This window comes from Kocuria sp. WN036 (assembly GCF_002287015.1).
GTDB classification, from domain to species: domain Bacteria; phylum Actinomycetota; class Actinomycetes; order Actinomycetales; family Micrococcaceae; genus Kocuria; species Kocuria rosea.
In genome coordinates this window covers 55246-111859 of the sequence record NZ_NSKF01000003.1, presented here as the reverse complement: position 1 = coordinate 111859, position 56614 = coordinate 55246, and the positions used below count along the sequence as shown (strand labels likewise).

The following is a 56614-nucleotide window of genomic DNA, read 5'->3' as shown; positions in this document are numbered from 1 at the left end:
GGCTGCCCGGCGGGCTGAAGGTCCGCCGCCGGGCGCCGGGCCTGCGGGCGCGGCTGCGCGAGGCCGAGGCGGCCGCCGACGCGTGTGCCGTCCGGCCGGCGTCCGATCCGCTGCAGGCCATGGAGTGGATCAACCTCTACGCCCTGGCGGTCAACGAGGAGAACGCCTCCGGCGGGCGGATCGTCACCGCCCCGACCAACGGGGCGGCGGGCATCATCCCCGCCGTGCTGCACTACTACGACCGGTTCGTCGCCGGGGCGGACGAGGACGGCGTGGTGGAGTTCCTGCTGACGGCGGCGGCCGTCGGCATCCTGATCAAGGAGAACGCCTCCATCTCCGGCGCGGAGATGGGCTGCCAGGGCGAGGTGGGCTCGGCCTGCTCCATGGCCGCCGCGGGCCTGTGCGCGGTCCTCGGCGGCACGCCGGAGCAGGTCGAGAACGCCGCCGAGGTCGGCATGGAGCACAACCTCGGGCTGACCTGCGACCCCGTGGGCGGGCTCGTGCAGATCCCGTGCATCGAGCGCAACGCGATCGCCTCCGTCAAGGCCATCAACGCCGCACGCCTGGCCCTCCAGGGCGACGGCGAGCACACGGTCTCGCTCGACCAGGTCATCAAGACCATGCGCGAGACCGGCAACGACATGAAGATCAAGTACAAGGAGACCTCCCGTGGTGGACTGGCCGTCAACGTCATCGAATGCTGAGCAGCGCCTGCAGCCGCAGGCCGTCACCACCGCTCCACCCACGACGGAGCTGGTGCTGACCCTCGACTGCCCGGAGAGACCGGGGATCGTGCACGCCGTCAGCGGGGTGCTCCTGGAGCACGGGTGCAACATCGTGGAGCTCACCCAGTTCGACGACCGGCGGCTGGGCCACTTCTTCATGCGCGTGCACGTCGCCTCCGCCACGGAGGACGGCCTCGACCCCGAGGCCCTCCGGGCGGACCTGGCCCCGGTGGCCGAGCGGTTCGACATGCGCTGGGAGCTCAGCGAGCACGGGGCGAAGCGGCGGGTGCTGGTGATGGTCTCCAAGTTCGGCCACTGCCTCAACGACCTGCTCTTCCGCGCCCGGACCGGGGACCTGCCCGTGGACATCGTCGCGGTGGTCTCCAACCACCGCGACCACCAGCGCCTCGTCGAGTGGCACGGCATCCCGTTCTTCCACGTGCCCGTCACCCGGGACACCAAGCCCGAGGCCGAGGCCCGGCTGCTGGAGCTCGTGGACCGCTTCGAGGTGGACCTCGTGGTCCTGGCCCGCTACATGCAGGTGCTCAGCGACTCGCTGGCCACCCGGATGGAGGGACGGGTGATCAACATCCACCACTCGTTCCTGCCGTCCTTCAAGGGCGCCAAGCCGTACCACCAGGCCTACGAGCGCGGGGTGAAGACCGTGGGCGCCACGGCGCACTACGTCAACGCCGAGCTGGACGAGGGCCCGATCATCGCGCAGCAGCTCGTGGACGTGGACCACACCTACGGCCCGGAGGACCTCGTGGCCGCGGGGCGGGACACCGAGTGCAAGGCCCTGTCCAACGCCGTGAAGTGGCACTGCGAGGGCCGGGTCATCCTGCACGGCAACCGCACGGTCGTCCTGCGCTGAGCACGCACGACGGAGCGCCGCCCCCGGGGATCCCGGGGGCGGCGCTCCGTCGTGGGTGCTCCGGGACGTCGTGCGTGCTCCGGAACGTCACCCGGGCCGGCCTCCTGCCGGCTCAGTGGCCGCGGTCGATCCACTCCTGCAGGTGGGGGGCCTCCGCGCCGATCGTGGTGGTGTCCCCGTGGCCGGTGAGCACCTCCGTGGTCCCCGGCAGCGTGAGCAGCCGGTCCCGGATGGAGTCGACGATCGTGGGGAAGTCCGAGTACGAGCGGCCGGTGGCGCCGGGACCGCCCTGGAAGAGGGTGTCCCCGGAGAACAGCACTCCGCCCTCGCCCAGGTCCGGCGCCCAGAAGCACACCGAGCCCGGCGAGTGGCCCGGGGTGTGCAGCGCGGTGAGGCGCACCCCGCCCACCGAGTAGACGTCACCGTCGCGGATGATGCGGTCGAAGCGGCGGGCGGGGTGGACCTGCTCCCAGAGCATCGTGTCGTCCGGGTGCAGGTGCACCGGTGCCCGCAGCTGCTCGGCGACCTCGACGACGGCGCGGATGTGGTCGTCGTGGCCGTGGGTGAGCAGGATGGCCACCACTGCCCGGCCGCCGACGGCGTCCACGACCTGCTGCGGGGCGTGGGCCGGGTCGATGACCACGCACTGCTCGTCGTCGCCCACGATCCACACGTTGTTCTCGACCTCCCAGGTGCCCCCGTCCAGGGAGAACGTCCCCGAGGTCACCAGGTGCTCCACCCGGACCCGGCCCGTGGCGTCCGTGCGCTGCCCCACATCCTGCCGCGCGGTCATCGGGCCGCTCCGGCCGGGGCGGTCACGCCGGTCTCCAGGCCACGCTCCTCCGCGCCGGTCGCCGAGCGGTCCAGCTCCACGACGGAGCGCAGGACGGTGCCGGCCTTCATCTTCGCGAAGGCCTCCTCGACGTCGTCCAGGCCGATGCGCTCGGTGACGAACCCGTCGAGGTCCAGCCGGCCGAGCCGGTACTGGTCCACCAGCATCGGGAAGTCCCTGGAGGGGAGGGTGTCGCCGTACCAGGCGGACTTGATGGACCCGCCGCGGCCGAAGACCTCGTCCAGCGGGATCTCCCACGTGGTGCCGGGGGCGGGCACCCCGACCAGCACCATCCGGCCGGCCAGGTCACGGGCCTCGAACGCCTGCCGGAAGGTGGGGGCGATGCCCACGGCGTCGATCACCAGGTCGGCGCCGTTGCCGCCCGTGAGCGCCCGGATCGCCGCCACGGGGTCCTGCTCCTTCGAGTTGACCACGTGAGTGGCGCCGAAATGCTCCGCGGTGGCCAGCTTCTCGTCGTCGAGGTCCACGGCCACGATCGTGGTGGCCCCGGCCAGGGCGGCACCGGCGATCGCGGCCGCCCCGACCCCACCGCAGCCGATCACGGCCACGGACTCCCCGCGCTTCACGGCGCCGGTGTTGAGCACCGCGCCGATGCCGGCCATCACGCCGCACCCGAGCAGCCCGACGGCCGCGTACTGGTGCGGTTCGAGGTCGGCCTCGATCCTGGTGCACTGCCCGGCGGCGACGAGGGTCTTCTCGGCGAACGACCCGATGCCTAGGGCCGGGGTCAGCGGGGTGCCGTCCTCGAGCGTCATCCTCTGGGTGGCGTTGTGGGTGGCGAAGCAGTACCAGGGCTCGCCCCTGCGGCAGGCCCGGCACTCGCCGCACACCGCTCGCCAGTTCAGGATCACGTGGTCGCCCACGGCGACCTCCGTCACCCCCTCCCCGATCGCCGACACCACGCCCGAGGACTCGTGGCCCAGCAGGAACGGGTAGTCGTCGCCCACCCCGCCCTGGACGTAGTGGTGGTCGGTCTGGCACACCCCGCAGGTGAGCACGTCCACCAGTACCTCTCCCGGTCCGGGGTCCGGGACCAGGATGGTCTCCACACTGACCGGCTGGTTCTTGCCCTTGGACACCACGCCCTTGACCTTGTGCATGCTGGAACTGCCTTTCGTCGTCGTCGGCACCGGTAACGGTGCTCGATCGCAGAAGTCGTACTGGGAAGTCCCGAGGTCGGGACGAAGAGCCGCGGCCGGAGCGGCGCACGCCCCGGCCGCGACGGCAGGGGCCTCAGCCGCGGATGCGCTCCATGCCGGGGTCCACGAGCGGCTCGGCGCTGACCGTGGCGGGGACGCGCTCGCCGAGGTACTCGATCTCGACGCCGTCCCCCTCGGAGAGCTCCGGCGGGAGCCAGGCATAGGCGACCGGGCGGCCCACGGTGTGGCCGAAGACGGCGCTGGTGACGTAGCCGGCGGCGGCGCCGTCCACGTACACGGGCTCCTTGCCCATCACCACGGAGCGGCCGTCGTCGACCGTCAGGCAGCGCAGCCGGCGCCGCACCTGGCCGTCGGAGGCCACGGCCGCCGACCCCACGAACTCGCCCTTGTCCTTCTTGACGGCGAAGTCCAGTCCCGCCTCCAGGGCGGTGTGCTCCGTGGTCATGTCGGTGCCCCAGGACCGGTAGCCCTTCTCCACGCGCAGGCTGTTGAAGGCGGCGCGCCCCGCGGGGACGATGCCGAACTCCTGGCCCGCCTCGTGCAGCAGGTCCCACAGCCGCAGTCCCTGGTCCGCGGTGGTGTACAGCTCCCAGCCGAGCTCGCCCACGTAGGAGAGGCGCATCGCGGTGACCCGCAGGCCGCCCACCCGGATCTGCTTGGTGCGGAAGTACTTCAGGCCGTCGTTGGACAGGTCGTCGCGGGAGACCTTCGCCATGACCTCCCGGGCCTTCGGCCCCCACAGCCCGATGCAGCAGGTCTCGGCGGTGGTGTCCCGGACCAGGGCCCAGGCCGTGGGGTCCGCGGCGCTCTGCCGGGTGGCCTCGGCGGACAGGTACGCCACGTCCACGCTGCTGTTGATGCCGGCCTGGAACAGGTTCTCGCCGAGCCGGGCCACGGTGATGTCGCTGCGGATCCCGGCCTTCTCGTCCAGCAGGAGGCAGTACGTCACGGCGCCCGGCTTGCGCAGGACGTTGCCGGTGGTGAGCCGCTGCAGCAGAGCGGCGGCCCCGGGACCTTCGACCGTCACGCGCTTGAGCGGGGTCATGTCGTACATCGCCACGGCGGTGCGGGTCTTCCATGCCTCGACCGCCGCGATCGGCGAGTGGAACCGGGCCGCCCACGGCTCGCGCTCCGGCTCGCGCCACTCCTCGGGCAGCTGCTCCAGGAGCGCGGCGTTGGACTCGTACCAGTGCGGGCGCTCCCACCCGTGGCTCTCCAGGAAGAACGCGCCGAGCTCCAGCTCCCGGGGATAGAAGGGGCTGACCCGCAGGTTGCGCGGCGACTCCCGGGGCTGGAGGGGGTGGAGGACGTCGTAGATCTCCACGAAGTTCTGCTTGCCCGTCTCCTCGACGTACTCCGGGGAGAGCTGCACGTCGTCGAACCGGGTGGCCTCGCAGCCGTGCAGGTCCGTCTCCGGAGCGCCGTCCACCAGCAGCTCGGCCACGGCCTTGGCCACACCCGAGGAGTGCGTGACCCACACGGCCTCCGCCACCCAGAACCCGGCGAGGTCCGGGGACTCACCGATGAGCGGGCCCCCGTCCGGGGTGAAGGAGAAGATGCCGTTGAAGCCCTCGGCCACCTCGCTGCCGCGCAGGCTCGGCAGGAAGCGCCGGCTCTCGGCCCACTGCTCGGTGAAGTCCTCGGGCGTGAAGTCCAGGCGGGAGGGCATCCGGTCGTGGGCGATGTCGCGGGGCGCGTAGTGCGGCAGGTCGGCGAGGTCCACCGGGATCGGGCGGTGGGCGTAGGAGCCGATGCCGATCCGGTCCCCCCACTCCCGGTAGTAGAGGTCCGCGTCCTGGTGCCGGAGGATCGGCAGGGTCGCGCCGTTCGGGGCGTCGTGCTTGCCGACCAGCTCCGGGACCCCGGAGGTGAAGACGTACTGGTGGGCCAGCGGCTGGAGGGGGCACGGCATGCCGGCCATCTCGCCGATCGCGGGTCCCCAGAATCCGGCGCAGGAGACGACGATGTCCGCCGGCACGGTTCCGTCGGACGTGGTCACGCCGGTCACGCGGCCGTTCGAGCGCTCGATGCCGGTGACGATCGTCTCGGCGCAGTAGGTCACGCCGGCGCGCGTGGTGCGCTCGATGAGCACCTGCACCGCCTTGGCCGCCAGGGCGAGCCCGTCCGTCGGCACGTGGTAGCCGCCCAGCACCATCTCGGGGTTGACCAGGGGATGCTGCGCGAGCACCTCCTCGGGGGTGAGCAGCCGGCCCTCGATCCCCCAGGAGGCCGCGTAGCCCACCTTGCGCTTGAGCTCCTCCAGCCGCGCCGGCGTGGTGGCCACCTCGAGACCGCCGACCTGGTTGAAGCAGCCCAGGGAGACGAGCTTCTCGACGGTGTACCGCGCAAAGTGGGTCATCGTCCGTGACGGGTTCGTCTGGTAGACGAGTCCGGGCGCGTGCGACGTCGAGCCCCCGGGAAGGGGCAGCGGACCCTGCTCGAGGACGGTGACGTCCGTCCAGCCGCGCTGGACGAGCTCGTCGGCGAGGTTCGTGCCGACGACGCCGGCTCCGATGATGACGACGCGAGGGGTGGTGCTCATGGGGCGGTTCTCCTGACCTGCGGATGTCGTGCGGGGGCTCGGCCGGGTTCAGCTCGGCCGGGACTCGTGGCCGTTGACGGTGAGACCGGGCGGCAGGTTCGGTGCCTCGGACGACTCCTCGACCATGATGATGCCGTCCACGACGCTCACCTCGTGGGCCCGCACCGGCAGCTTGGCCGGAGGGGCGTCCACCGCGCCGGTGCGCAGGTCGAACTTGGACGCGTGCAGCGGGCACTCCACCTCGCACCCCTCCACCCAGCCGTCGGCGAGCGAGGCGTCCTGGTGGGTGCAGGTGTCGTCGATGGCGAACAGCTCGCCCTCCTCCGTGTGGAAGACGGCGATGGGCGGGACGGTGTCGAGGCGCAGGGCGTCACCGGGGGCGAGGTCCTTGAGGGGGCAGGCCTGGTGCATCGGAGCGGATCCTTTCCTGAGGTGGCTCGGGCCTGCTGTGCCGAGCGTTGCCACCTCGACCGCACTGCCTCACGATGAGCAACAAGTGTTGCAATGTGCAACATCGTGAGGACTTCCGCCGAACCCTGTCAAGAGCCGGGGCCCACCCGGAACCCGCGCCGGGCCGCACGGGGACGCAATGTAAATTCCCCGGGTCGAATTCGCCGGACCCCTTGACGGGGCCGGTGACGAGGTTCACGCTGATTCTCACATTGTGAGCCGTGTTGCACGAAGCGCACAGGACGTCCGGACCTCGGACCTCCCCGCCCTTGCTCCGGGTCATTCAGGACGAAGATCTGAAAGGGGTCCCTCATGGAGTCCCTCGTCATTGTCGGAGCGTCGCTGGCGGGCCTGTCCGCCGCCCGGGCCGCCCGGAACCTCGGGTTCGCCGGACGACTGGTGATCATCGGTGATGATCCCCAGCGCCCCTACGACCGCCCACCGCTGTCCAAGGACTTCCTCGCCGGCCGGATCGAGCTCGAGGACCTGGCCCTGGAGACCGACGACGAGGCCCTGGAGGCCGAGTGGATCCTCGGGACCCGGGCGGTGTCCTTCGACGCGACCACCCGCCTGGTGCACCTGGAGGACGGGCGGTCGGTGCGCGCCGACGGCCTGGTGATCGCCACCGGGGCCTCGCCCCGGTCGCTGCCGCAGCTCGCCGGGAGCGCGAACGTGGTGAGCCTGCGCACCGTCGCCGACGCGCAGAGGCTCCGCGGGCTGCTGGCTGCCGGGCGGCGGCTCGTGGTCGTGGGCGCCGGCTTCATCGGCGCGGAGGTCGCCTCCACCGCCCACGCCCTCGGTCTGGACGTCACGGTGCTGGAGAAGTCCCCCACCCCCCTGTGCGGCCCGCTGGGCACCGAGCTGGGCGGGGTGGTCGCCGGGCTGCACGAACGCGCCGGCGTGGAGCTGATCTGCGGCGTCGACATCGAGGAGTTCGAGTTCACCGGCGGGTCGGTCAGCGCGGTGCGCCTGGCCGGCGGCCGGGTGCTGCCCGCCGACGTGGTGGTCGTGGGCATCGGCGCGGCGCCGAACACCGCCTGGCTGGAGGGCTCCGGGATCGAGCTGGGCAACGGCGTGCTGTGCGACGCCGTCGGGGCCACCAGCATCCCCGGGGTCGTCGCCGTGGGCGACTGCGCCGCGTGGTGGGAGCCGGGCACCGGCCGCCACCACCGGGTGGAGCACTGGACCGGGGCCGCCGAGCGCCCGGCGGTGGCCGTGGGCGCCCTGCTGGGCGCCGACCCGGCCGGGCTGCCCGCCGTCAAGCCCCCGTACTTCTGGTCCGACCAGTACGGCACCCGCCTGCAGTTCGCCGGCGACGCCTCTCGCGCCGACCGCGTGGCCTACGAGCACGGCGGCCCGGACCAGGACTCCCTGCTCGCCGTCTACTACGCCGGGGACGAGCCGGTCGCCGTGCTCGCCTGGAACCAGACGAGGCTCTTCTGCCGCTGGCGCAAGACCCTCGAGAAGCTCGCCGTCGCCGCGGTCCAGTCGCTCGCGGCCTGACCGCCCACGCAGCCCTGCCACTCCTCCTCCCTCTCCCACCCCGCGCTCTGCGCACTGTCCGAACCCAGGAGTTCGTGTTGTCGATCAACGTTGTCTCGGAGTCCCTGATCTCCACCCTGCCCGGCTCCACCTACGTGGACGAGGCAGTCTTCCGCGCCGAGCAGGAGCGCATCTTCGAGCAGATGTGGTTCTGCGCCGTGCGCGCCGCCGACCTGGACAAGCCCGGAGCCTTCCGCACCGTCCAGGTCGGGCGGGAGTCCATCATCATCACCCGCAACCGGAAGCACGGCATCCGGGCGTTCTACAACATCTGCCGCCACCGCGGGGTGAAGCTGTGCATGGAGGACGCCGGCGAAGCCGCGCGCTCCTTCCAGTGCCCGTACCACGCCTGGACCTACGACTTCGACGGCAAGCTCATCGCCGCCCCCAACCTCACCAAGATGCCCGACATCGACCGCCAGGAGTACGGCCTGGTCACCATCCCGGTCCGCGAGTACCTCGGCTACGTCTGGGTCTGCCTGGCCGAGAACCCTCCGTCCTTCGAGGAGGACGTCATGGGCGACATCCAGGAGCGCCTCGGGGACACCCAGGCCATCGAGGGCTACGACATCGCCAACCTCTCCCTGGGCCGGCGGATCACCTACGACGTGAAGGCCAACTGGAAGCTCATCATCGAGAACTTCATGGAGTGCTACCACTGCGCCACCATCCACCCCGAGCTCACGGAGGTGCTGCCCGAGTTCGCCGACGGCCTCGCCGCCCAGTACTTCGTCGGCCACGGCGCCGAGTTCGGCGACGACGTGCGCGGCTTCACCATCGACGGCTCCGAGGGCCTCGACAAGCTCCCCGGCGTCGACGACGACCACGACCGCCGCTACTACGCCATCACCGTCAAGCCCACCGTGTTCGTCAACCTCGTCCCCGACCACGTCATCATCCACCGCATGTTCCCGCTGGCCCCGGACCACACCGTCGTGGAGTGCGACTGGCTCTACCTCCCTTCGGTCGTGGACTCCGGCAAGGACGTCTCCACCTCCGTGGAGCTCTTCCACCGCGTCAACCAGCAGGACTTCGACGCCTGCGAACGCTGCCAGCCCGCCATGAGCTCCAAGATCTACGCCACCGGCGGGGTCCTCGTCCCCTCCGAGCACCACATCGGCGCCTTCCACGACTGGATCACCGACAAGGTCGGCGACGTCGTCGGGACGGCGCCACCCCGGTCCTCCGGGACCGGGCCGCAGCACCTGTTCCCGGGAGGGGATCACGATGAGCACTGAGAATCCACCACTGGTTCCGTCCTCGGACGCGGAGGCCCCGCCGGCCTGTCCCGTCGACGACACGACGCACCTCCACGAGGCGGAGGCCGAGGAGACCCAGATCCTCGGCGAGCTCAGGGAGGGGGTCCAGGAACGGCGCAGCGCGCTCCAGGGAGAGCCCCGGGGCCTGGACAAGGTGATCTTCGGTGTGACCGGCGCCCTGGTCGTCGCCTTCGTGGTCTGGGGCTTCGTCGGCACGGAGAACCTGTCCACCGTCTCGACCGCGGCGCTCGGGTGGGTCCTGGAGAACACCGGGTGGATCTTCGTGCTGCTGTCCTCCCTGTTCGTCGCCTACGTCCTGTGGCTGGCCCTGGGCCGGTTCGGCAACATCCCGCTGGGCAAGGACGGCGAACGGCCCGAGTTCAGGACCGTCTCGTGGATCTCCATGATGTTCGCCTGCGGCATGGGCATCGGCCTGATGTTCTACGGCGTCGCCGAGCCCCTCTACTACTACATCTCCCCGCCGCCGGCCACGGTCGACGCCGGCACGGCCGAAGCCGTCGAGACGGCCATGGCCACGTCGCTGTTCCACTGGACGCTGCACCCCTGGGCCATGTACGCGGTGCTCGGCATCGCCATCGCCTACGGCACCTTCCGGCTGGGCCGCAAGAACCTGCTCTCCGAGGCGTTCGTGTCCCTGTTCGGGCGGCGGGCGGTCGACGGCGCCGGCGGCAAGATCATCAACATCCTGGCCATCTTCGCCACGCTCTTCGGCTCCGCGGCCTCGCTCGGGCTGGGCGCCCTCCAGATCGGCAGCGGTCTGCAGTTCAACGGCGTGGTGGGCGAGGTGGCCACCCCGATGCTCGTGCTGATCATCGCGGTGCTCACGTTCTGCTTCGTGGCATCGGCGGTGTCGGGCATCGAGCGCGGCATCCAGTTCCTCGCCAACACCAACATGGTGCTCGCGGTGGTCATGGCCCTCGTCGTCTTCGTCGTGGGGCCCACCCTGTTCATCCTCAACCTCATCCCCAACGCGATCGGCTCCTACCTCCAGCAGCTGCCGGAGATGGCCGCCCGCACCGAGGCCTCCGGCGGCGAGGACATGCGCGCGTGGCTGTCCAGCTGGACGATCTTCTACTGGGCCTGGTGGATCTCCTGGACGCCGTTCGTGGGCATGTTCATCGCTCGCATCAGCCGCGGTCGCACCATCCGCCAGTTCGTCACCGGCGTGCTGCTGGTGCCCTCCCTGGTGTCCCTGCTGTGGTTCGCCGTCTTCGGCGGCAGCGCCATCCACATCCAGCGGACGGCGAACGCGACCCCCGACCCCGGCGACGGGATCGCCACGGTCGTCGACGGCGTCCCCACCATCTCCTTCGACGGCGCGATCTACGACATGTTCAACAGCCTCGGCACTCCGCAGGCGCTGACCATCGGCCTGGCGGTGCTGGCCATGGTGCTCACCGCCATCTTCTTCGTCACCGGTGCCGACTCGGCGTCCATCGTGATGGGCTCCCTCAGCTCCCGGGGCAGTCTCGAGCCGTCGAAGCCCGTCGTGATCTTCTGGGGCGTGCTGATGGGCGGGGTCGCGGCCGTCATGCTCCTGGCCGGCGGTGACACCCCCGCGGAGGCGCTGGGGGGTCTGCAGCGGCTCACCATCGTCGCCGCGCTGCCGTTCGTCCTCGTGATGTGCGTCCTGTGCATCGCCCTGACCCGCGACCTGCGCGCCGACCCGATGTGGCTGCGCCAGCGGCTGTCCGACTCCGTGGTGCGCCGCGCCATCCGCACCGCCGTGGACGAGTACGGGCACCAGAAGTTCACCCTGGTCACCCAGGAGAGCACGGATCCGCCCACGGGCCAGATCCAGGCCGTGGACGCCACGGCCGCCGGTCAGCCGATCTACGCCCGGGTGAAGGGCCAGGAGAACGGCCAGGTCCGGAAGAAGAAGGCGGCCCGCCCATGACACCGCGGGACGGTCCGGGACGCGCCCGGCCCGCACGGCACGTTACCGCGCGCCCGGCCCGCTCCACCCCGGCGAGCCGGGGTGGAGCGGGCGGAGCGGACGGAGCGCGACAATGACGATTGACTACCATGGAGTCATGTCCTCCCCCGGCCCCAGACCCCCGACCGCCCCCGACGCCGCCAAGGAGCAGCCCGGCACGGACGGGGTCACCCCGGGGGGTGTGCAGTCGGTGGACCGGGCCATCACCGTGCTCGAGGTCCTCGCCCGGACCGGTGGTTCCACGGTGACCGAGGTGGCCGCGGAGCTGGGCGTGCACAAGTCCACCGCGTCGAGGCTGCTCGGCGCCCTGGAGTCCCGGGGCCTGGTGCACCACCCGAGCGACGGGAGCCCGTATCAGCTCGGGTTCGGCATCCTTCGGCTGGCGCACGCGATCCCCGGCCGGCTGAGCGTGGTGGCCGAGGCGCGCGACGAGGTCCGCGGCCTGGCCCGGACCCACTCCGAGACGGTCAACCTGGCGGTCCTGCGGGAGGGCCACGCCGTCAACGTGGACCAGGAGATGGGCCCCTCCTCGGTCGCGACCCACGACTGGATCGGGAGCCTGACCCCCCTGCACGCCACCGCCAGCGGGAAGGTGCTGCTGTCGGGGTTGCCGTCCGACGAGAGGGCCCACGTCCTCCGCGACCAGGGCATGCCGGCCCTCACCGCGCGCACGATCACGTCGAGGGAGCAGCTGGAGCGACAGCTGATCGTCGTGGTCGCCCGGGGCTACGCCACCGTGTGCGAGGAGTTCGAGATCGGGCTGAACTCCGTCGCCGTGCCCGTGCGGGACCATCTCGGCACGGTCATCGCCTCGATCAGCGTCTCGGGACCGGCGTTCCGGTTCACGGAGCAGCACATGGCCGACCTGGTCGAGGACCTCAAGGAGGCCGGCCTGCGGGTCAGCCGGCGCATGGGGTACGCCCCCCTCGACGACTCCGCGTAGCAGCATCCGCGCCGCCTCGCCCCTGGCACGACGTGGTCCACGGCGCCCGGGACGGCCTCTCGAGCACTCAGGCGCGGAAGGAGGCGATCATCGCCTCGACCTGCCGGTGCTGCTCCGATCCGGCGTACTCCCGGGCGGCCTCGAGCGTGGGGAAGTCGTGGACCGAGCTGAAGATCACCGTCCGGTAGGTGATGCCGTTGGGCGCGACCACCCCGGTCTCGACCAGCCCCAGGCCGTACAGGACGTGCGGCAGCATCGTGGTGGGCGGAGGGGCGTCCGCATCGGTCAGCGAGGTCACGAGCCGCACGGCGTCCGGCCAGCCGTACGCGTTGCGCAGCTCCGGCGAGGACGTCAGGTCCATGGCCACGGAGCGCACCACGAACTCCCCGCTGCTGGACAGCGGCACGCTCCCCGGGACGTCCCCGAGGTGGGCCACCGGCGGCATCGAGCAGTCGGGGCCGCACTCGGCGCCCCAGGCGATGAGGACCGACAGGTGGCCGACGGGAGCACCGTCCGGCCCGAGCACCGTCACCGTGCCGCCGACGTCCGAGAAGTCCCCGTCCACGCTCCACGTCGCGGGCAGCTCGAAGGCGAAGGCGGCGTCCGCGGCCGTGCCGGAGTAGGTCACGAGCTCCGCGGGAGCCCCAGTCGGACTCGCCGTCGGGCTCGCGGTGGGCGTGCTGGTCGGGGCCTCCGTCGGACCGGCCGTCGGGTTCTCGGCGGTCGGCGACGGGCTCTCCGTGGCTGGTTCTGTGGCTGGTTCCGTGGCCGTCGGGGACTCCGCCGCCGTGGCGGCCGGCGACGCGGCCGGGCTCGTGCCCTCGGCGGAGGAGTCCCCTCCGGACGGGGTGCCGCAGGAGGCCAGGAGGAGCAGGGCCGCGGCGGCCGCGCCCAGCGCCCGGGTCGATCGTGACGTGGTCGGTGACATGTGGACGGCCCCCCGATCGCGGAGCACCAGCGCCCCGGGCGTGCGCCCGGCCCGGCTCCGAGGACTGCAGGCTACGCCGCCCGGTTCGCGGTCGGCAACGGCGGGCGGCGGACGCCCGGCGATCGTTGTGGGATCGCAAATTCCTGGGCGCTGTCGGAGAGCGTGGGTACGCTCGGGGCACGGCCCGCTCCGGGGTCGCACCGGGGACAGGAGTGGGGCCATGGACCTGAACGGCGCGAGGATCCTGGTGGTGGGGGCGACCGGCGTCCTCGGGCGGCGGCTGTGCGAACGGCTGAGCGAGCGCACCACCGACATCGTGGTGACGGGCCGCTCCGCCTCTGCGGCGGAGGAGCTGCGGCGCGGCCTCGGCCTGCGCGCGGCCCACGCCCTCGACCTCGTGGACCACGACGAGGCGGCGGAGGTGGTGCGCCGTGCGGCCGAGGAGCTCGGCGGGCTCGACGCCGTGGTGATCGCCACCGGGGTCGCCGCGTTCGGCCCGGCGGCCGACGAGGACGAGGCCGTCGTGGAGGAGCTGTTCGAGGTCAACGCCCTCGGCCCCATGGCCGTCATCCGGGCGGCCCTGCCCCACGTCGCGGACGGCGGCGCGGTCGCGGTCCTCACCGGGGTGGTCGCGGAGCTGCCGCTGGCCGGGATGGCCGGCTACGCCGCCAGCAAGGCGGCCATGGCCTCGTGGCTGGGGTCGCTGCGGCGGGAGCTGCGCCGTCGTCGGATCGCGGTGATGGACGCCCGGCTGCCGCACATGGACACCGGGCTCGTGGACCGGGCGCTCACCGGCCTGCCGCCCCGGCTGCCGCCGGGGCACAACGTGGACGACGTCATCGCCGCGGTGGAGCGCGGCCTCGAGCGCGGCGTCCACGAGCTGCGGATCGACTGAACCGGGTGCCCGTGCCCGCCGGAGCCGCCGCGGCGGTGGGGGCGCCGTCTCACCGGGGCATGCGGATGACGGGCTTGACCACGTCGCCGGACCCGCTGTCGGCGAGGGCCTGCTCGATCTCGTCGAGCTCGTAGAAGCGCACCAGCTCGTCGAAGGGGAACCGCCCCTGCCGGTGGAGGTCGATCAGGGCGGGGATGAACTTTCCGCTGCGGCTGCCGCCGCCCAGGACCCCGACGATCCGCTTGCCCCACAGCGCGTGCATGTGGTCGAGGCTGAAGCGCGCCTGGGCGGGCGCGCCGCCGATGAGCACGAGCGTGCCCAGCATGCCCACGCAGTCCGCGGCCTGCTCCACGACGGGGACCACCCCGGTGCACTCGAACGCGTAGTCGGCGGAGCCGCCCGTGATCCGGGCGACCTCCGCGACCACGTCCGTGTCCCGGGAGTTGATGACGTGGGTGGCCCCGTAGCGGGTGGCCAGCTCGAGCCGGGAGTCGTGCAGGTCCACGGCGACGACCGTGGTGGCGGCGGTGCAGCGGGCGGCCATGATCGCGGCCAGCCCCACGGCCCCGACGCCGAAGACCACCAGGGACGAGCCCGGCTCCGGGCGGGCCTCGTTGAGCACCGCGCCGGCGCCCGTGCCCAGCCCGCAGGCCAGGGGTCCGAGCAGCTCGAGCGGCACGTCGTCGGGCGCCTTCACGAGGGCGTCGGCGAGGACGATCGAGTGGGTGGCGAAGGACGACTGGCCGAAGAAGTGCCCGGAGACCTCCGAGCCGTCCGCCCGCGTGTAGGCCGAGGTCCCTGCGTCCTCGCCCCGGAAGCGGCGGCCCGAGACGAGAGCCTCCCCGGTCCGGGCGCAGTAGCGGGGCTGCCCGTCCAGGCAGTTGCGGCACGCTCCGCACGAGGGCCACCCGATGACGACCCGGTCGCCGGGCACGACGGCGCCGACGCCCTCGCCGACCCGTTCCACGATCCCCGCGCCCTCGTGGCCCAGGATCCCCGGCAGCGGCAGCGGCATGTCACCCGCACGGGTGATGGCGTCGGTGTGGCAGACCCCGGTCGCGACGATCCGGACCAGCACCTCCCCGCGGCCGGGCTCGGCGAGCTCGACGTCCTCCAGCTCGAACGGGGCCCCGATCCCCTCGACGACGGCGGCGCGGATCCTCATGGTGTCCTCCTCGGCACTCCCGGTGCGGTGACGCGGCTCACGCGCCCCCTGCTCGGCAGTCTAGGGGCGGGCACGGTCTCCGGGGGAGGTCAGTCCCGACCGGACATGACGAGTCCGCCCGGAGCCGATCCGCGCGGGAGGCGGCGGACGGCCCGCGGGCGGCCGCGGCGCACTCCTCCTGCAGGAGGAGCGACGGGTCAGCCGTGGCCCAGGTCCCGCATCTGCTCCGGGGTGAGCCGGCCCCCGTTGGCCGCCGCGGTCTCGAACGTCGGCAGGTGGATCTCCTGGGAGGCGCTGCGCAGGTTGGTGAAGACGCGGGTCAGGGGTTCGTCCCCGCGGACCTCCTCCAGCAGCCGGTCGTAGAGCGCGATGTTGTCGGTCTCCCAGGCCGCCCAGGCGGTGGCGGCGGCCTCGAGGTCGGTGGGCGCGGAAATCCGCCCGGTGTAGGGGTTCGGCGGGACCGTGACACCGAGCCGCTCCAGCTGGCGGGTCAGGGCGTCGACGTGCTGCTCCTCGGCGGCCTGGATGCTCGCGTACGGCTCGACGGGTCCGAACTCGTCCACGACCGCCCGGTACTGCGCCGAGGCGGCGTACTCGCCCTCGGGGGACATCAGGGCCTCCCACGCGGCCGCGGCCATGGGGTCGGCCGCGGCCGGAGGAATCGACACCGAGGGGACCGCCCCGGCAGCGCCCGGGGCGGGCGCCGTTCCGGGCTGCGTCGTCGGGCCCGTCGTGGTCAGGCCCGTCGTGGTCGGGCCCGGCGACGCGGGGCTCGTCGTCGCCGAGCTCGACGGGCTCGACGGGCTCGACGTCGGGACGGTGCCGTCCCCGGTCGGCGGGGAAGCCTGCGGACCGCAGGCGCTGACGGCCGTCACGAGGAGCACCGCGGCGGCCGGGACGATCAGTCTCTGGTGCATGATCCGTTCTCCATCCTGGGAGGAGCGGCCCGGCGGGGTCGCTCGGCTCGACGGTCTGCGGTGACGCCGATCACAACATACCCCAGGGGGTATGCGGGAGCAAGAGGTGTGACGCCTCCGCGCCTCTCTGTGACGACGTCCGACCGACCCTCTGCTCCGCGGTCCGGGGCCGGCCCGTCCTGCCCCCGCCCACGGCGGGGCCGTCAGAGCGTCAGCCGCGGCCAGCCCTTCGTGTCCCGCAGGAGCTGCCGGTCGTGGGTGGTCAGCACCACGGCCGCGGCCGTGGCGGCGAGGGCCTCGGTGAGCTCGTCCACGAGGGCGATCGAGAGGTGGTTGGTCGGTTCGTCCAGCAGCAGCACGTGCGGCCGGGACGCCAGCACCACGGCCAGCTCGAGGCGCCGCCGCTGCCCGGCCGACAGCTCCGCCACGGGGCGTCCGCGGTCCCGCGCCGCCAGCAGTCCCAGGGACTCCAGGGGGGCCACCTCGTGCTCGGCCAGCCGGTCCGCGAGCACGAGCCGGACGAGCTCCTGCTCGTAGACCTCCTGGGCCGAGCGCGCCCCGTGCCGGACCCCGTCCTGCAGCAGGTGGCCGATCCGCGCCCCGGGGGCTGCGGTGCGCCGCCCCACGTCGGGAGCCAGCGCACCGGCGAGCACCTGCAGCAGGGTGGACTTGCCCGCCCCGTTGGGGCCTGCGACGACCAGCCGGTCCCCGGACTCCAGCAGCACGTCGACGGGCCGGAGCAGCCGGCCCGTGACCGCGACGCCCTCGGCGCGCACCAGCTCGACGCCGGGCAGCGCCGGCAGCTCCGGCACCGACAGCTCCAGCGGGGGCTCGGGGACGTCCACGCGGTGCCGCTCGAGGTCCTCCTGCCGGCGGTGCACCGAGCGGACGAGCCCCGGGGCGCGGGTGGCGCGGGTGTGCTTGCCGGTGCCCTTGTCCGGGCGCCATCCGTCGACCAGGCGGGAGCGGGCGCGCTGGAGGTTCCCGGCCAGCCGGGCGTGCTCGGCCTGCTGCTCCCGGTGGTCGTGGATCCACCGCGAGCGCTCGGCGGTCCGGCCGGCGCGCCAGCCCGCCACCCCGCCCCCGTACCACCGCGGGCGGCCGTCCCGGCTGGGGTCCAGGTCCAGGACGGTGTCCACGACCTGGCCCAGCAGCCGCCGGTCGTGGCTGACCAGGACCACGCCGCCGCGGAACTCGCGCAGCGCCGCCCCCAGGTGGGCCAGCCCCGCGGCGTCGAGGTGGTTGGTGGGCTCGTCCAGCAGCAGGAGGTCGTGGACGGTGCCGAGCAGGCAGGCCAGGCGCACCCGGTAGCGCTGGCCCACCGAGAGGGTGCCGAGCACCCGGGAGCGGTCGGTCACGGCGTGCAGGGCCTGCAGGGCGAGGTCCACCCGCCGGTCGGCGTCCCAGGCGTCGAGGGCCTGGGCGACCGCCAGCGCCTGTGCGTACTGCTCCGGGGCGCCCGGCCGGTCCGCGGCGAGGGCGCGGGCTGCGGCCTCGACCTGCGCCACCGCGGTGTGCTCGGCGGTGAGCTCGAGGTCCAGGAGGTCCCCCACGGTGCCCTCGGGCGGCACGGGCAGCTCCTGGTCGACCACGGCGAGCGTGCCGGTGCGGCGGACGGTGCCGGCGTCCGGGAGGAGGGCGCCCGAGAGCACCTCCAGCAACGAGGTCTTGCCGCGGCCGTTCTCCCCCACCACGCCGAGGCGGGTGGCGGGGGTGATCGTGAGGTCGAGCCCGTCCAGGACGGTGCGGGACCCGCGGACCACGCGGATCCCGGTGGCGGTCAGCTGGGCGTGCTCGCCCGCGGGCACGGCGGGACGGTGGACGGGAACGGCGGACATGATTCCTCCGGGGTGCGGAGCCGCGCGCGGCCGGACGGCCGGGGCTCCTGACGAGGGGACGGGTGGGCAGGACGACGGAACGCCGCGGCGGACGCGCGGCGGGATCCGGAACCCGTCAGAGGAAGAAGTGGTGGAACATGGTCGCCCCAGGATAGCCCGGGTGGGCAACCACCGGGGGGCCCCGCCCGGATGAAACGATCGTTCCAGCACAAACCGAATTGCATTAAACGATTGCGACATCTTGTGGCGGCGTCGATGAAACGCGGGTTCCATACCGTGGCTGTCGCCCTCCTCCCGCGCCACCGAAGGAACTCCCATGGCCACCACAGCCACCCCGCTCGACCGGCGACCGGCCGGCGACCGCCCGCGGTTCCGGATGCCCCACGTGTACGTGGTGCTCTTCGTCCTGTCCGGACTCGCCGCCCTGGCCACCTACCTCGTGCCGGCCAGCCGGTACGAACGCGTCCTCGGACCGGACGACCGCGAGATGATCGACCCGTCCAGCTACGGCGCCGTCGAGTCCTCGCCGACCTCCCTCGTCGACTTCGTCACCGCGATCCCGCGGGGGCTCGTCGACGCCTCGGAGGTCGTGTTCTTCACGTTCGTCATCGGCGGGACGTTCATGGTGCTCCGGCGCACGGGCATCATCGAGGCCGCCCTCGACCGCACCAGCCGGCGCTTCGCGTCCCGGCGGACGCTGCTGATCCCCGTGCTCATCACCGCCTTCGCCGTGATCGCCTCGCTGATCGGCACCCAGGAGCTCGCCCTCGTCTACATCCCGGTGATCCTGCCGGTCATGATCGCCCTCGGCTACGACTCCCTGACCGCCGTCGCCGTCGCCCTCGTGGGCACCACCGCCGGCTTCACGGCGGGCGTCCTCAACCCCATCAACACGGGGCTGGGCCAGCAGATCGCGGGCCTGGAGCCCTTCTCCGGACTCGGTCTCCGTCTCCTCGCGCTCCTGGCCCTGGTCGTCACCGGCTCCGTGTACGTCATGCGCTACGCCCGGAGGATCAGCCGCTCCCCGGAGCGGGGCCTGCTGCACGACGAGCCGGCCGAGGCGGAGAAGCGCCGCCTCTACGCCGACGGGCACTCCGGCGAGCCCCTCGTCCTCGCCCGGCGCCAGGGCGCCGCGCTGCTCACCGCCGCGCCGATCGTCGGCGTGCTGGTGTGGGGCGTGCTCACCCAGGGCTGGTTCTTCCTCGAGATGGCCGGGATGTTCATCGTCCTGTCGGTCGTCGTCGGGCTCGTGGCGGGCCTGTCCGTCAACGAGGTCTGCGCCGCCTTCACCGAGGGCATGCGGGACGTGCTCGAGGGCGCGATCATCGTGGGCGTCGCCCGCTCCGTCGCCGTGGTGCTGGAGGACGGCAACATCCTGGACACCGTCGTCCACGCCCTCGGCAACGCCGTGGACGCGCTGCCCGCCGCGCTCGCGGCGCTGGGCATGTTCGCGGTGCAGACCCTCTTCAACTTCGTGGTCCCCTCGGGCAGCGGCCAGGCCGTGGTGACCATGCCGATCATGGCGCCGCTGGCCGACCTGGTCGGTGTCACCCGCCAGACGTCCGTGCTCGCCTACCAGCTGGGCGACGGCCCGTCCAACATCCTCTACCCCACCTCCGGGTACTTCATGGCCGCCCTCGCGATCGGCGGCGTGCGGTGGGAGAAGTGGGTCCGGTTCTTCCTCCCGCTGTTCGGCATCTGGGTGGTGCTGAGCGCGCTGTTCCTGGTCTTCGCGCAGCTGACCCAGTGGAACGGCTGACACACTTCCCTGCCCTGCCCTGCTCCCTACCCGCCGACCCCGTCGAGTCCCCCGTGTGGTCGCAGTTCCCCCCGCTCGATCGGGGGGAACTGCGACCACACGGGGGACTCGACGCTCAGGGCAAGGTGGGCGTGGGGCCCCAGGTCAGGGGGTCCGGCGCTCCCGCAGGACGCCGGCCATCAGGGCCGCGACGAGCGCGAAGACCGGGACCACGAGCAGCGCCGCCCGCAGCCCCACGGCGTCGGAGAGCACCCCGACGGCCGGGGACAGGCCGAGGAAGCTGATCCGCATCAGCCAGCTGACCAGGGCCAGGCCCGTCCCGGTCCGCAGCCCGGGGATGTCGTCGGCGGCGTGGAAGGCCGCGGGCACGAGCGTGGCGCAGCCGAAGCCGGCCAGCGCGAAGCCCGCGACGGCCGGGCCCGGCGCCGGGGCGAGGACCACGAGCAGCATCCCGGTCGCGCTCAGGGCGGCCCCGGCGCGGACCACCGCGGCCCGGCCCCAGCGGTCGGTCATGGGGTCGCCGAGCATCCGGCCCACGAACTGCGCCGCCATGAGCGCCACGAGCCCGAGCCCCGCGGTGGCCAGTGGGGCGCCCAGCTCGGCGTTCAGGTACACGGCCGACCAGTTCTGCCCGGCGTCCTCGACCATCACCCCGGCCATCGCGATCACGGCCACGGGCAGGAGGCTGACGACGACGATGCGCCCCGCCGACCGCCGCCCCGTCCCGGCGGGCCCGGAGCCGGGGTCCGGCCGGGAGCCGGTGGTGCCCGGGCCCGTCGTCGTCGTGCCGTCCGGAAGCGGATCCTCCGGCGGCGGGTCGTCCGAGCTGACCGTGCGCAGCTCCTGCCCCTCGGCCGGGCTCAGCGCGGCGCGCAGCGCCACGAGGGCGACCGCGCTCCACACGAGCCCGCTCGCCGGCAGGTGCCACCCCAGGGGCACGCCGAGGGCGAGCGCCGCGGTGCCCATGAGCCCGCCGACCACGGCGCCCAGGCTCCACAGGGCGTGCAGGGAGTTGATGATCGAGCGGCCGCGGGCGCGCTGGACCTCCATCCCCTGGGCGTTCTGCGCGGTGTCCACGTGGGCGTCCAGGGCGCCGCCCAGGAACATCGCCGCGAGGAACACCCCCGCGCCCAGCCCCGTGCCGGCGCCCAGGCCCGCCCCGGCCCCGGCGGCCGCGAGGCACACGGAGAGCAGGACGGTGCCCAGGGCCGCCACCCGGCCGGAGCCGAAGCGGCGGATCGCCCGGGCGGGGAGGGCGCCCACGAGGATCGCCCCGAGCGGGAACGCCACGACCAGCAGGCCGTAGAGGGTGTTGGAGAGCCCGAACGCGTCCTTGACCTCCGGCAGGCGCGGCAGCAGGTTGGCGTAGAGGGCGCCGTTGGTGAGGAAGAACGCGGACACCGCGATCCGGGCGCGCCGGACCCGCGCGGGGTCGAGGGCGGTGGTCTGGACGGTCACGTCCACGACTCTAAGGGCTGGGTTCCCCCGCCTCCGCCCCCGGCCCGCTGGAGTCAGGGGGCGACGGGCCGTCCAGGGCGTCGCCGAGGCGGTCCCGGAACCCGCGCACGGCCTCGGCCACCTCGTCCGAGCACAGCAGCCGCCACGGCACGTCCGCCGGGATCCAGGGCAGCGCCATCAGCAGCTCCGGGACGGAGCCGCCGGTGACGGTCCAGTCGACGGTGCCGCCGGGACCCTGCACCGCCGTGGCCGCCCACGGCCCGAAGTGCTCCCGGACCCGGTCCAGGCCCACGGTCATCCGCACCGTCAGCTCGTGCCGCGCGGCGGCCGCGCCGTGGGCGGCCAGGACGAACTCGGCGGCGTCCGCGGCGGGCAGCTCCCGCGGCGCGACGCGCACGGCGGTGCCCGCCAGCCTCCGCAGCCGGTCGATGCGGAACGTGCGCCAGTCGGCGCGGTCGGCGTCCCAGGCCACGAGGTACCACCACCGGTCCCGCGGGACCAGGGAGTGCGGCTCGACCAGCCGGGCGCTCTCCCGGCCCTGCCGATCGACGTAGCGGAAGCGCACCCGCTCGTGGTCGCGGCAGGCCAGGGCGAGCTGGGCGAGGACCTCGGTGGCCACGTGCGCGTCCGTGCGGGCCACCGGGACGGTGTGCGCCTGCAGCGCGGCGACCCGGCGGCGCAGGTGCCGCGGCAGCACCTGCTGGACCTTGGCCAGGGCGCTCAGCGACGTCTGCTCGCCGTCGCCGACGCCGTGCACCGCGGCGGTGCGCAGCCCCACGGCGATGGCCACGGCCTCGTCGTCGTCGAGCAGCAGCGGCGGGATGCTGGTGCCGCCGGCGAGCTGGTACCCGCCCGCCGTGCCGGGGCGGGCCGTGACCTCGTAGCCGAGCTCGCGCAGCCGGTCGATGTCCCGGCGCAGCGTCCGCTCGGAGACCGTCAGCCGCTCGGCGAGCTCGGGCCCGGACCAGTAGCGGTGGGTCTGCAGCAGGGACAGCAGCCGGAGCACCCGCGACGTCGGATCGGACATGACCCGCAATCTACGCCCCCCTGCGGACAGCTGGTGGCCTGAATGCGCTCTACCGTGGACCCATGAGCACCCCACCCATCATCAGCGCCCGCGGGCTGAGCAAGAGCTTCCGCGGGCCCGGCGGCCGGACCGTCGAAGCGGTGGCCGACCTGACCATGGACGTGGCGCCCGGCACGCTGACCGCGTTCCTCGGGCCCAACGGCGCGGGCAAGTCGACCTCGCTGCGCATGCTCACCACGCTGCTGCGGCCCACCGGCGGCACCGCCACCGTGTGCGGGTTCGACGTCGCCCGGCAGCCGGCCGAGGTGCGCGCCCGCATCGGCTACATCGGGCAGAAGAACGGGGCCGGGCAGTACCAGCGGGTCCGCGACGAGCTGCTCAGCCAGGGCGCCCTGTACGGGCTGAGCCGGGCGGAGACGCGGCGCCGCGTGGACGAGCTCGTGGAGGCGCTCGGCCTCGGCGACCTCGTCCGCCGGCCCACGATGAAGCTCTCCGGCGGCCAGCGCCGCCGCGTGGACATCGCCCTGGGACTGATCCCCGGCCCCCAGCTGCTCTTCCTCGACGAGCCCACGACCGGGCTGGACCCCCAGTCCCGTGCGCACCTGTGGGAGCACATCCTCGACCTGCGCCGCCGCTACGGGACCACGCTGTTCCTCACCACCCACTACCTCGACGAGGCCGACCAGTTCGCCGAGCGGGTCATGGTCGTGGACCGGGGACGGATCATCGCCGACGACACCGCGTCCCGGCTCAAGACGGACCTGGCCGGCGACCGGATCGCCCTCACCCTGGACGCCGACCCGCCCGCCGCCGCGGCGGCCGTCCGGCGCGCGGCCGCCGCGGCGGGGGCCGGCGGCGCCGAGCCGGAGGCGGTCCCCGCCGGGGAGGGCACCCGCGTGGTCGTCGCGGTCGAGCACGGCGAGCGCGTGCTGCCCGCCCTGCTGCGCGAGCTCGACCGGGCCGGCCACGCCGTGCGGACCGCCGAGCTGACCCGCCCGACCCTCGACGACGTCTTCCTCCGGCTCACCGGCCGGAGCCTGCGCGAGGAGCGGGCCGACGCGTCCGAGACCGACCCGGCCGCCGAGGCCACGAGCGTGGGAGCACCCCGATGACCGCCGTTCCGACCACCCGCGAGTCCCCCGGCGGCACCGACCGGGCCCGCCCGGCAGGGATCGTCCACGACTCCGTCAGCGTCTTCGTCCGCGAGCTCCGGCCCGTGGTCCGGGACCCCTTCAGCCTGGTGTTCTCGCTCATGCAGCCGCTGATGTTCCTGGCCTTCTTCGGCCCGCTCCTGGGCGGGATGACCGGGCGGCCCCTCGACCAGGCGTTCCAGTGGTTCGTGCCGGGCATCGTGGTGATGATCGCGCTGTTCGGCACCGCGATGACCGGCTCGAACCTGCTGTTCGAGATCCAGTCCGGGGCGCACGAGCGGATGCTCGTGGCGCCGGTGACCCGCTCCGCGCTCATGGTGGGGCGCGCGTGCAAGGAGATGGTGCCGCTGGTCCTGCAGGCCCTGGTGCTCTCCGGGGTGGCCGCGTTCTTCGGCTTCCGCCCGTCCCTGCCCGGCATGGTGGTGGGCCTGGCGATCCTCGCGGTCTTCGGGGTGGGGCTCGGGGCGCTGAGCTACGCCCTCGCCATCGTCTCCCGGAACCGGGACTGGATGTTCTGGACCGTGCAGCAGGGGCTGCTGTTCCCGCTCATGCTGCTCTCCGGGATGCTCCTGCCGCTCGAGGCCGGTCCGGGGTGGATGCAGGTGCTCTCGCGGTTCAACCCGCTCACCTACATGGTCGACGCCGAGCGGGCCCTGTTCAACGGCCAGTTCGGTGATCCGGCCGTGGCCGCCGGGGCCCTCGCGGCGGTCGTGCTGGCCGCGCTGGGGCTGACCGTGGGGATCCGGGCGATGCGCAACAGCATCTGAGGGGCCCACCGGGAAGGTCGCCGGGAAGGTCGCCGGGAGGGTCGCCGCGGAGGTCGCCCGGTGACGCTCAGAGCCACCGCTTCCACTTGAACACCCCGTAGAGGGCCACCCCCATGCCCAGCATGGCCAGCAGCGCGAGCGGGTAGCCCAGCGTCCACGCGAGCTCGGGCATGTGCTCGAAGTTCATCCCGTACACCGTGCCCACCAGGGTCGGGGCGAAGAGGATCGCGGCCCAGGAGGAGATCCGCTTGACCTCCTCGCTCTGCGCCAGGGCCGACTCGGTGAGCCGCTGCATCTCGTCGTTCTGCCGCTGGCCCACCAGGGTCGCGTGCACCGTGAGGGCGTTCTGCAGGAGCACCCGGAACGCGTCCGCGCGCTCGGCCACCCGGATGGCGTGGTCCTGCACGTCCCGCAGCCGCTGCTGCAGCTCGAGGTCGAGCCCGTACTTCTCCGCCCCGTGCTGCAGGGCCTCCAGCATGGCCACCAGCGGGTGGACGGCGCGCTGGAACTCGATGACCTCCCGGGAGAGCTCGTAGACGCGGCGGGAGACGTCCCGGTCTGCGCCGAAGATCTCGTCCTCGATCTCGTCGATGTCGTTCTCGAGTCCCGCGACCACGGGGGCGTAGCCGTCGACCACTTCGTCCAGGATCCCGTACAGCACCGCCTGCGGGCCCGTGCCCAGCAGCTCCGGCGCGGCCTCCAGCCGGCGCCGGACCGCGGCCAGGTCAGGGGACTCGGCGTGGCGGACCGTGACCACGAAGTCGCGGCCCACGAACACGTGCAGCTCCCCGAACTCGACCTTCTCCACGTCGTCCAGGTAGCGGGCCGGGCGCAGCACCACGAAGAGGGTGTCCCCGAAACGCTCCAGCTTGGCGCGCTGGTGGCCCTTCAGGGCGTCCTCCACCGCGAGGTCGTGCAGCCGGAACTCCGCGGCCACGGACTGCACCTCGGCCGGCTCGGGGCGGTAGAGACCGATCCAGGCCATCCCGCCGCGCCCGCGCAGCGCCGCGTAGGTCTCGTCGAGGTCCTCCGGGGTCGACGTGCGCCGGCCCTCCACGTACACCACGTTGTCCACCAGCGTCACCGCGTGCCACCTCCCGTTCTGTCCGTCGCCCGTCCCGCCCCATCATGACAGGGCCCGTCCCCCGGGCCGGACCGGTGGGTGCGGCGCAGGTGGCGGGCGGGTGGTCAGCCCTTCACGGCGCCGCCGGTGAGCCCGGAGACGATGTAGCGCTGGAGGAACAGGAACAGCGCGACCACCGGGATCGCCGCCAGGATCGCCCCGGCGGTGAAGACGCCCCAGTTCTCCCCGAACTGCACGGAGACGAACTGGTACAGCCCCACGGCCAGCGTGTACTTGTCCGGGTCCTGGAGCACGATCTGGGCCAGCAGGAAGTCCGAGAAGGACGCGATGAAGGACAGCATCCCGACCACCACGAGGATGGGGGTCACCAGCGGCAGGATCATCGTCCAGTAGATCTGGGCGTGCGAGGCGCCGTCGATCTCCGCGGCCTCGTCGAGGTCCTTGGGGATGGTGTTGAAGAAGCCGTACATCAGGAACGTGTTGGCGCCCAGCGCCCCGCCCAGGTAGACGGCCACCAGTCCCAGCCGGGAGTTCAGGCCCATGAACGGGTAGACCCCGGAGATCGCGAACAGCAGCAGGAAGATCGCCACGAACGCCAGCAACTGCGGGAACATCTGGATGACCAGCAGTGCCAGCAGCCCGCCCTTGCGGGAGCGGAAGCGGAACCGGGAGAACGCGTAGGCGGCGGCCGCACCCATGAGCACGGTGCCCACGGCCGTGGTGACCGAGACGAACAGCGAGTTCCCGAACCAGGTCAGGTAGGGGTTCTGCGGGTCGTTGAGCAGGTTGGTGTAGTTGGCGCCGGTGACGTCCGAGAACAGCTGGTTGGACCCGAGCAGGGAGCCCGAGGCGGACAGCGAGGCCGAGAAGGCGTAGACCAGCGGGAAGAGGGCGAAGACGCACGCGGCAATCGCGGCGAGGTGCTTCCACCCGCCGCGGGCGGAGCGGCGGCGCCGGCGGGGCCGGGGAGCCCCGGGTGCGGCGCCGGGAGGCCGCAGCGTGTCCGTCGGCTGGAGGGTGGTCGGGGTTCCGGCGGACGGCGCGGCCGCGGCGGCGGCCCAGGGGGCGCGGTCCGTGCCGTCGGGGCCGGGGCGGTCGCCCGGGGTGGGTGCGGTGGGAGTGGACATGTCAGCTGATCTCCTCGAGAGCCTTGCTGCGGCGGAACGTCAGCGCGGAGATGACGGCCACCATGATGAAGATGAGGATGGACAGGGCGGAGGCCAGACCGTAGTCGTTGGTGCCGCCGGCGAACGCGATCTTGTAGACGAACGAGATGAGGATGTCCGTGGCGCCCACCCCGGTGGTGGACTCCAGGTCCTGGGGACCGCCGCCGGTGAGCAGGTAGATCACGTTGAAGTTGTTGAAGTTCATGGCGAAGGACGCGATGAGCAGCGGGCCCACGGCCACCATGAGCATGGGCAGGGTGATCGCCCCGAACTGGCGCACCGGCCCCGCACCGTCCATCTCGGCCGACTCGTAGAGCTCTCCCGGGATGGCCTGCAGGGCGCCGGTGGTCACGAGGAACATGTACGGGAAGCCCAGCCAGAGGTTGACCAGCAGCAGCGAGAGCTTGGCCAGCCAGGGGTTCTCGAGCCAGGGCACCCCGGCGCCGCCCAGCAGGACCTGGTTGACGAAGCCGAAGTCCGCGTTGAGCAGACCGGCCCAGATCAGGATGGACAGGAAGGCGGGGAAGGCGTACGGCAGGAAGATGACGGCCCGGTAGACGTTGCGGAACCTCAGCTTCTCGTCGTTGAACAGGATCGCCAGGAGCAGCCCCAGGAAGAAGGTCAGCGCCACCGAGAGGATCGCGAAGGCGAAGGTCCACAGGGTCACGGAGACGAACGGGCCGCCCAGGACCTCCGGGTCGAAGATCGCCCCGAAGTTGTCCAGGCCCACGAAGACCCGCCAGCCCGGTCGCAGGGCCTCGCCGTCGGCGCTGACGAACGCGCCCTCGCCGTTGTTCGCGTACACGGTGCCGTCGTCGGCGACCATGGCGTCGGCCGCCTCGTCGTGCACGAGCGTGGGCTCGTAGGCGTAGGCCGTCCGGCCGTCGTCGGTGCGCAGCACGCCCTCGGCCTCCTGCTCGCCCACGGGCACCCGCAGGTCCGCCAGCTCGCCGGCGGCCGCCACGACGCCCCCGTAGTCGAGGATCTCGTAGCCGGGCGCCTCAGCGACGCGCCCGTCGGCGGCGGTCGCCCCCTCGAGCGGCGCGAGCGGCTCGCCGGTGGTGCCCACGAGCACCTGGCCGTCGCGCACCGTGGCCAGGGCCAGGCCGTCGGCGCCCTCGAGCACCGTGACCGGGTAGGCCCCGGAGCCCTCGATCCTCTGCTCGTACGTGGTGGTGAGCTGCGTGATCGCCGCGTCCTTCGTGGCGTTGTGGCCGTCGCCGTAGTTCGTGAACGCCGTGGCGGCGGTGTAGATCAGCACGAAGATCTGGAACACCAGCAGGAAGATCAGCCCGGGGAACAGGTACTTCGCGGGCAGCAGCTTCCTGGTCGGCAGGAAGTACACGAGATCGGCTGCGATCAGGGCGACGACGAGGAAGGCCAGGATGCCCCAGCTGCCGGCGGCCCAGGCCGCCAGGATGCCGAAGAGGCCGAACGCGTTGATCAGCGCCATCAGGACCAGTTTGACCACGAAGCCCACGCCGAATCCGCGGGAATGGGCGTGCTGGAGCTCGAGGGGGGCGCCGAGGCCGGCGCCCCCGCCGGTCGCTCCGGGGGCGGCGGTCCCGCCCCGGATGGGGGTGCGCGTGCTCATCAGATCTGTCCTTCGATATTGTCGATCATGCGGTTCCACAGCTCCACGGGGTCCCCGCGGCCGTCCACGACGGCGTTCTGCGTCGTGCCCCAGAAGCTCCACACCGCGCCCATTTCGGGGATGGCCGGCATGGGCAGACCCGTCTCGGCGATCTCCGCGTAGGCGGAGCGCAGCGGGTCGCCCTGCATGCGGTCGACGGCCACCTGGCTGGCGGGGGGCCGGCCCGTGCTCTCGTACATGGCCGTCTGCGCCTCGGGGCGGGTGAGGTAGTTGGCGGCGAAGTCCTGGGCCGCCATCGGGTTCTGCGCGTTGGCGTTGACGAAGAACGCCTGGACGCCCACGAACGGGCGGGCCTCCTCGTCCCCGGCCGGGGGCACGGGCAGGACGCTCACGTCCATCCCGGCGGCCTCGACATCGGTCAGCTCCCACGGGCCGCCCAGGTGGAAGGCGGACTCGCCGTTGAGGAAGGACTCCTTGGCGATGTCCGGGGTCATGGAGGTGCGCAGGTCCCCGGAGGCTCCGAGCTCCTGCAGGTAGCGGGCGAACTCGTTGCCGTCCTCGCCCCCCATGGTGAGGTTGCCGGTGTACTCCCCCTCCGCGGTGCGCTCGAACACCTCGGCCCCGAACGAGGTCTGCAGGGCGTAGAGATGGTACGGGTCGCCGGCCTCGGGCGACTGGCTCACCGTGAAGGGGTACTCGATGCCCCGCTCCTCCATGAGCCGGTGACCGATCGCCCGCAGCTCGTCGAACGTGGCGGGGTCCTGGGCAGCGAGCTCGTTGTTGCGCAGCATCGCCACGTTCTCGATCGCGTACGGCACCCCGTAGCTCACCCCGTTGTAGACGACGGCCTCCCGGGCGTTCTCGGTGAAGTCCTCCGCCCGGTCCCCCATCTCCACGGGGACGACGACGCCGTTGGACGCCAGCTGCCCGAGGTTGTCGTGCGGCGAGACGATGATGTCGGGGGCCTGCCCCGTGGGCGACTGGGAGATGAAGTTGGAGATCGCCTGCGCGTTGATCTCCCGCTGGACGAACTCCACCTCCACCCCGGTGTCGGCGGTGAATTCCTCGGCGATCTGCTGGAGGGCGGGGATCTCGTCGGATCCCGCCTGGATCTTGATGCTGCCCGGCCCGCCGGCCAGGCCGGCGACCCCGGCCGTGGGCGCCGACGAGCACCCCGCGAGCAGGAGCACGGCACCGACGGCGCAGGCCGCCCGGTGGAGGTGTTTCATGGTGGGGTTCCTCGATGTCTTCCGTGGTCGCGCGGTCGCGACGGCCGTCGGTCTGCGGGGGTGGTGCGGGTCGGTGGGGCTGCTGCCGCCGGGGGCTTCACCCGGGAGGTGAGTTGGCTCACTACTGTAAGCGTTACCACCACGGCTGTCCACATCCGATACAGCACCCGCCTTGCCAATGCACTCGATGTGATAGCGCTTCCAGTCCGTGGGGATCCGCTCTACGATGGACCGCATGTCCACGACCTACGGTGCGCTGCAGTCCCTGCGCCTCACACCCGTCCACGACCGCGACCAGGAGCCGAAGTGGTGGCGCTCCTCGGTGATCTACCAGGTGTATCCCCGCTCGTTCCGGGACCTCGACGGGGACGGTGTCGGCGACCTCGCCGGCATCACCGCCGAGCTGGGACAGCTGGCGGAGCTGGACATCGACGCGATCTGGCTCTCCCCCTTCTACCCCTCCCCGCAGCTCGACGGCGGCTACGACGTGAGCGACTACTGCGACGTCGACCCCTCCTTCGGCACCCTCGCGGACTTCGACGCACTGGTCTCGGCCGCGGACGCCCTGTCGATCCGGGTGATCATCGACCTCGTGCCCAACCACTGCTCGCAGGAGCACGTCCTGTTCCGGCAGGCCCTCGCGGCGGGTCCCGGCGCCCCGGAGCGCGACCTGTTCGTCTTCCGGGACGGCCGCGGCGCGTCCGGGCAGCTGCCCCCTAACAACTGGCAGTCCCACTTCGGGGGCCCGGCCTGGACCCGGGTGACCGAGTCCGACGGGCAGCCCGGCCAGTGGTACCTCCACCTGTTCGACTCGTCGCAGCCCGACTTCAACTGGGACAACGAGCTGGTCCGCCAGGAGTTCGAGCGGGTGCTGTGCTTCTGGCTCGACCGCGGCGTCGCCGGCTTCCGGGTGGACGTGGCGCACGCGCTCATCAAGGCGGAGGGCCTCCCGGACTGGGACGGGCGGGCCGACGGGGGGAGCATCCCGGGCTACCCGTTCACCGACGCCCCGATGTTCGGGCAGCCGCAGATCCACGACATCTACCGGCGCTGGCGCGAGGTGCTCGCGGAGTACGACGGCGAGCGGATCCTCTGCGCCGAGGCGAGCGTGGACCCGCTGGACCGCCTGGCCGACTGGGTGCGCCCCGACCAGATGCACCAGACGTTCAACTTCTCCTACCTGGCGGCGCCGTGGGACGCCGCGGAGCTGCGCCGGATCATCACCTCCTCCCTCGAGGCGTTCGACGCGGTCGGGGCCCCCACCACCTGGGTGCTGTCCAACCACGACGTCGTGCGGCACCCGACCCGCCTGGCGCTGACCGCGGACTCCCCGCGCCCGGGTGACGGCCGCGGGCCCGAGGACGAGCAGCCGGACCACGTGCTGGGCACGCGGCGGGCACGTGCCGCGTCCCTGCTCATGCTCGGCCTGCCGGGCGGCGTGTACCTGTACCAGGGGGAGGAGCTGGGCCTGCCGGACCACACGACCCTCCCCCACGACGTCCGCCAGGACCCGACCTACCACCGGACCGGCGGGAGCCGGCTCGGCCGTGACGGCTGCCGGGTGCCGCTGCCCTGGACCAGCACCGGGGCGTCCCTGGGCTACAGCGCCACGGGCGAGGCCTGGCTCCCGCAGCCCCAGGGCTGGGCGGAGCTCTCGCGCGAGGCGCAGCGCCACGACCCGGCGTCCACGCTGTCCCTCTACCGCTCCGCGCTGGCGCTGCGGCGCGAGCACGGGCTCGGCTCGGGCTCGCTCGCGTGGGCGGAGGACCTCACGGGCCCGGACTGTCTCGGGCTCGTCAACAACGGCGTCCTGGTGCTGCTGAACACGGGCTCCGCCCCGGTCGAGCTGCCGGACCTGCCGGTCCTGCTCCGCAGCGGGTCCCCGGCCTCCGCGCCGCATATCCTGGACCCGGAGGAGTGCGCATGGCTGCAGACGGAGGACCCCGGCACGACCGGACGATGAACCCACCCCGGCTCCAGGACGTCGCCGCGCGGGCGGGCGTGTCCACCGCGACCGTCTCCCGCGCGCTCAGCGGCAAGGGGCACGTCTCGCCCCGCGCCCGGGCCCGGGTCCGCGAGGCGGCGCAGGAGCTGGGCTTCGTCGTGTCCTACCACGCCTCGAGCCTGGCGAGCGGCCGGAGCCGCAACATCGGGGTGGTCCTCCCCCACGTCGACCGGTGGTACTTCTCCACCGTCCTCGAAGGAGTGGCCGGCGCGCTCATGGAGGCCGGGTACGACCTGACCCTCTACAACTTCGAGGGGGACCGCTACCGGGAGACCGTGCTGACCGACTTCCTGCTGCGCAAGCGCCTGGACGCGGCCGTGGCGGTGTCCCTGCACCTGGACCCGGCGGAGACGGAGCAGATGTTCGCCGCCGGCATCCCCCTCGTCGGGGTCGGGGGCCCGCTGGTGGGGGCGCCCACCATCAGCATCGACGACCTCGACGTCGGGCGCCGCGCGACGCAGCACCTCATCGGGCTGGGCCACCGGCGGATCGCGCACCTCGGCGGGGCCGAGGAGGGCAGGCGCTACTTCCCCATGTCCAGCGACCGCCGGGACGGCTGGGAGCAGGCGATGGCGGACGCCGGGCTGGCCGTGGAACCCGCGTGGTCGCTCGTCGCGGACTACACGTTCACCGACGCGTACCAGCAGGCCAAGAATCTCCTGGCGGACCCCGCCGACCGCCCGACCGCCATCTTCGCCTCGTCCGACGAGATGGCGGCCGGGACGATCCTGGCGGCGCGGGACCTCGGGCTCACCGTGCCCGGGGACCTGTCCGTCATCGGCGTCGACGCCCACCCCATCGGGGAGGCCTTCGGCCTGACGACCCTGGACCAGCACGCCCGGCAGCAGGGCACCCGCGCTGTGGAGCGGCTCCTCGAGCACCTGGCCGGAGGGAGCCGCGAACCGTCGAACGAGCTCTTCCCGGCCCACTTCGTCGCCCGCTCCTCCACCGGCCCGGCCCCGGCCTCCGACCACCGCCCCTGACCCGGCGGTCGGCGCGGAGGGAGCGCAGGACGGGCCGGTCAGGCCACGGTGAAGGTCCGCTCGTGCCACCCGGAGGCGCCGTCCGGGGCGGGCGGGGCCTGCTCGGCGGTCTGGACGGTCCCGTCCCGGTCCACGGCCCGCACCCGCGCGGTGTGCCGGCCGCCCGGGAGGTCGGCGCGCAGGACCCACTGCCGCCAGGTGTCGTCCGTGCCCACGGAGCCCAGCTCGGCGTCCTGCCACGGCCCCCCGTCCACGCTGACCTGCACGGCGGCGATCCCGGTGTGCTGGGCCCAGGCCGTGCCGGCGAGGACCGCGGGCCCGGCCTCCGTGCGCCCGCCCTCGGCCGGCACCTCGATGCGGGAGGACATCTTGATCGGTCCCCGGGCCGTCCAGCCGCGCGAGGTCCAGTACGCCTCCGCCCGGTCGAAGCGGGTGACCTCGAGGTCCACGACCCACTTGGTCGCCGAGACGTAGCCGTAGAGCCCCGGCACGACCATCCGCACGGGGTACCCGTGCTCGAACGGCAGCGGCTCCCCGTTCATGGTCACCGCGAGCAGGGAGTCCCGGCCGGGGTCGGTCAGGGCCTCGAGCGGGGTGCTCGCCGTGAACCCGTCCTCGGAGGTCGAGAGCACCATGTCCGCCTCGGCGGAGGGCCCGGCCTCGGCGAGCAGGTCCCGGATCGGCACGCCGGTCCACACCGCGTTGCCCACGAGGTCGCCGCCCACGGGGTTGGACACGCACGCCAGCGTCACGATCCGCTCGAGGAGCGGCCGGGCCGTGAGGTCGTCGAAGCGCAGCGTCAGCTCGCGCTCCACCATGCCGTGGAGGCGCAGCTCCCACGCGTCCACGTCGATGCGCGGCACGGACAGGGCCGTGTCGATGCGGTAGAAGTCGTCGGCGGGCGTGAGCCAGGGCTCCACGTCCGCCACGCCGAGGTCGGCCCCGGCGGGGACCGGGTCCCGCACGGCGGGGGCGGGGATCCGCAGCAGGTCCCGGGCGGCGGGCGCCCGGGCCGCGGCCGCGGCCGCCCAGCGTCCTGCGACACCGGCGGCGGCGCCCAGCACGGCGGCGGACGCGGAGACCCGGACGAAGCCGCGGCGGTCGAGGGCGGCGCCGGGCTGTGCGGACGGAGCGGTGCGGCGGGTGAGCACCGTCAGGAAGAGTGCCCCTGCCCCCGTGCCGACGACGACGGGGACCGTGTCCGCCACGGTCGGCCCCGCCCGCGTCAGCACCGCCAGCAGCCCGAGGAGCCCCAGCACGCCGAGCAGCACCGTGCCCATCGGCGGGTTGGCGCGCTGGGCCGCCCCGATGCCCGTGCCGACCGCCACGAGTCCGGCGGCCATGACGAGCAGCAGCACGAGCTTGTCCGCGGTGCCGAACAGGGCGATCGCCGCGTCCTTGACCGGCGCCGGGACCGCGTCCACGATCACCCCGCCCACCGCCGTGAGGGGCGCGCCGACCGGCCCGGTCACCCAGGCGAGCAGCTCGGCCAGGCCCACGGCGAGCGCGGTCGCGGCGACGCCCGCGAGGATCCAGGGGCCGAGGTCGGCGGGGGCCCGTCGTCGTCGCCCGGTGTCCGGACGGTCCGCGGTGGAGGTCATGCGCGTCAGCGTGTCACGTGGCCCTGAGATCAGCCTGGGCGAGCGCGTCCCCGAACCGCTCGAGCGCCTCCTGGCCCACGACGTCCCCCGGCAGCAGTGGGACCTGCAGCAGCGGGACGCCCGGGAGGGCGCCGCGCAGGGTGGCGACGTGCACCTCCTCCAGCGCGCGGCGCTCGGCGAGGAAGTCCCCGGCGTCCGCCGGGGAGCGCTTGTTGACCACGAGGGCCCCCACGTGCACGCCGGCGCGGACCAGCTGCTCGTGCAGCTCCGCGGTCTCGAGGACGGGCAGCCGTTCGGCCGCGAGGACGATGACGAAGCTGCAGCGCTCGGCGTCCACCAGCACCTCGCGCAGGGCCTCGAAGCGCTCGCGGCGGCGCAGCAGGATCCGCCGGATCTCGAGGTCCCGCTCCTCGCGGGGGTCCCGGGGCCGGCCGGTGCCCACGATGCTCTCGCTCGCGGCGTCCCGGTCCTCGAGGCCGCGCAGGGCGGCCCCGAACTTCTCCGCCCTCCCGCGGCGCCGCAGCAGCCCCTCGGTCCAGGCGGACATGATCTCGGGCAGGGCCATGAGCCGGGCGGTGTGCCCGGAGGGTGCGGTGTCGAAGACGATGAGGTCGTAGTCGTCCAGGCCCGTGTCCACGAGCTCCGCGATCCGCTCGAGCACCGCCGACTCGTGGGTGCCGGGCGAGTCCCGGGCGAGCTCCATGTGCTTGTCGACCTCGGCGGCGAGGTGCTCGGGCATCAGCCGGCGGATGGTGGCGCCCACGGCGGCGAGGTGGGCGTCGGTCGTGGCGACCGGGTCCACCTCGATGCCGTCGAGGGCGCCGCCGCCGAGATCGCGGGCCAGCGGGGTGATCCGGTCACCCACCGGGCGCTCCCACAGGTGCCCGAGGTTGTGGGCGGGGTCGGTCGAGACGACGAGCACCCGGCGGCCGGCGCGGGCCTGGGCGAGGGCGGTGGCGGAGGCGACGGCGGTCTTGCCGACGCCGCCCTTGCCGCCCACGAACAGGACCCGGCGGGCGGCGGCGAGCTCTAGCAGCATGAGATGTGCTCCAGGGGCGAGCGCTCCATGCCCATCCGCCGGTGCCAGTCGTGGAACCGGTCGTAGACCACGGGCAGCAGCTCCACGGTGTAGTAGCTGGCGGGGTTGGGCACGCCCAGGGCCTCGGAGAGGACCAGCATCATGAACAGGTCCTCCTCGTCGCGCTGGGCGCGGGCGAAGGTGCGCCGGTAGGGCGCCACGTAGAACTCGTGCAGGCCCGCACCGAGGCGGGCCTGCACGGAGCGCAGCCGGTCGAGGGCCCTCACCGGCTCACAGGGAGCGGTTCTCCCCGGCCGAGGTGCTGACGGTCTCCTCGTCCAGCTCGGGCGGGCTCTTCCGGGCCGCGTTCATGGCGGCCACGGACTCCACGATGACCCACAGGGCCGCGATCAGGATGATCACGTCGAGCACGAGCAGGAACCAGTTCTCGGCGGCCCAGAACTGCCCCAGCTGCACGATCAGCGCGTAGACGGACATCACCAGCAGGAACACCAGCGGCACCAGCACGGGCAGGACCGGGCGGCCCTTGCGCAGCAGGATCACCGCGATCATCGACAGCGTCAGACCGGCCAGCAGCTGGTTGGAGGTGCCGAACAGCGGCCAGATCAGCATGCCGCCGGAGCCGTCCGCGCCGGCGCTGAAGGTCAGCCCCATGGCCACCGCGAGGACGATGAGGGTGGAGACCACCTTGCCGATGCTGACGCCCATGATGTGCCCGGCCTCCTGCACCACGAAGCGCTGCAGGCGGATGCCGGTGTCCATCGTGGTGGCCGCGAAGAGCACGGCCATCGTGGCGAGGATGGTCGCGCTCAGCGACGGCGGGATGCCCAGCCCGGAGTTGACGACCGAGGCGCCGCCCTGGACGAACGCGGCCACGCCGCCCTGGCCGAACGCGCTGTACACGGCCTCCCAGTCGGCGAGGGTGCGGAACCCGGCGGTGGTCGCGATGATCGCGCCGAGTGCCAGCAGGCCCTCGCCTACGGCGCCGAAGTAGCCGACGAAGCGGGCGTCCGTCTCCTTGTCCAGCTGCTTGGAGGACGTGCCCGAGGCCACGATCCCGTGGAACCCGGAGATCGCGCCGCAGGCGATGGTCACGAACAGCAGCGGCACGATGCTCGGCGTGCCCTCGGGCACGGAGGTGTTGAACGCGGGCGCCACCACGGTCGGGGCGGAGATCAGGACGGCGCCGTAGAGGATGCCCAGGGCGATGAACAGCTGGAGGCCGTTGATGTAGTCGCGCGGCTGCAGCAGCATCCACACGGGCAGCACGGACGCGATGCCCGCGTAGACGAAGAGCACCACGATCCAGAACGCGTTGGCCGGCAGGCCCAGGACCGTCTCCGGCAGGACCACCGGGAAGCGGTCGCCGAGCAGGATGAGGGCGTAGAGCGCCACGACGCCGACCACGGACACGACGGCGAGGTTCCACTTGTAGCGGTAGACCGCCTGGCCGATGAGCAGCGCGACCACGATGGCGCCCCACGTGGGGATGACCGAGGTGGGGGTGCCGACCAGCAGGTTGGAGATCACCACGGCGAACGCGGCGTTGACCATGAGCAGCACGAGGAAGATCACGACCAGGAACAGGTTGCGGCCGCGGTGGCCGATGTACTGCCCGGACAGCGAGCCGATGGACTTGCCACGGTGCCGGTTGGACGCCCACAGGGCGCCGAGGTCGTGCACGCCGGCGAAGAAGACGGTGCCGAGGGTCACCCAGAGGAAGGCGGGCACCCAGCCCCAGATGACGGCGATGGCGGGGCCGACGATGGGGGCCGCACCGGCCACGGAGGTGAAGTGGTGGCCCCACAGCACGTACTTGTTGGTGGGGACGTAGTCCACGCCGTCGCCGAGCTCGTGGGCGGGGGTGACGAAGGAGTCCTGGAGCTGGTAGATCCGGCGGGCCACGAACTTCGAGTACAGGATGTACCCGAGGATCATCATGGCCACACCGACCACGGCGAGGACGATGGAGTTCATGTCGCTCCGATCTCTGGGGAGGTGGGTGGATGTCCGCTGGATCACCATGCTACCGCCGGGTGACCGGGATCACGGACCGCCCGCGCACGCTCCGCCACGGTCCCGCAGGGGGCGGAGCGGGGCGCGCCGACGACCTACATCGGCTCCCCCGGGGTCATGATCGCGAAGGACTCCCGGTCCGGGCCGGCCACGACCGCCAGCCGCCCGTACGCGAAGTCGAAGGGGTCCTCCATGACCGCTCCGCCGGCGTCGCGCACCCGCTGGACGGCCGCGTCGACGTCGTCGACCTGGAAGCAGACCGACCAGACCGCGGGAGCGTTCTCCGCCGCGGGGTCGGTCCCGCCGATGCCGCCGGCCGGGCGGTCCCCGTGCGGCACCGTGAACGTGGCGTAGGCGACGCCGTCCTCGCCGATGTCCTCGTAGTGGTAGCCGAAGACGTGGGCGTAGAAGTCGCGGGCGGTGTGGTGGTCGGGGGTCATGAGGTCGCACCAGGCGACGCTGCCGGGCACGTCGAGCACGGCGAAGCCGATGTGCTCCCCGGCCTGCCACATCCCGAAGGACGCCCCGGTGGGATCCTGCCAGACGCCCATCCGGCCGGCCCCGCCCACCTCCACCGGCTCCATCAGCTGGGTGCCGCCCGCGGCGAGGACCCGCTCGGCGCAGAGGTCGATCCGGTCCGAGGCGAGGTAGACCTGCCACACGTGCGGGACGCCCGTCAGGTCCGGGGCCGCCGGGGAGAGCCCGGCCACGGGTCTCCCGCCGACCAGGGCGTTGCGGTACCCGCCGTGCTCCGGCCGCGGCTCGTCGTACTCCCAGCCGAGCACCGCACGGTAGAAGTCCTGCGTGCGGCCCGGATCGGACGCGGTCAGATCGGCCCAGCAGGGGGTTCCGGCGGGCCACGCTTCGTTGCGCTGTGTCATGACGGGCTCCTTCCGACACGGCCAGGGTACGCCGCGCCCCCGGGGCCCACAGGAGCCGCCCGGGGGATCGTTACCCACCTGCGCCCGCGCCCCGCCTCTGCCCCGCGAGGTCGCAGCCGACGGCCACCGCGCCCGGCTGCGTGGCCGTCGGCTGCGACCTCGGCGCCGCCGGGGCCGACTCAGCGGGGTGGGTCCCCGGAGATCCACTCGCCCCGGCGCATGACGGCCTCCAGCCGGAGGTCCTCCCCCACGACCAGGAGGTCCGCGAGCGCGCCCGCCGTCAGGCTCCCGGCCTCCCCGGCCAGGCCCAGGACGCGGGCCGGGACCACGGTGGCCGAGCGCAGCGCGTCCCCGAGGGGGACACCCGCCGCGACCGTCCGGCGCAGGACCTCCAGCATCGTGGCCGTGCCTCCGGCGATCGAGCCGTTGGAGACCAGGGAGGCCACCCCGTCCTGCACCCGCACCTCCGCCGCACCGAGCGTGTAGGTGCCGTCCGTCAGCCCGGTCGCGGCCATCCCGTCGGTGACCAGCGCGATGCTGTCCGCGCCGGCCAGCTCGAACGCCCACCGCACGATGCCGGGGTCCAGGTGGGTGCCGTCCGCGATGAGCTCGACGACGGCCCGGCCCTGCGCCGCGGCGCGCAGACAGGCCGGCACCGGCCCGGGCGACCGGTGGTGGATGGCGGGCATGGCGTTGAACAGGTGCGTCACCGTGGGCGAGCGGGGCGGGCCGTCCCCGGGGGCATCGCGGAGCAGGCCCTGCAGGTGGCGCAGCGCGTCGTCGACGGTCGCGGTGTCCGCGTCGGTGTGCCCGAGGGAGGGGACTACGCCGTGGTCGACGAGCAGCTCGGCCAGGTCCCGGGAACCGGGCAGCTCCGGGGCGAAGGTCATCGTCCGGAGCGTCCCCGCCGCGGCGGCGACGAGGTCGGCGGCCAGCCCGAGGTCCGGTTCCAGCATCCATGCGGGGTCCTGCGCCCCGCACCGGGCCGTGGACAGGAACGGGCCCTCGAGGTGGATCCCGGCGATCAGCCCCTCCCCGGTGAGCGCCGCCAGCAGCGGCACGGCGCCCAGCAGGTCCTCCCGTGAGGCCGTGACCAGGCTGGCCACGAGCGTCGTGGTGCCCTGGCGGTGGAAGTGCTCGAGGGTGGCGCGGATCTCCTCCTCCGCCGAGGAGGAGAAGTCCGCGCCGAAACCACCGTGGCAGTGCACGTCCACGAGCCCCGGCAGCACCATCTGTCCGGGGCCCAGGACGTGGTGCTCCCCCGGGTCGCCACCGGGGTGGCCGGACCGCGGCCCGGCGTGGACGACGCGATCCCCCTCGACGACCACGAGACCGTCCGGGTGCTCGGTATGCCCCGTGTGCACGCGGCCCGAGAGGACCGTCCTGCGCGGGGAGTCCTCGGTGGTCACGGGGCTCACCTCCTGCTGCTCGTGCGGGGAACGGGGCGGGGTGCCCGGTCGTCGTCGGGGAAGAGCCGGCCCTCCGTCAGCAGGTCCGCCAGGGGCACCGGGCTCGCGATCTCGCCGACGAAGCTGCCGTCCACCCCGTTCTGGAAGCCGAAGACGATCCACTGGCCGTCGCGTCTGCGGACCAGCTGGGCGGCGTAGACGCCGGGCACGAAGAAGCTGGAGCTCCGTTCGAGCTCCCACGGTCCGAGCCGGCCGGCGCCGGGGGCGATCCAGGTCCCGGTGCTCGTCTCCGAGAACGGGATGCCGGGCGCCAGCCGCGGGAGGCAGGAGAAGAGGAGCACTGCGGTCCCGTCCACGACCTGGGACTGGACGACCTCCATCTCCCCGAAGCCGGCGGGCGCGGTCAGCGGGGGGCGGACCGTCCAGTGCTCCAGGTCGTCGCTCACGGCGTGGCCGACCACGCCGCGGGCGTCCGGCTCCCCCGTGGCGGCCCGTGCCGTCACGAGCATCTGCCACTGCCGGCTGTCGTCGTCGTAGAAGACGAAGGGGTCCCGCCACGCCTCGTCCGGCCAGGTGCCCTCCCCAAGCTTCTCGTACCAGCGGGGGTCCGCCTCGAGCGGGCCCGCACCGGTGCGCTCCCAGCTGATCAGGTCGTGCGAGACGGCCGATCCGATGCGCTGCCGCAGCCCGTCCTCGGCGCGGCTGACACCGGTGTAGAAGAGGTGCCAGCGGCCGTCGTGGCCCTGGACGGTGCTGCCCGTCCAGGTCGCCATGTCGTCCCACGACGGTTCGTCGGCGGCCACGAGGGCGTCCGGCAGGAGGGTCCAGTTCTCCAGGTCGGACGAGACGGCGTGCCCGATCGAGGCCCGGCGGTGACGCCGGTCGGGGTCCCGCAGGGCGCGGCTGGCCCGCAGGAAGAACAGGTGGTAGTCCTGTCCGTCGTCGGCCAGCCAGCTGTCCCAGACCCAGTGGTCCGCGAGGCGGAACGTCATCCCTCCTCCCGGGGCAGCCGGTGCTCGGCCTCGGCCACGAACCGGTAGTAGTCGGTCAGGACGAGCCGGCTCGCCGCCGCCTCGTCCACCACGACCGTGACCGCCCGGTGGAACTGCAGGACGGAGGCCGGGCACATCGCGGACACGGGCCCCTCCACGGCTGCGGCCACCGCGGCGGCCTTGCGCTCGCCCTGGGCGACGAGCAGCACCCGGCGGGCGTCGAGGATCGTGCCCAGCCCCTGGGTCACGCAGTGGGTGGGGACGTGGTCGGGGGCCTCGAAGAACCGGGCGTTGTCGGCACGGGTCCGCGCGGACAGTGCCTTGACCCGGGTGCGGGAGGACAGCGAGGACCCCGGTTCGTTGAAGCCGATGTGGCCGTTGGCGCCGATGCCCAGGATCTGGAGGTCGATGCCGCCGGCGCGGGCGACGGCCTCCTCGTAGTCGCGGCAGGCCGCTCCGAGGTCGCCCCGGGAGCCGTCCGGGACCTGCACCCGCGAAGGGGGCAGGCCGAAGGGCCGGGCGAGCTCGCGCTCCAGGACGGCGGCGTAGCCGGCCGGGTGCCCGGAGGGCAGCCCGACGTACTCGTCGAGGGCGAAGCAGCGGAGCCGCGTGAGGTCCAGCAGACCGTGGGCCTGGCGACGGGCGAGCTCCCGGTAGGCCCCCAGGGGGGACGAGCCCGTGGCCACGCCCAGCACGGTGTCCGGCCGGCGCGAGACCTGCTCGGCGACGAGGTCCGCCGCGCGCGCGTCGACGTCGCCGGCCGTGGGCAGGACGAGCACTTGCATGGGAGTCCTTCCGGACGACGGGTGGAGGCGGGCGGTGCCGGGGCGGTCCGGCTCAGCCCTTGACGGCGGAGCTCGCCACGCCTTCGATGAACCAGCGCTGGAAGACGAGGAACACGACGATCACGGGCACCACCAGGAGCACCCCGAAGGCCATGACCTCGCCCCACGCCGGGGGGAGCTGGCCCGCGAAGACGCTGATCTGGAGGGGCAGGGGGCGCAGGTTCGGCTCGGAGATCATCAGCACCGGCCACAGGAACGCCCCCCACTGGGTCAGGAAGGTCAGCACCGCCACCGACGCGTACGCGGGTTTGCTCATGGGCGCGATGATCTGCCAGAACACCCGCAGCGGCCCGGCGCCGTCCATCCGCGCGGCCTCGTCGATGCTGCGGGGGATGCCGGAGAAGAACGAGTAGAAGAGGAAGATCGACAGGGCGTTGCCGATGAAGGGGACGATCTGGATCCACAGGGTGTTCCGGGCGTCGTTGTAGAGGTAGAACATGGGCACGGCCACGGCCTCGAACGGGACGATGAGCAGCAGCAGGACGCCCAGGAGCACCAGGTTCCTGCCCCGCCAGGTCAGCCGCGACAGGGCGAAGGCCGCCATCGAGTTCACGACCAGCCCGAGCCCCACCACGCAGACCGTGACGGTGACGGACACGAAGAAGAACCGCCACAGGTGGCCGGTGCTGTCCGAGGACAGGCTCGAGGCCACGCCGGTGTAGTTGTGCAGGCCCCACTCGCGCGGGTCGAAGACCTCGAAGCCGGCGAGCGTGCGGGAGGCGGGGGCCAGCGAGGCCGCCACCATGTAGGCGACCGGGGCGAAGAACAGGAGGCTCGTGACGACGAGCACCGCGTAGCGGGGCACGTCCGTCCTGCGGCGGCGGCGGCGGGCGGCGGCGGTCTGCGTCATGTCAGTCCTCCCGTTCGCGGGTGGCGCGGCGCTGGACGAGGGACAGGACCACCACGATCACGAAGAACACCACGGAGATGGCGCTCGCGCGCCCGATGTTGTTCTCGTCGAAGGCGGACGTCACCGCCTCGTACATCACGGTGCGGGTGGCGTCCTCGTTGAGCCCCCCGCCGGAGCGGGCCAGCACGTAGATCTGGTCGAACACGCGCAGCGACAGGATCATCGTGTAGAGCGCCACGAAGACGAGGGTGGTGTTGATCCCGGGCAGGGTGACGTGCACGAAGCGCTGCCACGCACCGGCCCGGTCCAGGCGGGCCGCCTCGTAGAGGTCGGCGGGCACCTGCTGCAGGGCCGCCAGCAGGATCACCATCTGGAAGCCGACGCCCTGCCAGATCGACAGGACGATGACCGAGGCCAGCGCCGTGAGCTCGGAGCCCAGCCAGTCCTGGGCCCCGAAGGCGCCGCCCGAGAAGAACCCGAGCAGGGAGTTGAGGAGGCCGTCGTCCCCGCGGGCGAGGATCAGCCGCCAGATGAGGGCCACCAGGGCGATGGGGAAGACGACGGGGAGGAAGAAGACGGACCGGAAGATCCCGATCCCCCGGACGGTCTTCTGCACGAGCAGGGCCAGCGCGAGCGCGAGGGCGGTCTGCACCGGGACTACCACGGCCGCGAAGACCAGATTGTGGAGCAGCGCGCTGAGGAACCGGCTGGACACGTCGGGGTCGGTGAAGATCCGGGCGTACTGGGTCAGCCCCATGAAGGCGGGATCGCGCGGGTCGCCGAGCCGGACGTTGTGGAAGGAGAAGCCGATGGCCGCGACGAACGGGACCGCGACGAACAGGACGAGCAGCAGCACGGCGGGACCCGCCATGAGGACCCCGGCGAGTCCGTCCCGCCGGAGCCCCCTGCGGGGCGGTGGAGCCTCTAGCACGTCCGCCGGGGCGGACGCGGGGGCCGCGAGGCCCGGTGTGGTGGTCATGGTGCACTCCTCGCAGGTGCGCGGCGGGGCCGCTGGGCGGCCCCGCCGCGGCGGTCACTCGTCCTGGTAGCCGTTGTTGTCCTCGAAGTCGGCGTCGATGGCCCGCGCCGCGCTGTCGAGCTCCTCCTGCGGGTCCGCCCCGCCCCAGATCGCCGCGAGGGCGCTGCCGTAGGAGCTCGTGACCGTGGGGTAGCCCGGGGTGATGGGCCGCGCCACCGCGATGCACTCCGGGGTGACCTCCTCCGAGCTGCAGGCCGAGGCCAGGTTGGACGCGAACAGCTCCAGCGGCCCGCCCTCGCCGTAGAGCTCGCTGCCCTCGAGGGCGCTCGTGGTGCCGGGCACCGCCGCGTTGGCCTCGACCATCGTGGCGATGCTCTCGTCGGAGTGCAGGAAGTCGAGGAAGGCACCGGCCGCGGCCTGGTCGCCGCCGGCCGCCGGCGTCACGCCCCACTGCCAGGAGCCGTGGCCCGCCTTGGTGCCGTTGCCGAGGTCGGGCAGGGGCATGAGGACCAGATCCTCGCCGAGGGCTTCGCTGAAGGTGGGGTACATCCAGTTGCCCGTCCAGGTCAGGGCGACGTCCCCGTCGGGGAAGGCGGTGCCGCTGGTGTTCGGGTCCGTGTGCTCCTTCCACGAGGCCCACTCCTCGAGTGCCTCCACGTTCTCGGCGCTGTTGAGCACACCCTCCGCCGCGCCGTCCCGGATCAGCGTGCCGCCGTTGGACCACAGGACCGGCGAGGTGGTGAAGGTTCCCCACTCGGCGGCGAAGCCGTTGGCCTCGCCCAGGTCGATCGCGTTGCCCGACGGGCTGACCTCCGCCAGCTTCTGCAGGTTCTGCTCGAACTCCTCCGCCGTCCACGCCTCGTCGGCGGTGGCCGGGGCCTCCACGCCCGCGGCGTCGAGGAGCTGCTGGTTGCCCCACAGCCCGAGCCCGACGTCGAACATGCCGACAGCGTAGGTCTGGTCCTGGTACGTGCCGCTCTCCCGCACGCCCTCGATCCGGTTCTCGAGGGTCTCCTGCGACACCACGTCGTCGAGGGGCACGAGCTTGCGGTCGTAGACGAAGGACGCCATCGTCGGGGCGTCCATCTCCATCACGTCGGGCAGGTCCTCCGCGGCGGTCGCCTGGACGGTGCTGGTGTAGTCCGGCTCGGGGATGAGGGTCAGCTCGACGCTGACGTCCTCCTGCGAGTCGTTGTACTCGGCGACGAGGGCCTCGAGCGCCTCGGCCTCGGCCGCCTGGCCGCTGTGGGCCCAGACCTCGATCACGCCGTCGCCCTCCCCGCTGCCGCTCGCGCTCTCCCCACCGCCGCCGCAGGCGGCCAGCACCACGGCCATCGACAGGCCGGTCCCCAGCACCACGGCCCGGGACCGACGCCTCGTTCGTGCACTCATGAGCAGTTCCCCTTCTCTCGGCCGCAGTGTTCGCGATCGTCACAGCTGTCGTTCCCCCAGCTTGGACTAGACCAATTTGTGTGTCAATGCTCACACCTCGGGAAACGGTGCCCGCAGGACCGGGCGGCGCGGTCGATATGCTGGCCCCATGAGCGCGGAGCCGCGGGCCGTCCCGAAGTACTACCTGCTCAAGGAGCAGCTCCGGGCGCTCGTGCGGGACGCGACCCCCGGCGCGCTCATCCCCACGGAGCGGGCGCTCGCCGAGCAGTACGCCACCTCCCGGACCACGGTCCGCCAGGCCATCGGCGAGCTCGTGGCGGAAGGGGTGCTGGGCCGGGCCCAGGGCCGGGGGACCTTCGTGGCCCCGCCGCGGTTCACCTACGTCCGCCAGCTCACCTCGTTCAGCGACGACGCCGACGCCCAGGGCCTCGTGAGCTCCTCCACGGTCCTCGACGTGAGCCGCACGGCCGCCGACGACGACGCAGCGGCCCGGCTGCGCGTGCCCGTCGGCGCCGAGCTCGCGCGGGTGGAGCGGATCCGGCTCGTCAACGGCGAGCCGCTGGCCCACGAGGTCGCCCTGCTCGCCGGAGCGCTGCCCGGCCTGGCGGCGCACCTGGACCGGACCGGCTCCCTGTACACCGCGCTGCGCCAGGACTACGGCATCGACATCGTGGTGGCCGAGGACACCGTGGAGACCCGGCTCGCCGGCCCGGACGACGTCCGGCTCCTGGGCATCGAGATGGGGGCTCCCCTGCTGCTGATCCACCGGCTCGGGTTCACGGCTGACGACTCCCCCGTGGAGTGGACCCGCTCGGTGTTCCGCGGGGACAGGTTCCGCTTCCTGGCCCGGATGAAGGGGCCGCAGCACTGACCCACGAGGTCGCGGGCGCTCTCATGGGCGCGGGCGGCGCGTCGGCGGCAGAATGGGGGCAGACTATCTGTCCTCGACCGCTCCGGAGGCTCCCATGACCACGCTGCACGACTTCACCGCCACCACCCTGGACGGGCGCGAGCAGCCGCTGTCCGAGTACGCCGGGAAGGTGGTGCTCGTGGTCAACACCGCGAGCGAGTGCGGGTTCACGCCGCAGTACGAGGGACTCGAGCAGCTGTGGCGGGACTTCCGGCAGGACGGGCTCGTGGTCCTGGGCTTCCCCTGCAACCAGTTCGGGCACCAGGAGCCGGGCAGCGAGGAGGAGATCGCCGACTTCTGCAGCCGCAACTACGGCGTGACGTTCCCGATGTTCGAGAAGGTCGACGTCAACGGCCCCGGCGCCCACCCCCTGTGGTCGTGGCTGCGCGAGGAGCGGGGCGGGATCATGGGCGACGCCATCAAGTGGAACTTCACCAAGTTCCTCGTGGGCCGGGACGGGCGGGTGATCCGCCGCTTCGCCCCGAAGACCTCGCCGGCGCAGCTCGCCGGCAGCATCGAGTCGGCGCTGGCCCACGGGGAGGCGCCCGCCGGGACGGAGTCCGCCGGGACGGGCTGAGGCGGGTCAGCGGCCGGCCATCTCCCGCAGCACGTCCGCGAGCGCGGTCAGGCCCCGCTCCAGCTCCCGGTCGGTGATCACCAGCGGCGGGCTCAGCCGGATGGTGGAGCCGTGGGTGTCCTTGGCGAGGATCCCGTGGGCCACCAGCCGCTCGCAGCACTCCCGGCCGGTGCCGAGCCGCGGATCGATGTCGATCCCGGCCCACAGCCCGCGCCCGCGCACCTCGGTCAGGCCCAGCGGCGCCAGCTCCGCCAGGCCGGCGTGCAGCTTCTCCCCCATGACCCGCGCCCGCTCCTGGGGCTCCCCGGTGGCGAGGAGGGCGACGACGGCGCGGCCGACGGCGCCGGCCAGCGGGTTCCCGCCGAACGTGCTGCCGTGCTGGCCGGGCCGCAGCACCGAGAGCACGTCCGCCCGGCCCACCACCGCGGACACCGGCAGGACTCCCCCGCCCAGGGCCTTGCCCAGCAGGTAGAGGTCCGCCTCCACGTCCTCGTGCTCGCACGCCAGCGTCCGGCCGGTGCGGCCCAGCCCGGACTGGATCTCGTCCGCGACGAGCAGGACGCCGCGCTCGGCCGTGCACCGCCGCACGCCCTGCAGGTACCCCGGCGGCGGCACGATCACCCCGGCCTCGCCCTGGATGGGCTCCAGCAGCACAGCGACGGTGTCCTCGGTGACGGCCGCCTCGAGGGCGGCGAGGTCCCCGAACGGGACGGTCACGAAGCCCGGCGTGTAGGGGCCGTAGTTGCGGTGCGCCTCGTCGTCGTCGGAGAAGCTGATGACCGTGGTGGTGCGGCCGTGGAAGTTCCCCGCCGCCACCACGATCTGCGCCCGGCCCGGGGCCACCCCCTTGCGCTCGTAGCCCCACTTGCGGGCGACCTTGATCGCCGACTCCACGGCCTCGGCGCCGGTGTTCATCGGCAGCATCATGTCCTGGCCGAGCAGCTCGCACAGCTCCCGGGCGAAGGGGCCGAGCTGGTCGTTGTGGACGGCCCGGCTGGTCAGCGTCACGCGCTCCAGCTGGGTCCGGGCCGCCTCGAGGACCGCCGGGTGGCCGTGGCCGAAGTTCAGCGCCGAGTAGCCGGCGAGGAAGTCGAGGTACTCCCGGCCCTCCACGTCCGTGACGGTGGTGCCCTGGGCCCGGGCCGCCACCACGTCCAGCGGGGAGTACGTGCGCGCGGTGTACCGCTCGGCGGTCTCCACGAGTTCCCGCGTGCTCGTGCCGTGAGCGGTGCCGGCCGCGGGGTCGACGAACTGCGTCGGGGCGTGGTTCATGGGGTTTCTCCCGGTTCCTCGCTGGTGTTGTCTGGAGCGTGTGCGGTCCAGCCCATCACGTACAACGCCGCCGGGCCCGCATTACAGTCCCGGCCCCGCGCCGCGCGGCCCGTCCCCGACCTGCAGGAGGAACCGTGTTCCCCGACTTCACCGCCCACGACGTCCCCGTGGCCGACGGCACGATCCACGCCCGCACGCGCGGCGACGGCCCGCCCGTGCTCCTGCTGCACGGCTTCCCGCAGACCCACGCCATGTGGCACCACCTCGCCCCCGTGCTGGCCGAGGAGTTCACCGTGGTCGCCGCCGACCTGCGCGGCTACGGCGGCTCGCGCACGAGCAGCGAGGACCACACCTTCCGGGCGATGGCCGCCGACCAGGTGCAGCTCATGCGGGCGCTGGGCCACGAGCGGTTCTCCGTCGTCGGGCACGACCGCGGCGCCCGGACCGCCCACCGGATGGCGCTCGACGCCCCCGGCGCGGTGGCGTCCGTGGCCCTGCTGGACATCCTGCCCACCCTGGAGGTGTGGCGGTCGATGGACGCGTGGATGGCCCTGCAGTACTACCACTGGGCCTTCCTCGCCCAGGGCGAGGGCCTGCCGCAGACCCTGATCGGCCACGACCCCGTGTACTTCGTGCGCCGGACGCTCCAGGGGCTCAGCGGCACGCAGGTCCCGTTCGACCCGGCGGCGCTCGCCGCCTACGAGGACGCGGCGCGGGATCCCGCCGTGGTCGACGCCTGGTGCCGCGACTACCGCGCGGCCGCCGGCCCGGACCGGGAGATCGACGAGGCGGACGAGCACGAGCAGCGGGACCTGCCCGCCCTCGTCCTGTGGGGTGCGCGGGGGCGGGTCGGGGCGCGGGAGGACCCGCTCGCGCTGTGGCGGCGGCAGTTCCCGCGGGCCACGGGCCGGGCCCTGGACGCGGGCCACTTCCTCGCCGAGGAGCGGCCGGAGGAGGTGGCGGCGGACGTCCTGGCGCACCTGCGTGCTGCGCGGACGTAGTCGCGGCCGTGACGCGGTGATCGGGAGGCGCGGCCACGGCCGCGCCTCCCGGTCACCGCGCCGGGGACCTACTTCTGCATCCACTGGTCGCTCGCGTAGTCCGTCCTCCCGTCGGCTTGGGTGAAGTCGGTGTACACCCATACCCTCAGGTACTCGCGCCCGGAGAACGTGTAGGGCCTGAGCCACACGTGCTTGGTCGCCCAGCTGTGGTGGTAGGTGGCCTTCCGCCAGCCGTCCTTCTCCACGTAGATCGTCCGCGTCCCCCAGTCGCAGTCGGTCGGGTGGCACTTGCCGTACACCCTGACGGAGCCGCCGGGAGTGACGCAGCTGCCGCCGACGGGGCACAGCACCTGGTCCGCGCAGCCCCAGTTCACGTCCACCCGGGTGACGGACCTGGTGTTCGGGTCGGTGTTGCGCCAGGTGCCCGAGATGGTGTCAGGGCCGACGCACAGGGCCTGGGCCGGTGCCGCACTCACCGTGGTGCCGACGAAAACGATGGCCAGGGCGGCCATGATTGCAGCGATCAGGGAGACGGCGGTGACGTGCCGAGCGTTCCGGAATCGCATCGTGCTGTGGGACATGACGGTTCCCTCCTTCTGAGGATGTGGCCTCTGCCGCTTCGCCCCGAGGCGGTCCGACCGTCCCGTCGAGCACCCGGCATGCATCCAGCGTGGCAGTCGGTCCCGTCCACCGAGTCCACCCCGGGATGGACTTCCGGCCTCCTCCCCCGGGAGTACACCGGCCCGGGACACCGGCGTCCACGGTGCCGGGCCGGCCCCGGCATGCTCGAGACCGCTGACCCGCCGCCCCATGCACAGCACCCGGGCGTTGTCGGAGAGCACCGAGGGTGCTGGTCCCGCCGAACAGGAGGTACGGGCCCGTGCCCAGGATGGTCCCACCGGGCGGCTCCTGGACGCCGCCGGGGTCCACGGCCACCTCTGGAGACGGGCGCCGAGCATGACCTCCGACCCGCAGCAGCCGTTCCCGGGCGAGCAGTTCATCAGCACCGTCCTCGCGGCGCTGGAGACCAAGACGACCATGTCCGGCGAGCTGGCGCAGCGCTACCTGCAGCGCGCCGGGATGGCCGGAATGATCATCGGTGTCCTGTTCGCCGCGAACTTCGCCGCGTTCGACGCCGTGCCCGCCGGGGACGCGACGCTGCGCCCCCTGGGGCGCCTGCTGGGCGCCGTGACCTTCGGCTGGGCGCTGGTCTTCATCTACTACTCGAAGTCCGAGCTCCTGACGTCCAACATGATGATCGTCTCCATCGGCGCCTACTACCGCCGCACCTCGTGGTTCAAGGCGGTGCGGCTGCTCGGGCTGTGCTATTTGGGCAACTTCCTGGGCAGGCTGCTCGTGGCCGTGGTGCTGCGCTTCAGCACCATCACGGACGGGCCCGCGCACGCGGAGATGGAGGCCGCCGTGGCGCACAAGCTCGAGTTCGTCACCAGCGGCGCCACCGGGTGGACGGACTCGACGTGGGGGCCGCGGGCGCCAACGTGGGGATCGCCCTCCTGGGCAACTTCCTGGGCGGCGGGGTCCTGATCGGCTTCTACTACGCGTACGTCAACGACGACGCCGGGTACCGCCCCCGCACCCGCTGACGCGGGATCCCCGGCGCGCTCGCTCTCGGCCGAAAACTCTTCAGCTCACTTACCTTTTGCGGGGAGACCCCGTAGCGTGGGCCGGGCACGTCATTCGAGCAGCACCCCATCGAGAAGAAGGAGCACCAGCATGCGAAGGATCCTGTTCATGGTCGGCACCGCGGTCTTCGGCCGCATCATGGCGAAGCGGCGCGAGAACAAGGCCGGCGGCCGCTAGTACCGGAAGCGCCACTCGGTGCGGGAGCGGTAGGTCTGCCCCGGGCGCAGCACCGGATCGGAGAGCTCCGGCCGGTTCGGCGAGTCCGGGTGGTACTGGGGCTCCAGGGCGATCCCCGCTCCCCGCGGATAGGCGCGCCCGCCGGTGCCGGTGATGGTGCCGTCCAGGGCGTTGCCCGTGTACACCTGCAGGGCCGGCTGGTCGGTCCACAGCTCCACGGACCGCCCGCTCGCCGGGTGCTCCAGCCGGGCGGCGGCGCGCATCCCGGTGCCGCGCAGGTGGAAGGAGTGGTCGATCCCGCCCACGGCCGCGATCTGCGGGTGCTCCGCCCGCACCCGGTCCCCGAGCCGGGCGGGGGCGGTGAGGTCCAGCGGCGTCCCGCGCACGGCGGCCAGGCCGTCCAGCGGCACCCCGTCCCGGCCGACCGGCAGGTACCGGTCGGCCTCGACGGTGAGCGTGTGGTCGTCGACCGTCCCCGACCCCTCCCCGGCGAGGTTGAGGTAGACGTGGCTCGCGGGCCCGACCACGGTCGGGGCGTCGGTGCGGGCCTCCAGGTCCAGAGCGAGGACGTCGTCCGTGACGGCGTACCGGGCCCGGAGGACCACCTCGCCGGGAAAGCCCTGGTCCCCGTCCGGGCTGACCAGCTCCAGCACCAGGACGTCGCGGCTCGCGGAGACCGTCCGCCAGGTGCGGCGGTGGAAGCCGTCGGGGCCGCCGTGCAGGGTGTTGCCGCCCTCGTTGGCCGCCAGTTCCACGGTGGTCCCGTCGAGGTCGAAGCGGGCCCCGGCGATCCGGTTGGCGCAGCGGCCGACCACCGCCCCCAGGAAGGCCTCCGGGGGCGCCGCGCAGCCGGCGGCGTCCGGGTGCCCCAGCACCACGTTGGTGCCGGGGCCCCCGGCCGGGCCGGGCAGGTGCAGGGCCTGGACCGCGGCGCCGAGGTCGAGCACGCGCAGGCTCAGCCCGCCCGGGGTAGCGAGGGTGTGCGCGGTGACCTCCCGACCGTCGGGCAGCGTCCCGAAGGACTGCGGGCCGGGCGCGGTCATTTGAGCGCGTTCGAGGCGCGGCGCTTGTTGAACACGTCGAACCCGACCGCCAGCAGGAGCACCAGGCCCTTGATGAACTGCTGGTAGTCGATGCCCACGCCCATGAGGGACATGCCGTTGTTGAGCACGCCCATGATCAGACCACCGGTGATGGCGCCGATGATGGTGCCCACGCCACCGGTCACGGCGGCGCCGCCGATGAAGGCCGCGGCGATCGCGTCCAGCTCGAACAGGTTTCCGGCGCCCGGCCCGGCGGAGTTGAGCCGGCCGGTGAACACCAGCCCGGCCAGCGCGGCCAGCACGCCCATGTTGACGAAGAGCAGGAAGTCGACGCGCTTGGTGTTCACACCGGACAGCTGCGCCGCCTGGAGGTTGCCGCCGCGGGCGTACACGTGGCGGCCGAACACCGTCCGGTTCATGACGGCGCTGTAGGCGACCACCAGCACGCCGAGGACCACGAGCACGATCGGCGTCCCGCCGCGCGAGCTGGCCAGCAGGAAGGTGAGCGCGAGGATGACGACGACGCCGAAGACCAGCCGCGTGAGGAACCAGGCGCGCGGCTCGTCCTCGAGGTGGAGCTTCGCCCGGTTGGCCCGGCCCCGGAGCTGGCTCAGCACGAGCATGGCCGTGGCGATCAGGCCGATGCCCACCGTGGTCCAGTCCAGGATGTTGGTCGCCGGCGGGAACAGCCCCGGGAAGAGGGAGCCGCCGCCGAGCTGGCGGTACTCCGGCGGGAAGCCGGTGATCCGCTGGTTCTCGAGCACGATCTGCGTCAGCCCGCGGAAGACCAGCATGCCGGCGAGGGTCACGATGAAGGCGGGGATCCCGATGTAGGCCACCCAGAAGCCCTGCCAGGCGCCCACGAGGGCACCGACCGCGAGGGCGGCGAGGAGGGCCACCCACCACGGCAGGCTCCAGTCCCGGATCATGATCCCGGACATGGCGCCCACGAACGCGGCCACCGAGCCGACCGAGAGGTCGATGTGCCCGGCCACGATGATCATGACCATGCCGATCGCCAGCAGCAGGATGTAGCTGTTCTGGACGATGATGTTGTAGACGTTGTCCGGTTGCAGCAGCGCGCCGCCGGTCAGGGCCTGGAACAGCGTCACGATCACCAGCAGGGCCAGGAAGATGCCGATCTGGCGGAGCCGGCTCATGAGGAACCGGCCGGCGCCGGCCACGGTGGAGGCCTTCTGCGGGCCCCGGCTGTCGAGAGCCCGGTCCTCGTCGACGAGGGTGGAAGCCATGGGTCAGTCCTTTTCCTTGGTCATGTGCTGCATGAGTCGTTCGGGGGTGGCCTCGGCGATGGGCACCTCGGCGGTGATCCGGCCCTCGGCGAGCGTGTAGATCCGGTCGCAGATCCCCAGCAGCTCCGGCAGCTCGGAGGAGATGACCAGCACCGCCTTCCCCTGCGCGGCCAGCCTGTTGATGATCGTGTAGATCTCGTACTTCGCCCCCACGTCGATGCCGCGGGTGGGCTCGTCGAGGATGAGCACGTCGGGGTCGGCGAACATCCACTTGGACAGGACGACCTTCTGCTGGTTGCCGCCGGAGAGCTTGCCGGTGATCGAGGACACCGAGGGCGCCTTGATGTTCATGCTGGTGCGGTAGTCCTGCGCCACGAGCGTCTCGCGCCCGCCGTCGACCCAGCCCGCGGACGTGAGCTTGCCCAGCGCCGCCGAGGAGATGTTCCGCTTGATGTCGTCGATCAGGTTGAGCCCGTAGCGCTTGCGGTCCTCCGTGGCGTAGGCGATGCCGTGCCGGATCGCCTCGCTGACCGTCCGCGCCGTGATCTCCTCGCCGTTCTTGTACATCCGCCCGGTGATGTTGGATCCGTAGCTGCGCCCGAAGATGCTCATGGCCAGCTCCGTGCGCCCGGCGCCCATCAGCCCGGCGATGCCCACGATCTCGCCCGCCCGCACGGACAGGTGCGCGTTGTCCACCACCACCCGCGAGTGCTCCCGGGGGTGGTGCACGGTCCAGTCCTCGACGCGGAGCACCTCCGCGCCGATGTCGGGGACCCGCTCGGGGTAGCGGTTCGTCAGCTCACGGCCCACCATGCCCTTGATGATCCGGTCCTCGGTGACCGACCCGTCGTGCAGGCTGAGGGTCTCGATGGTCTGCCCGTCGCGCAGGATCGTCACGGAGTCGGCGATCGCCCGGATCTCGTTGAGCTTGTGGCTGATGATGATGCAGGTGATCCCGTCCTCGCGCAGCCCGCGGACCAGGCCCAGCAGGTGCGCGGAGTCCTCGTCGTTGAGGGCGGCCGTGGGCTCGTCGAGGATGAGCAGCTTCACGTCCTTGGAGAGCGCCTTCGCGATCTCCACGAGCTGCTGCTTGCCCACCCCGATGTCCCCGGCCGGGACGCTGGGGTTCACGTCGAGGCCCACGCGCCGGAGCAGGTCGGCGGCCCTGGCGTTGGTCTCGTTCCAGTTGATGAACCCGCGGGTGGCGCGCTCGTTGCCGAGGAAGATGTTCTCGGCGACGGACAGGAACGGGGACAGGGCCAGCTCCTGGTGGATGATGACCACCCCGCTGCGCTCGCTGTCCTTGATGTCCCGGAAGGAGACGGTCTCGCCCTCCAGGACGATGTCCCCCTCGTAGGTGCCGTGCGGGTACACGCCGGACAGGACCTTCATGAGGGTGGACTTGCCGGCGCCGTTCTCCCCGCAGATCGCGTGGACCTCGCCGCGGGCGACGGCCAGGGTGACGTCCTGCAGCGCCTTGACGCCGGGGAAGGACTTGCTGATCCGGCGCATCTCCAGAACGTGCTCGCTCATGCGGGCCTCCTCGTCTCGAGCTGGTGGGTGGGTGGACGGGACGGACCGGCCGGGCGGCGGAGTGCCGCCCGGCCGGTCGCGATCACTCGAGCTCGGACGCCTCGTAGTAGCCGCTGTCCACGAGGACCTCCTGGTAGTTGTCCTTCGTGACGATCTGCGACTCGAGCAGGTAGGCGGGGACCACCTTCACGCCGTTGTCGTAGGTCTCCTCGTCGTTGACCTCGGGCTCCTCGCCCTTCATCAGGGAGTCCACCATGAGCACCGCGCGCTCGCCGAGCTCGCGGACGTCCTTGAAGATCGTGGAGTACTGCTCGTCGTTGACGATCGACTTCACGGACCCGACCTCGGCGTCCTGGCCCGTCACCACGGGCAGCTCGGCCTGGGAGTAGCCGCCGGAGCGCAGCGCGGAGATGATGCCGATCGAGAGGCCGTCGTACGGGGAGAGCACGCCGTCGAGCTGGTCGCCGCCGCCCACCGTGATGAGGTCCTCCATCCGGTCCTGGGCGGTGTCCGGCAGCCAGCGCAGGATGGCGGCCTGCTCGAACTCCGTCTGGCCGCTGGGGACGTTGAGCGTGCCGTCGTCCAGGTAGGGCTTGAGGGTGTCCATCGCGCCGTCCCAGAAGAAGGTCGCGTTGTTGTCGTCGGGGCTGCCGGCGAAGAGCTCCACGTTGAAGGGGCCCTTCTCGCCGGTGGGCTCGCCGTTCTCGTCGAGGACCCCGAGGCCCGTGAGCAGCGACGTGCCCTGCTGCACGCCCACCTCGTAGTTGTCGAAGGTCGTGTAGTAGTCCACAGTGTCCGACTCGTTGATGAGGCGGTCGTAGGCGATCACGGGGATCTCCTGGGTCTCGGCCGTGTCGAGCACGCTGGTCAGCGTGGTGCCGTCGATCGAGGCGATCACCAGGGCCTTGGCCCCGCCGTTGATCATGTTCTCGATCTGGGAGATCTGGGTGGGGATGTCGTCGTTGGCGTACTGGAGGTCCACCTCGTAGCCGAGCTCCTCGAGCTGCGCCTTGACGTTCTCGCCGTCGGCGATCCACCGCTCGGACTGCTGCGTGGGCATCGCCACGCCGATCTTGGCGCCCTCGTTGGAGCCCTCCTCCGCGCCGCCGCCGCGGTTGCCGCCGCAGGCCGTGAGGCCCAGGGCGAGGGTCAGGGCGGTCACCCCGGTGAGGGTCTTCTTCAGGTCGATCTTCGGGGTCATGGTCGTGCCTTTCGTCGGTCCGGGCCGCACTGCCCGGTGGTGGGAGTGTTCGAGCGAGGTCGGTGCTGGTGAGATCTCGTGGTGGTCGTCAGGGGTCCTGGTCATCATGGTCGTTCCGGCCGTCCCGGTCGTCCCGCTCAGAGCTTCTGGGCGAGCCGGTAGTAGGCCGCGTTCCACCGCACCTCGCGCTGGAACTCCCGCAGGGTGGTGGTGTCGTCGATGACGAGCAGCTCGGTCCGGGTCATGTCGGCGAAGTCCCGGATCACGTCGGCGCCCACCGCGGTGCTGAGGACCGTGTGGTGGGCGGCGCCGGCGGTGAGCCAGGCCGCGGCCGAGGTCGCGAGGTCGGGGTGCGGCCGCCAGACGGCCCGGGCCACCGGCAGGTTCGGGAGCGGGGCGTCCGGGGGCACGACGTCCACGGTGTTGGCGGTGAGCCGGAACCGGTCCCGCATGTCGGACATCGCCACGACCACGCCGGGGCCGGCGTCGGTGTCGAAGACCAGGCGCACGGGGTCCTCGCGTCCGCCGATGCCCAGCGGGTGCACCTCGAGGGAGGGGCGCGCCGTGGTGAGGCTCGGGCACACCTCCAGCATGTGGGCGCCGAGGATCTTCTCCTCCCCCGGCACCAGGTGGTACGTGTAGTCCTCCATGAGAGACGCGCCCCCGGGCAGCCCGGCGCCCATGACCTTGGCCGCCCGCACCAGCAGGGCCGTCTTCCAGTCGCCCTCCGCCCCGAACCCGTAGCCGCGGGCCATGAGCCGCTGCACGGCGAGTCCCGGCAGCTGGCGCAGCCCGCCGAGGTCCTCGAAGTTCGTGGTGAAGGCCCCGAAGCCGCCCTCCTCCAGGAACTGGAGCATCCCGAGCTCCTGCCGGGCCCCATAGCGCAGGGACTCGTGGCGCTCCCCGCCGCGGCGCAGCTCGGGGGCCACGTCGTAGAGCTCCTCGTACTCGGCGACGAGCTCGTCCACGCGGTCCTCGGACTGGGCGTCCACCACGGCCACGAGGTCGTTGACGCCCCAGGTGTTCACGGAGACCCCGAACTGCAGCTCGGCCTCCGTCTTGTCACCCTCGGTCACGGCGACGTTGCGCATGTTGTCGCCGAACCGGGCCACCCTGAGCCCCTGGACCGCCGCGCGGCCGGCGCACGCGCGCTGCCAGGAGGCGATCTGCGCGGTGACGCCGGGGGTCGAGACGTGGCCCACCACGGTCTTGCGCGGGACGTCGAGCCGGGTCTGGATGTAGCCGAACTCCCGGTCGCCGTGCGCGGCCTGGTTGAGGTTCATGAAGTCGAAGTCGATCTCGCCCCACGGCAGCTCGACGTTGATCTGGGTGTGCAGGTGGAGCAGCGGCTTGCGCAGGGCGTCGAGGCCGGTGATCCACATCTTGGCGGGGCTGAAGGTGTGCATCCAGGCGATCGCCCCGATCACGCCGTCCGCGGCGTTGAGCTCGAGGGCCGTGCGGCGGATCGAGTCCGCGTCCTTGAGCGTGGGCTTCCAGACCACCTCGACGGGCAGCCCGGCCTCGCCCAGCACGCGGACGATCTCGCGGGACTGCTCGGCCACCTGGCGCAGGGTGTCCTCGCCGTAGAGGTCCTGGCTGCCGGTGAGGAACCAGACCTCGTAGTGGTCAAGGGCGGTGGGCAGAGGATTCACGGGTGAGCGCTCCTGGGGTGGTGGGGACGGCCGCGGGCTGCTGGCCGTAGACGTTCTGGTAGCGGTCGAACAGGGAGTC

At 72.7% G+C, this 56614-nt stretch carries 50 protein-coding genes (2 of these 50 running past the window's edge); 17 read left to right on the top strand and 33 right to left on the bottom strand.

Annotation, left to right across the window (positions count from 1 at the left end; all coding sequences use genetic code 11):
• A protein-coding gene (locus CK505_RS03325; protein ID WP_017833542.1) for an L-serine ammonia-lyase crosses the window boundary here: on the top strand, positions 1-704 show its 3' portion. It extends 700 nt beyond the left edge of the window; 704 of the gene's 1404 nt are visible here — the last part of the coding sequence; the start codon falls outside the window, past its left edge; it ends in the stop codon at positions 702-704.
• Between the two features lie 7 nt (positions 705-711).
• Positions 712-1599: a formyltetrahydrofolate deformylase gene (gene purU / locus CK505_RS03320; protein ID WP_031283052.1), complete on the top strand. Its 888-nt coding sequence runs from the start codon at positions 712-714 to the stop codon at positions 1597-1599.
• Positions 1600-1711: 112 nt separating this feature from the next.
• Here purU and CK505_RS03315 read toward each other — a convergent pair whose 3' ends face one another.
• From CK505_RS03315 to CK505_RS03300, 4 genes are all read right to left on the bottom strand, one after another.
• Positions 1712-2392, bottom strand: coding sequence for an MBL fold metallo-hydrolase (locus tag CK505_RS03315; RefSeq protein WP_095650221.1), 681 nt, complete (start codon positions 2390-2392; stop codon positions 1712-1714).
• Positions 2389-3552, bottom strand: a complete 1164-nt coding sequence (locus CK505_RS03310; RefSeq protein ID WP_095650220.1) for an S-(hydroxymethyl)mycothiol dehydrogenase — start codon at positions 3550-3552, stop codon at positions 2389-2391. The genes CK505_RS03315 and CK505_RS03310 overlap by 4 nt, the downstream gene beginning before the upstream one ends.
• A gap of 133 nt (positions 3553-3685) precedes the next feature.
• Positions 3686-6154 carry an FAD-dependent oxidoreductase gene (locus tag CK505_RS03305; RefSeq protein ID WP_095650219.1) on the bottom strand — a complete coding sequence of 823 codons (2469 nt, stop codon included), beginning with the start codon at positions 6152-6154 and terminating at the stop codon, positions 3686-3688.
• Positions 6155-6202: 48 nt separating this feature from the next.
• Positions 6203-6565 (bottom strand): bifunctional 3-phenylpropionate/cinnamic acid dioxygenase ferredoxin subunit, encoded by a 363-nt coding sequence (locus CK505_RS03300; RefSeq protein ID WP_035923488.1) that lies wholly within the window; start codon positions 6563-6565, stop codon positions 6203-6205.
• Between the two features lie 351 nt (positions 6566-6916).
• Between CK505_RS03300 and CK505_RS03295 the strand changes: the two genes are divergently transcribed.
• The 4 genes from CK505_RS03295 to CK505_RS03280 all read left to right on the top strand — a co-directional run bounded on the left by CK505_RS03295 (position 6917) and on the right by CK505_RS03280 (position 12305).
• A complete protein-coding gene (locus CK505_RS03295) occupies positions 6917-8107 on the top strand; it encodes an NAD(P)/FAD-dependent oxidoreductase (RefSeq protein WP_095650218.1) in 1191 nt (396 codons plus the stop codon).
• A 77-nt stretch (positions 8108-8184) separates the two neighbouring features.
• Complete coding sequence (locus tag CK505_RS03290) at positions 8185-9384, top strand: aromatic ring-hydroxylating dioxygenase subunit alpha (RefSeq protein WP_095650217.1); 1200 nt, start codon at positions 8185-8187, stop codon at positions 9382-9384.
• Positions 9374-11323, top strand: a complete 1950-nt coding sequence (locus CK505_RS03285; protein WP_095650216.1) for a BCCT family transporter — start codon at positions 9374-9376, stop codon at positions 11321-11323. The genes CK505_RS03290 and CK505_RS03285 overlap by 11 nt, the downstream gene beginning before the upstream one ends.
• Before the next feature lie 136 nt (positions 11324-11459).
• On the top strand, positions 11460-12305 hold the full coding sequence (locus tag CK505_RS03280; RefSeq protein ID WP_095650215.1) for an IclR family transcriptional regulator: 846 nt from the start codon (positions 11460-11462) through the stop codon (positions 12303-12305).
• Between the two features lie 67 nt (positions 12306-12372).
• On the opposite strand, the gene CK505_RS03275 is transcribed toward CK505_RS03280, so the two are convergent.
• Positions 12373-13233: a hypothetical protein gene (locus CK505_RS03275; protein ID WP_141246772.1), complete on the bottom strand. Its 861-nt coding sequence runs from the start codon at positions 13231-13233 to the stop codon at positions 12373-12375.
• Positions 13234-13453: 220 nt separating this feature from the next.
• On the opposite strand from CK505_RS03275, the gene CK505_RS03270 reads away from it, so the two are divergent.
• Positions 13454-14128: an SDR family oxidoreductase gene (locus CK505_RS03270; protein ID WP_035923498.1), complete on the top strand. Its 675-nt coding sequence runs from the start codon at positions 13454-13456 to the stop codon at positions 14126-14128.
• A 49-nt stretch (positions 14129-14177) separates the two neighbouring features.
• Here the strand turns inward: CK505_RS03270 and CK505_RS03265 are convergent, their stop codons facing one another.
• Together CK505_RS03265 and CK505_RS03260 are read right to left on the bottom strand one after the other, a co-directional pair.
• Positions 14178-15293, bottom strand: a complete 1116-nt coding sequence (locus CK505_RS03265; RefSeq protein WP_017833554.1) for an NAD(P)-dependent alcohol dehydrogenase — start codon at positions 15291-15293, stop codon at positions 14178-14180.
• Positions 15294-15490: 197 nt separating this feature from the next.
• The gene (locus CK505_RS03260) at positions 15491-15961 is read right to left on the bottom strand and encodes a DUF2202 domain-containing protein (protein ID WP_141246771.1); all 471 of its coding nucleotides are present in this window, start codon (positions 15959-15961) and stop codon (positions 15491-15493) included.
• 64 nt (positions 15962-16025) lie between these two features.
• Between CK505_RS03260 and CK505_RS18795 the strand changes: the two genes are divergently transcribed.
• Complete coding sequence (locus CK505_RS18795) at positions 16026-16274, top strand: hypothetical protein (protein ID WP_126346653.1); 249 nt, start codon at positions 16026-16028, stop codon at positions 16272-16274.
• A gap of 139 nt (positions 16275-16413) precedes the next feature.
• On the opposite strand, the gene CK505_RS03255 is transcribed toward CK505_RS18795, so the two are convergent.
• A complete protein-coding gene (locus CK505_RS03255; protein WP_095650213.1) occupies positions 16414-18048 on the bottom strand; it encodes an ATP-binding cassette domain-containing protein in 1635 nt (544 codons plus the stop codon).
• Between the two features lie 316 nt (positions 18049-18364).
• On the opposite strand from CK505_RS03255, the gene CK505_RS03250 reads away from it, so the two are divergent.
• Positions 18365-19807, top strand: a complete 1443-nt coding sequence (locus CK505_RS03250) for a YfcC family protein (RefSeq protein WP_217987521.1) — start codon at positions 18365-18367, stop codon at positions 19805-19807.
• Positions 19808-19951: 144 nt separating this feature from the next.
• Here the strand turns inward: CK505_RS03250 and CK505_RS03245 are convergent, their stop codons facing one another.
• Complete coding sequence (locus CK505_RS03245) at positions 19952-21265, bottom strand: MFS transporter (protein WP_369680085.1); 1314 nt, start codon at positions 21263-21265, stop codon at positions 19952-19954.
• A 10-nt stretch (positions 21266-21275) separates the two neighbouring features.
• Positions 21276-22292 (bottom strand): YafY family protein, encoded by a 1017-nt coding sequence (locus CK505_RS03240; RefSeq protein ID WP_217987520.1) that lies wholly within the window; start codon positions 22290-22292, stop codon positions 21276-21278.
• A 62-nt stretch (positions 22293-22354) separates the two neighbouring features.
• Here CK505_RS03240 and CK505_RS03235 point away from each other — a divergent pair, with 62 nt between their 5' ends.
• Both CK505_RS03235 and CK505_RS03230 read left to right on the top strand, forming a co-directional pair.
• Positions 22355-23404: an ABC transporter ATP-binding protein gene (locus CK505_RS03235; protein ID WP_217987519.1), complete on the top strand. Its 1050-nt coding sequence runs from the start codon at positions 22355-22357 to the stop codon at positions 23402-23404.
• Positions 23401-24210, top strand: coding sequence for an ABC transporter permease (locus CK505_RS03230; protein WP_017833560.1), 810 nt, complete (start codon positions 23401-23403; stop codon positions 24208-24210). Before CK505_RS03235 ends, CK505_RS03230 begins: the two co-directional genes overlap by 4 nt.
• A gap of 67 nt (positions 24211-24277) precedes the next feature.
• Here CK505_RS03230 and CK505_RS03225 read toward each other — a convergent pair whose 3' ends face one another.
• The 4 genes from CK505_RS03225 to CK505_RS03210 all read right to left on the bottom strand — a co-directional run bounded on the left by CK505_RS03225 (position 24278) and on the right by CK505_RS03210 (position 29283).
• Positions 24278-25294, bottom strand: coding sequence for a magnesium and cobalt transport protein CorA (locus CK505_RS03225; protein WP_017833561.1), 1017 nt, complete (start codon positions 25292-25294; stop codon positions 24278-24280).
• A 104-nt stretch (positions 25295-25398) separates the two neighbouring features.
• On the bottom strand, positions 25399-26421 hold the full coding sequence (locus tag CK505_RS03220; RefSeq protein ID WP_017833562.1) for a sugar ABC transporter permease: 1023 nt from the start codon (positions 26419-26421) through the stop codon (positions 25399-25401).
• A 1-nt stretch (position 26422) separates the two neighbouring features.
• Positions 26423-28054: an ABC transporter permease subunit gene (locus CK505_RS03215; RefSeq protein ID WP_017833563.1), complete on the bottom strand. Its 1632-nt coding sequence runs from the start codon at positions 28052-28054 to the stop codon at positions 26423-26425.
• On the bottom strand, positions 28054-29283 hold the full coding sequence (locus tag CK505_RS03210) for a maltose ABC transporter substrate-binding protein (protein ID WP_095650211.1): 1230 nt from the start codon (positions 29281-29283) through the stop codon (positions 28054-28056). The genes CK505_RS03215 and CK505_RS03210 overlap by 1 nt, the downstream gene beginning before the upstream one ends.
• A 235-nt stretch (positions 29284-29518) precedes the next feature.
• On the opposite strand from CK505_RS03210, the gene CK505_RS03205 reads away from it, so the two are divergent.
• Together CK505_RS03205 and CK505_RS03200 are read left to right on the top strand one after the other, a co-directional pair.
• Complete coding sequence (locus tag CK505_RS03205; RefSeq protein ID WP_095650320.1) at positions 29519-31246, top strand: glycoside hydrolase family 13 protein; 1728 nt, start codon at positions 29519-29521, stop codon at positions 31244-31246.
• Complete coding sequence (locus CK505_RS03200) at positions 31207-32271, top strand: LacI family DNA-binding transcriptional regulator (protein ID WP_232035203.1); 1065 nt, start codon at positions 31207-31209, stop codon at positions 32269-32271. The genes CK505_RS03205 and CK505_RS03200 overlap by 40 nt, the downstream gene beginning before the upstream one ends.
• Before the next feature lie 38 nt (positions 32272-32309).
• On the opposite strand, the gene CK505_RS03195 is transcribed toward CK505_RS03200, so the two are convergent.
• The 11 genes from CK505_RS03195 to CK505_RS03145 all read right to left on the bottom strand — a co-directional run bounded on the left by CK505_RS03195 (position 32310) and on the right by CK505_RS03145 (position 44275).
• A complete protein-coding gene (locus CK505_RS03195) occupies positions 32310-33872 on the bottom strand; it encodes a molybdopterin-dependent oxidoreductase (RefSeq protein ID WP_095650210.1) in 1563 nt (520 codons plus the stop codon).
• 13 nt (positions 33873-33885) lie between these two features.
• Positions 33886-34911, bottom strand: coding sequence for an ArsA family ATPase (locus tag CK505_RS03190; RefSeq protein WP_095650209.1), 1026 nt, complete (start codon positions 34909-34911; stop codon positions 33886-33888).
• Entirely contained in the window at positions 34902-35177 is a 276-nt protein-coding gene (locus tag CK505_RS03185; protein ID WP_052132674.1) for a cory-CC-star protein, read from the bottom strand. The genes CK505_RS03190 and CK505_RS03185 overlap by 10 nt, the downstream gene beginning before the upstream one ends.
• A gap of 4 nt (positions 35178-35181) precedes the next feature.
• Positions 35182-36888, bottom strand: coding sequence for a carbon starvation protein A (locus CK505_RS03180; protein ID WP_095650208.1), 1707 nt, complete (start codon positions 36886-36888; stop codon positions 35182-35184).
• A gap of 134 nt (positions 36889-37022) precedes the next feature.
• The gene (locus CK505_RS03175; protein WP_095650207.1) at positions 37023-37808 is read right to left on the bottom strand and encodes a VOC family protein; all 786 of its coding nucleotides are present in this window, start codon (positions 37806-37808) and stop codon (positions 37023-37025) included.
• 179 nt (positions 37809-37987) lie between these two features.
• Positions 37988-39217: an N-acetylglucosamine-6-phosphate deacetylase gene (gene nagA / locus CK505_RS03170; RefSeq protein WP_095650206.1), complete on the bottom strand. Its 1230-nt coding sequence runs from the start codon at positions 39215-39217 to the stop codon at positions 37988-37990.
• A gap of 5 nt (positions 39218-39222) precedes the next feature.
• Positions 39223-40209: a family 43 glycosylhydrolase gene (locus CK505_RS03165; protein WP_095650205.1), complete on the bottom strand. Its 987-nt coding sequence runs from the start codon at positions 40207-40209 to the stop codon at positions 39223-39225.
• Positions 40206-40994, bottom strand: coding sequence for a glucosamine-6-phosphate deaminase (nagB, locus tag CK505_RS03160; protein ID WP_031283062.1), 789 nt, complete (start codon positions 40992-40994; stop codon positions 40206-40208). The genes CK505_RS03165 and nagB overlap by 4 nt, the downstream gene beginning before the upstream one ends.
• 52 nt (positions 40995-41046) lie before the next feature.
• Positions 41047-41904 carry a carbohydrate ABC transporter permease gene (locus tag CK505_RS03155; RefSeq protein ID WP_095650204.1) on the bottom strand — a complete coding sequence of 286 codons (858 nt, stop codon included), beginning with the start codon at positions 41902-41904 and terminating at the stop codon, positions 41047-41049.
• Position 41905: 1 nt separating this feature from the next.
• Positions 41906-42883, bottom strand: a complete 978-nt coding sequence (locus CK505_RS03150; protein WP_017833587.1) for a carbohydrate ABC transporter permease — start codon at positions 42881-42883, stop codon at positions 41906-41908.
• A 54-nt stretch (positions 42884-42937) separates the two neighbouring features.
• Complete coding sequence (locus CK505_RS03145; protein WP_035923529.1) at positions 42938-44275, bottom strand: ABC transporter substrate-binding protein; 1338 nt, start codon at positions 44273-44275, stop codon at positions 42938-42940.
• A 148-nt stretch (positions 44276-44423) separates the two neighbouring features.
• Between CK505_RS03145 and CK505_RS03140 the strand changes: the two genes are divergently transcribed.
• Both CK505_RS03140 and CK505_RS03135 read left to right on the top strand, forming a co-directional pair.
• Positions 44424-45146: a GntR family transcriptional regulator gene (locus CK505_RS03140; RefSeq protein WP_095650203.1), complete on the top strand. Its 723-nt coding sequence runs from the start codon at positions 44424-44426 to the stop codon at positions 45144-45146.
• 94 nt (positions 45147-45240) lie between these two features.
• Positions 45241-45762: a glutathione peroxidase gene (locus CK505_RS03135; protein ID WP_095650202.1), complete on the top strand. Its 522-nt coding sequence runs from the start codon at positions 45241-45243 to the stop codon at positions 45760-45762.
• A gap of 6 nt (positions 45763-45768) precedes the next feature.
• On the opposite strand, the gene rocD is transcribed toward CK505_RS03135, so the two are convergent.
• Complete coding sequence (gene rocD, locus CK505_RS03130; RefSeq protein WP_172604314.1) at positions 45769-47034, bottom strand: ornithine--oxo-acid transaminase; 1266 nt, start codon at positions 47032-47034, stop codon at positions 45769-45771.
• A 134-nt stretch (positions 47035-47168) separates the two neighbouring features.
• Between rocD and CK505_RS03125 the strand changes: the two genes are divergently transcribed.
• Positions 47169-48035 (top strand): alpha/beta fold hydrolase, encoded by an 867-nt coding sequence (locus CK505_RS03125; protein ID WP_095650201.1) that lies wholly within the window; start codon positions 47169-47171, stop codon positions 48033-48035.
• 68 nt (positions 48036-48103) lie between these two features.
• Here CK505_RS03125 and CK505_RS03120 read toward each other — a convergent pair whose 3' ends face one another.
• Positions 48104-48616 (bottom strand): hypothetical protein, encoded by a 513-nt coding sequence (locus tag CK505_RS03120; protein ID WP_035923536.1) that lies wholly within the window; start codon positions 48614-48616, stop codon positions 48104-48106.
• 376 nt (positions 48617-48992) lie between these two features.
• Between CK505_RS03120 and CK505_RS03115 the strand changes: the two genes are divergently transcribed.
• Entirely contained in the window at positions 48993-49580 is a 588-nt protein-coding gene (locus tag CK505_RS03115; RefSeq protein ID WP_255250879.1) for a formate/nitrite transporter family protein, read from the top strand.
• Positions 49581-49852: 272 nt separating this feature from the next.
• Here the strand turns inward: CK505_RS03115 and CK505_RS03110 are convergent, their stop codons facing one another.
• From CK505_RS03110 to CK505_RS03085, 6 genes are all read right to left on the bottom strand, one after another.
• Positions 49853-50899 carry an aldose epimerase family protein gene (locus CK505_RS03110; RefSeq protein ID WP_095650200.1) on the bottom strand — a complete coding sequence of 349 codons (1047 nt, stop codon included), beginning with the start codon at positions 50897-50899 and terminating at the stop codon, positions 49853-49855.
• Positions 50896-52059 carry a multiple monosaccharide ABC transporter permease gene (mmsB, locus tag CK505_RS03105; RefSeq protein WP_095650319.1) on the bottom strand — a complete coding sequence of 388 codons (1164 nt, stop codon included), beginning with the start codon at positions 52057-52059 and terminating at the stop codon, positions 50896-50898. Before mmsB ends, CK505_RS03110 begins: the two co-directional genes overlap by 4 nt.
• 93 nt (positions 52060-52152) lie before the next feature.
• Positions 52153-53682: a multiple monosaccharide ABC transporter ATP-binding protein gene (gene mmsA, locus CK505_RS03100; RefSeq protein WP_017833604.1), complete on the bottom strand. Its 1530-nt coding sequence runs from the start codon at positions 53680-53682 to the stop codon at positions 52153-52155.
• Between the two features lie 82 nt (positions 53683-53764).
• Positions 53765-54883 carry a multiple monosaccharide ABC transporter substrate-binding protein gene (chvE, locus tag CK505_RS03095; RefSeq protein WP_095650199.1) on the bottom strand — a complete coding sequence of 373 codons (1119 nt, stop codon included), beginning with the start codon at positions 54881-54883 and terminating at the stop codon, positions 53765-53767.
• Between the two features lie 137 nt (positions 54884-55020).
• Complete coding sequence (gene araA / locus CK505_RS03090) at positions 55021-56535, bottom strand: L-arabinose isomerase (RefSeq protein WP_095650198.1); 1515 nt, start codon at positions 56533-56535, stop codon at positions 55021-55023.
• A protein-coding gene (locus tag CK505_RS03085) for an L-ribulose-5-phosphate 4-epimerase (RefSeq protein WP_095650197.1) crosses the window boundary here: on the bottom strand, positions 56510-56614 show its 3' portion. It continues 648 nt past the right edge of the window; only the last 105 of its 753 coding nucleotides appear in the window; its start codon lies off the right edge, out of view — the gene reads right to left on this strand; its stop codon occupies positions 56510-56512. The genes araA and CK505_RS03085 overlap by 26 nt, the downstream gene beginning before the upstream one ends.

Bases quoted from the DNA above. Each gene is read 5' to 3' on its own strand.
- CK505_RS03150 (WP_017833587.1), bottom strand. From the start codon at position 42,883: ATGACCACCACACCGGGCCTCGCGGCCCCCGCGTCCGCCCCGGCGGAC.
- CK505_RS03140 (WP_095650203.1), top strand. From the start codon at position 44,424: ATGAGCGCGGAGCCGCGGGCCGTCCCGAAGTACTACCTGCTCAAGGAG.
- CK505_RS03110 (WP_095650200.1), bottom strand. From the start codon at position 50,899: ATGACCGCGCCCGGCCCGCAGTCCTTCGGGACGCTGCCCGACGGTCGG.
- CK505_RS03200 (WP_232035203.1), top strand. From the start codon at position 31,207: ATGGCTGCAGACGGAGGACCCCGGCACGACCGGACGATGAACCCACCC.
- mmsA (WP_017833604.1), bottom strand. From the start codon at position 53,682: ATGAGCGAGCACGTTCTGGAGATGCGCCGGATCAGCAAGTCCTTCCCC.
- CK505_RS03195 (WP_095650210.1), bottom strand. From the start codon at position 33,872: ATGACCTCCACCGCGGACCGTCCGGACACCGGGCGACGACGACGGGCC.
- CK505_RS03265 (WP_017833554.1), bottom strand. From the start codon at position 15,293: ATGAGGATCCGCGCCGCCGTCGTCGAGGGGATCGGGGCCCCGTTCGAG.
- CK505_RS03135 (WP_095650202.1), top strand. From the start codon at position 45,241: ATGACCACGCTGCACGACTTCACCGCCACCACCCTGGACGGGCGCGAG.
- nagB (WP_031283062.1), bottom strand. From the start codon at position 40,994: ATGCAAGTGCTCGTCCTGCCCACGGCCGGCGACGTCGACGCGCGCGCG.
- CK505_RS03120 (WP_035923536.1), bottom strand. From the start codon at position 48,616: ATGTCCCACAGCACGATGCGATTCCGGAACGCTCGGCACGTCACCGCC.
- CK505_RS03205 (WP_095650320.1), top strand. From the start codon at position 29,519: ATGTCCACGACCTACGGTGCGCTGCAGTCCCTGCGCCTCACACCCGTC.
- rocD (WP_172604314.1), bottom strand. From the start codon at position 47,034: ATGAACCACGCCCCGACGCAGTTCGTCGACCCCGCGGCCGGCACCGCT.
- CK505_RS03295 (WP_095650218.1), top strand. From the start codon at position 6,917: ATGGAGTCCCTCGTCATTGTCGGAGCGTCGCTGGCGGGCCTGTCCGCC.
- CK505_RS03285 (WP_095650216.1), top strand. From the start codon at position 9,374: ATGAGCACTGAGAATCCACCACTGGTTCCGTCCTCGGACGCGGAGGCC.
- CK505_RS03180 (WP_095650208.1), bottom strand. From the start codon at position 36,888: ATGAACTCCATCGTCCTCGCCGTGGTCGGTGTGGCCATGATGATCCTC.
- CK505_RS03190 (WP_095650209.1), bottom strand. From the start codon at position 34,911: ATGCTGCTAGAGCTCGCCGCCGCCCGCCGGGTCCTGTTCGTGGGCGGC.
- CK505_RS03270 (WP_035923498.1), top strand. From the start codon at position 13,454: ATGGACCTGAACGGCGCGAGGATCCTGGTGGTGGGGGCGACCGGCGTC.
- CK505_RS03220 (WP_017833562.1), bottom strand. From the start codon at position 26,421: ATGTCCACTCCCACCGCACCCACCCCGGGCGACCGCCCCGGCCCCGAC.
- CK505_RS03315 (WP_095650221.1), bottom strand. From the start codon at position 2,392: ATGACCGCGCGGCAGGATGTGGGGCAGCGCACGGACGCCACGGGCCGG.
- CK505_RS03215 (WP_017833563.1), bottom strand. From the start codon at position 28,054: ATGAGCACGCGCACCCCCATCCGGGGCGGGACCGCCGCCCCCGGAGCG.
- CK505_RS03280 (WP_095650215.1), top strand. From the start codon at position 11,460: ATGTCCTCCCCCGGCCCCAGACCCCCGACCGCCCCCGACGCCGCCAAG.
- chvE (WP_095650199.1), bottom strand. From the start codon at position 54,883: ATGACCCCGAAGATCGACCTGAAGAAGACCCTCACCGGGGTGACCGCC.
- CK505_RS03305 (WP_095650219.1), bottom strand. From the start codon at position 6,154: ATGAGCACCACCCCTCGCGTCGTCATCATCGGAGCCGGCGTCGTCGGC.
- CK505_RS03115 (WP_255250879.1), top strand. From the start codon at position 48,993: ATGACCTCCGACCCGCAGCAGCCGTTCCCGGGCGAGCAGTTCATCAGC.
- mmsB (WP_095650319.1), bottom strand. From the start codon at position 52,059: ATGAGCCGGCTCCGCCAGATCGGCATCTTCCTGGCCCTGCTGGTGATC.
- CK505_RS03275 (WP_141246772.1), bottom strand. From the start codon at position 13,233: ATGTCACCGACCACGTCACGATCGACCCGGGCGCTGGGCGCGGCCGCC.
- CK505_RS03175 (WP_095650207.1), bottom strand. From the start codon at position 37,808: ATGACACAGCGCAACGAAGCGTGGCCCGCCGGAACCCCCTGCTGGGCC.
- CK505_RS03230 (WP_017833560.1), top strand. From the start codon at position 23,401: ATGACCGCCGTTCCGACCACCCGCGAGTCCCCCGGCGGCACCGACCGG.
- CK505_RS03165 (WP_095650205.1), bottom strand. From the start codon at position 40,209: ATGACGTTCCGCCTCGCGGACCACTGGGTCTGGGACAGCTGGCTGGCC.
- CK505_RS03310 (WP_095650220.1), bottom strand. From the start codon at position 3,552: ATGCACAAGGTCAAGGGCGTGGTGTCCAAGGGCAAGAACCAGCCGGTC.
- CK505_RS03155 (WP_095650204.1), bottom strand. From the start codon at position 41,904: ATGACGCAGACCGCCGCCGCCCGCCGCCGCCGCCGCAGGACGGACGTG.
- CK505_RS03235 (WP_217987519.1), top strand. From the start codon at position 22,355: ATGAGCACCCCACCCATCATCAGCGCCCGCGGGCTGAGCAAGAGCTTC.
- CK505_RS03255 (WP_095650213.1), bottom strand. From the start codon at position 18,048: ATGTCCGCCGTTCCCGTCCACCGTCCCGCCGTGCCCGCGGGCGAGCAC.
- CK505_RS03145 (WP_035923529.1), bottom strand. From the start codon at position 44,275: ATGAGTGCACGAACGAGGCGTCGGTCCCGGGCCGTGGTGCTGGGGACC.
- CK505_RS03210 (WP_095650211.1), bottom strand. From the start codon at position 29,283: ATGAAACACCTCCACCGGGCGGCCTGCGCCGTCGGTGCCGTGCTCCTG.
- CK505_RS03300 (WP_035923488.1), bottom strand. From the start codon at position 6,565: ATGCACCAGGCCTGCCCCCTCAAGGACCTCGCCCCCGGTGACGCCCTG.
- CK505_RS03250 (WP_217987521.1), top strand. From the start codon at position 18,365: ATGGCCACCACAGCCACCCCGCTCGACCGGCGACCGGCCGGCGACCGC.
- CK505_RS03240 (WP_217987520.1), bottom strand. From the start codon at position 22,292: ATGTCCGATCCGACGTCGCGGGTGCTCCGGCTGCTGTCCCTGCTGCAG.